The organism is Mesorhizobium sp. WSM4817 (assembly GCF_055811135.1).
Genome location: NZ_JBVVQQ010000005.1, coordinates 139392 through 195288, shown reverse-complemented (window position 1 = coordinate 195288; position 55897 = coordinate 139392). Strand labels below are relative to the sequence as shown.

The window sequence follows — 55897 nt, the reverse complement described above, 5'->3', positions numbered from 1 at the left end:
AGTAGCCAGTAGCCAGTAGTCAGTAGTCAGTAGTCAGTAGTGAGTACCTAATTCCACTCACCACCATTCACCATTCACCATTCACTACTCATTACTATTCACTAACCTGCTACAGCTTCGCCAAAAGCTCTGGTGTCGGCCAGCCGTCGACCGGCAGGCCTAGCCGCATCTGCTCCTTGCGGATCGCTTCGCGGGTGTTGGTGCCCAGGATGCCGTCGACCGTTCCCACGTCATAGCCTCTGGCCTCGAGCTTTGTCTGCAATGCCCTCATCTGGTCGCCGTTGAGGCCGGGTTCGGGATTGCGCGGGTCGAATTGCGGCGCACCCGCCAGCCGCGCGGCGAGATTTGCCGCGGTCAGCGCATAGGTGAAGGACTGGTTCCATTCGAGGTAGACGTCGAAATTGTCGTAGACCAGGAAGGCTGGCCCCTTGCGGCCCATAGGCAGTGCGAGGCCTGCCTTCAGGCCGTTGTCGACAAGCGGCGTGCTGTTCGGGTTGGTGACACCCCACTGAGCCCATTGCGCCAGCGGCAGCTTGTTGGTGCGGCCGGTCTGGTCCCATGGCAAGTCGTCCGGCACGCGGACTTCCTCGATCCAGGGCTGGTCTCGTTTCCAGCCGCGCGACGTGATCTTGTTGGCCGTGGTCATGATCACATCAGGCGCGCTGCCGCGCAGGTCGATCACTTCGTCGCCGTCGCCGTCGACGCCTCGGCCGAGATAGTCGGAAGGCAGCATCTGCGTCTGGCCGATTTCGCCCGCCCAGGCGCCGGTGACGTCGGCCGGGACCACGCCGCGATCGATCAGCGTCAACAATGGCACGATCTGGGGCCGGAAGAGCTGCGGGCGACGACAGTCGTGAGAGAGCGTGACCAACGCGTTCAGCGTTTGGAAATCGCCCTGCACGGCGCCGAAATCGGTTTCCAGCGCCCAGAAGGCGGCAATGACCGGGGCCTGAACGCCGAATTCGCGATCGGCGCGGGCAAACACGTCGGCATATTCCTTTAAGACGACCGCGCCCTGCTTCAGCCGATAGGCCGATATCATGCGGTTCGAAAACTCGATGAAGGTCTGGGTAAAGACGCCTTGGGCGCGATCTCGCGCCAGCACCTTTCCATCGAGAGCGGCGGTTTCCAGCGCCTCAAGTCCGGCAGTGCCGACGCCGGCGTTCTTCGCCTCGGCCACAACGCCCTGCTTCCAGGCCTGGAAATCGCCGCCGCATTGCTGTGCCACCGCCGGCGACGTGGCGGCCAGAAACAGCGCCGCGAGAATTTCCAAGCGCAATCGCATCGCCATCCTCCCGAGAAGATTACCGGCGGTTGCAGGCGTCCTTCATTGGCTGTGTCGAAAAGCAGGCTGCAGGCCCGCTGTCAACGGGTGTTCTGCCGCAGCCATTTGTTCCAGGTGGCTTCCGAGCCGTTGAACACGTTGATATCGGCCTTCCCTGAGATGCCCGGCACAATACCGGTTCCGGTGTACTGCCAGAAGGTGAACGGGTGGCTGCCGTATCTTTTGCGCGGATGGCCGGCCACCGAACGCAGCCAGTAGGGATAGCCGCGGAAGGCCGACAGGCCGTTGTCGTCGAAGAAATCGATCGAGGTGTAGATGATCGGCTTCTTGCCATAGTGCTTTTCGACGATTTCGAGGAAAGTGCTCATCTCGCTGCGCACCGTGGCCGCATTGGGGCGCAGCTTGCAGGTCGGCGATTGCGGGTTCCATTCCATGTCGAGAACCGGCGGCATTGCCGAGCGGTCTCTGGGCACGTTCTGGATGAACCAGCGCGCCTGCGTCGCGGCCGGTGTGCAGAAATAGTAGAAATGATAGGCGGCGCGCGGAATTCCGGCGGCTTTCGTGCGGCTCCAATGCTCGTTGAAATACGCGTCGAAGCGATCGCCACCTTCCGTCGCCTTGACGAAAACGAAGGAAATGCCGCTTGCCCTGGCCGCCGGCCAATCGACCGAGGTCTGGTATTTGGAGACGTCGGTGCCATGGACGGCATAGCTCCACGGCGCGCCGCTGTCCCACTCATGCGGGTCGGAGTCGTCAAAACGGGGTGCGCGCACCGCAACGCTCGGCGCGCCCGATGAGGGAGGCGCAAGATCGTCGACGGTCGAGCAGGCGCCCAGCAGCGTCAGCAAGATGAAAGCCGCGAAACGGCGCATCGCTACTCCTGAACCGGTTTCAGCCGGCCGCTGATGGGTTGTTGCTGCAGGTGGTCCCTCGACCGTGCCCCCAAGCGATCGCCCCACAGGACCGCTCTCCTATCCCTGGTGTATCGCTGATCATGGTTGATATTCCGTTGACAGCGCTCGACCAGAACCGCGATTTTGCCGAAGCAATGACGGCAAATCGATGGCATAGATGAGCTTCCGGGGGAATCGGAAAATGCAGATTGCTCTGAGGCTGGTGAAGTGGCTGCTCGGGCTGGCCGTATTGGCGGTCGCAGCACTCGCCGCCTGGCTTTACATCGCGCCGCCGGAACTGATCCGAGTCGGCTCGGGTTATACGGCCAAGATCGTCTGCTCGAATGTCTTCATCGCCGGACGCGATGCCGATGAGGTGCTCGCAGTCGACGTGCAGGCGCCGGGCCATCCACTGCTGCGGCTGATGAGGATGTCCGTCGACAAGGAACAGGGCACGGTTTCGGCCGGGCTGTTCGGCGTGTTCGGCAAGAGCGTCGCCGTCGTTCGAGACGGGCTTGGCTGCACCGCGGTTCCGGGCGGCGACATCGCCCGGGCCAAAGCAGTCGCCGGGCCGGCGCTGACACCGCCGCCGCCGCTCGACGCGCTCTGGCCGGAGGGCGACAAGGTCGACGCATCGCAAAACCCCGAGATCGCGAAAATCCTCGACGATCCTGCAATGACCGGCGCCGGTATGCGGGCGGTGGTGGTGGTCAAGAACGGCCGCATCGTCGCCGAGCGTTATGGCGCAGGCTTTACCCAAAAGACGCCGCTGCTTGGCTGGTCGATGACCAAGACGGTCAATGCCGCGATCGTCGGCACGCTGGTGAAGGACGGCAAGATGGTGATGACGAACCAGGGCCTGTTCGGGCCCTGGAAAGCGGACGGCCGCGCCGCCATCAGCCTCGCCGACATGATGGCGATGTCGAGCGGGCTGGAGTTCAACGAGGATTATGGCGACGTCACCGACGTGACGCGGATGCTCTACCTCGAGCCTGATATGGCGGGCTTTGCCGGATCCAAGCCGCTGACCGGCGAGGTGGGCAAGGTATTTTCCTATTCAAGCGGCACGGCAGCGATGCTGTCGCGGCTTTGGCAGGATGCGGTCGGCGACAAGGACAAGGCGCTGGCGTGGCCAAGGATTGCGCTGTTCGACCCGCTCGGCATGCAGAGCGCGGTGCTGGAGACCGACGAGCACGGCACCTTCGTCGGCTCGTCCTATCTCTACGCCACCGCCCTCGACTGGGCGCGCTTCGGCCAGTTCCTGCTGCAGGATGGTGTCTGGAACGGCCAGGAGGTCCTGCCTGCGGGCTTCGTCGCCTGGATGCGGGAAGCCGCAACCGCCTCGAAAGTCTACGGCAGGGGCCAGGTGTGGATCGAGGGTCCGGGCGACGAGGAGAGCCCCGGCGCCGGCATCGCTGCGGGCCTGCCAAGGGATAGCTATTGGATGGAAGGCCATGACGGGCAGACGGTCGCCATAATCCCCTCGGCGCAGCTTGTGGTGGTGCGGCTCGGCCTGACGCCGGCCAAGCTCGGCTACCGGCCGCAGATCATGCTGGCAGCACTGGTGAAGGCGCTGCATTAGAGGAATGCGGCGATCGCTCGCCGCAGGGTCTATGCAGCTGTCGCCAAAGGCCTTCCACGATCAACACGCGCCCGCCCGTCTGGCGAGGAGCGAAGCGACGCGACCGATCTTGGGATTCCGTGACCTTGGAGCGCTTCTGCGGTGCAGAACCTTCGATCGCGGAGCGAGGCGCCCCCCTCTGTCCTGCCGGACATCTCCCCCACAAGGAGGGAGGTTGGCAGCTCGCGCGCCTCACCCTTCTTTCAAACGTTGAAGATTGGCGAAGCCGGACGCGACATCTGATCTCCCCCCAAGTGGGGGAGATGTCCGGCAGGACAGAGGGGGCGCGACGGATCACTGCTGTTTTCGTTCTGAGCCGCTGCATTCTTCGGCTGATGTCACGGAATGGATCCCAGGTTCTGCGCCGTGTCGCTTCGCTCCTTGCTTGACCTAGGATGACGAAGGCGCGGGGGCTTATGGCTAATCGCAGACGTTGGAGATTGGCGGTTGCAGGCCGGTCGGCAGCGACCCTCCACAGGGCTCAGTCAAAGAGCAAATCCTCTGGGCTGCGGAACTAGCTGGCGATCTTGATCACGGCCAGCCAAGTGTAATCGCGGTAAAGCGTTCTAAACCGAAGGGTTGCGCCGCGTCTTGCAGATTCCGATTCCAGGACGTCCCGCAGGGCCTCACGCGGCTCGACGTGGAATTTTCTCAGCCAGCCGCGCAGCAGCGCGCGGATCCAGCGGGGCAGGGCCTCCTGCTGGCCGAAATCGACGACGTGCAGCGAACCGCCGGGTGACAGGGCTGCAAGTGCCGCGGAAATCGTCTTCTCCCAGCCGGGGATCATCGACAGCGAATAGGAGACAAAAATGCGGTCGAAGCTTTCGATGGAAAATAGCGCCTTCGCGTCGAAATCGGTGGCGTCGCCGCGCGCCAGCTTGACGCGGCCGGAAAGACCTTCGCGGGCAATGGCAGCAGTGGCCGTTTCCAGCATTTCGGCTGAAATATCGAGACCGAAGAAGCGGGCGTCGGGATAAAGGCGGGCGGCGAGGACGATGTTGCGGCCGGTGCCGCAGCCAAGCTCGAGCACGGTGCCGCCGGACGGCACATCCAGCCCTGATATCAACCGGTCGCGGCCGAGCAGGTAATATTTGCGGGTCAGGTTGTAGACGTGGCGCTGCCAGCGGTAGACGTCGTCCATCAGTTCGCCGTGCCCGGCCGGCTGTTCGCCGCGCCTGGCCGGCAGATCGGTCGCGCTCATGCGGCTTGCTTCACATAGAGGTGGAAGCCGCCATAGATGGCCGAACGGTCGCGGGCCGAGAATTCGCGCGAGGCCTCGTCCGCATAGCTCCACTCGTCGAGCAGCGACTTCGAGACCCGGCCGGGCAACAGGCTGGGTTCGGCCGCAGTGCGGAAGATGACGCGAGCGTCGGTCGACGCGGTACGGGTGATCTCGGCCCACAGCGCATTGAGCTGGTCGTCGGTCATCCAGTCCTGCGCGTCGAGCAGGACGAAGCGGTCGACCGAACCGGCATCCTTGCCGGCAAGGAACTCGATCAGATTGGCATGGTGGACGGCGACGCGGTCGACATTGTTGCGGATCGCTTGGTAGTTGCGTTTTTCGAGATAGGCAGGCAGCGCCGCCTCGCCGGGATTGGGATAGCGGCGGGCAAAAGCCTGCCAGGCGAAATAGTTGTTCTCCAGCGGAAAATCGCAGGCGAGCTTTTCCAGCCGGGCCTTCAGCACGCTGGCCATGGTGCCGTCGCCCGAGGTGATCAGCGAATCGTACTGCGCCGGCGGAATGCCGAGGCCGAACAGCGAGGCTTTTCGCGATGTTGCCCATTTCAGCAGCGGTTTTTCGAAGACCGGCGCCAGTTCCTCGTCGAAGAAGCGGCGCTGGTCGGCCATGCTTTTGGCTTCCATGATGCCGGCCGGATCGACGCCGAAGAATTTGGCGGTGCGGTGGCCCATGGCGATGAACAGGCCGAGCAGGCCGGTCTGGTAGAAATTGCGGTCGAAGACGGCGATGCGGCGACGCCGGCGCCAGTTGCGATGTTCCCAGTAATCGCGGCTGACCGGGTCGAGATGCGGCGCGATGAAACGGTCGTAGGCCTGCGAATTGTGACGGGTCTCGGCAGCGCCGAAGAAACGGAACAGGTCGCCCTGCGACGGCAGATGGCGCACCGCTTCGAGCTTCATGCGGTTCAGCGCGATATGGGCGGCGTTGAGATCGACGGCGTCGACCCTTTCGGGTGACCGGGTGAGATAGGCAAGGATGTTACAGCCGCCCGACGCGATGGTGACGACGCGGTGGCCCTGGCCAAGCTGCATCGCCTCCATGTCGACGTCGGGGTCTTCCCAGATCTGCGGATAGACGAGGCCGGAAAACAGCAAGGCGAAGAGCCGCTCGGAGAGGCCGGCCTTAGACAGCGGGCGGTTCTGGTAGACGGCCTTGCCAACTTGCTTGCCGCGGCGAAAAACCAGTTCTCCGGAAACATCCGTCATGACAAGGCGATTCCCCGTTTGCTCTGGCGCAAGCGGGTAGCGCAGGTGGATGACAGGCCGGTGACAGTCTGTTGAGGCGAGTTCAGGCGTTGCCAAATCCGCCCGGCGTCGGCGTCGTCACGATGACGGCTTCACCGGCCTCGAGCACCGTCTGGTCGCAAGCCTTCAGGACTTCGATGCTGCCATCCTTGCGGCGAACCTTGGTCGAGCCGACCTCGCCATCGCCGCCGCCGTCCAGGCCTTGCGGCGGGCGGTTGCGATGTGAAGACAGGATCGCGCATTCCATCTTTTCGAGGAAACGGATGGTGCGCTCGGTGCCGTCGCCGGCACTCCATTTGCCTTTGCCGCCGGAACCTTCGCGGATGTGGAAATCCTCGAGCAGGACGGGGAACCGCAACTCCAGCACTTCCGGGTCGGTCAGGCGCGAATTGGTCATGTGGGTGTGGACGCCGGAGGTGCCGGCAAAGCTGCGGCCGTTGTTCATCCGGCCTGCCGGCGAGCCGGAGCAGATCGTCTCGTAATACTGGTACTGCTTGTTGCCGAAGGTGAGGTTGTTCATCGTGCCTTGCGCATTGGCCATGGCGCCCATGGCGCCGAACAGCGCATTGGTGACATGCTGCGAGGTCTCGACATTGCCGGCGACGACCGCGGCCGGGTAGGTCGGCTTCAGCATGCAACCTTCGGGAATGATGATGTTGATCGGTCTCAGACACCCGGCATTCATCGGGATCATGTCCTCGACCATGACGCGGAAGGCATAGAGCACGGCTGCGCGGGCGACCGGCTCGGGGGCGTTGAAGTTGTTCTTCATGACCGGCGATGTGCCGGTGAAGTCGACGGTTGCCTCGCGCTTTTGCCGGTCGACCGATATCTTCACCTTGATGATTTGGCCGGTGTCGGTCGGATACTCGTATACGGAGCTGTCGGGCAGCCGCTCCAGCACGCGGCGCACGCTTTCGGCGGCATTGTCCTGGACATGGCCCATATAGGCCTCGACCACGCCAAGGCCGAAATGCGCGACCATCTCGCGCAACTCGGCAACGCCCTTTTCATTGGCGGCAATCTGCGCCTTGAGGTCGGCGATGTTCTGGTGCGGATTGCGCGCCGGGTAGGGGTGGTCGGTGAGCAGTGTCTCCAGCTCCTTCTCGCGGAACCGGCCGCGATCGACGATGCGGAAATTGTCGAACAGCACGCCTTCCTCGTCGACGGTGGTGGCGAGCGGCGTCATCGAGCCGGGCGCCGTGCCGCCAATGTCGGCATGATGGCCGCGCGAGGCGACGTAGAAGAGGATCTTTGGCGATTGGCCGATCTCCCCCCTTGTGGGGGAGATGCCCGGCAGGGCAGAGGGGGGCAACGTCGAGCGCTCAGCTTCGCGGTATGCCGGCTCGCCAATTGGAGGCGTTGGCGGGACAGCGCCCCCCTCTGTCGGCTTCGCCGACATCTCCCCCACATGGGGGGAGATTGGGCGCCCATCCTCAAAGACCGGCGTCACCACGGTGATGTCGGGCAGATGTGTGCCGCCATTATAAGGCGCATTCAGTGCAAAGACGTCGCCGGGGTGAATGTCGCCGGAGTTGAGCCGGATGATGGTTTCCACCGAACGGTCCATGGAGCCGAGATGCACCGGCATGTGCGGCGCATTGGCGACCAGCGCGCCATTGCGGTCGAAGACGGCACAGGAGAAATCCAGCCGTTCCTTGATGTTGACCGAATAGGCGGTGTTTTGCAGCGTCACGCCCATCTGTTCGGCGATCGACATGAACAGGTTGTTGAACACCTCCAGCATGACCGGATCGGCCTCGGTGCCGAGCGCCGCCAGCCGGCGCTTTTTCTCGATGCGACGCAGGAGCACGTGGTTCCTGGCGGTGATTTCGGCCTGCCAGCCCGGCTCGACGACGATGGTCTGGTTCGGTTCGATGACCAGGGCCGGGCCGCCTAGCTTGTGCCCCGGTTTGAGCGCCTCGCGGCGGAAAATGCCGGCGTCTCGCCAGGTGCCGTCGATGAAGATTTGCCGATTTTCCGAAGGGTTTGAGGCGATGTCCTCAAGGATTGAATCACTTTCCTCGCGGCCGGCGGCGCCGCTGTCGATACCTTCGACGCCGACCGATTCCACGATCATCGCCTTGTCGTCATAGACGAAGCCGAACTGCGCCTTGTGCGCTGATTCGAAATCCGCCTTGGCGCGTGCGATCGAACCGTGCTCGAAATTCACCGGCAGCGCGGTGTCGGTGCCGTCGTAGCGGATCTGCAGCACCGGTTTCGAGGCGACGGCGTTCTCGGCAATGCCTTGCGCGGCAAGTTCGTCGATGACGGCTTTGCGCAGCGTCGCGATGAGCTCGTCGATTGCCGGCCTGGACACTTCCGCCAGCGGTTTCAGCAGCGCCTGCTGGCGCGACGAAAAAATCGAGGACAATCCAATGCCATAGGCCGACAGCAGGCCGGAGAAGGGATGGATCAGCACCGCCTCCATGCCGAGTGCGTCGGCAACGAGGCAGGCGTGCTGGCCGCCGGCGCCGCCAAAACAGTTCAGGAGATACTCGGTGACGTCGTAGCCGCGCTGCACGGAAATCTTCTTGATGGCGTTGGCCATGTTTTCGACGGCGATGGTGACGAACCCTTCGGCGACCGCCTCCGGCGTGCGGCCGTCGCCGATTTCGGCGGCGAGTGCGGCGAATTTCTCGCGCACGGTTTGCACATCGAGCGGCTCGTCCTGGCCGGGTCCAAAAATGGCCGGGAAGAAGTCGGGCTGCAGCTTGCCCAGCATGACATTGGCGTCGGTGACGGCCAGCGGGCCGCCGCGCCGGTATGCGGCCGGGCCGGGATTGGCGCCGGCCGAATCCGGCCCGGCGCGAAAACGGCCGGCCTCGTAGTGCAGGATGGAGCCGCCGCCGGCGGCGACGGTGTGAATGCGCATCATCGGCGCGCGGATGCGCACGCCGGCAACCTCGGTGTCGAAGGCGCGCTCATAGTCGCCGTCATAATGAGCGACGTCGGTTGAGGTGCCGCCCATGTCGAAGCCGATGACCTTGTCGAAACCGGCGAGCTTTGCTGTCTCGACCATGCCGACGACGCCGCCGGCCGGACCGGACAGCAACGCGTCCTTGCCCTGGAACATATCGGCGGCGGTAAGGCCGCCGGATGACATCATGAACATCAGGCGAGGGGATTCCCTCCCCCTTGAGGGGAGGGTGGCGGCGAAGCCGCCGGGTGGGGTCGGCTCGACTGGGTTCGACGCTCTGGCGGTGCCTTCTGAGATGACCCCCTCTGTCGGCTTCGCCGACATCTCCCCCTCGAGGGGGGAGAGGACGCCCAGCTCTTGCGCCACCTTCTGCACATACCTTGCCAGAATCGGCGACAGATAGGCGTCGACCACGGTCGTGTCGCCGCGGCCGACCAGCTTGATGAGCGGCGAGACCTCATGACTGACCGAGACCTGCGAAAACCCCAGTTTCCTGCAGACTTTTGCAACCGCCTTTTCGTGGTCGGGATATTTCCAGGCATGCATGAACACGATCGCCACCGCGTCGATGCCGTCGGCCCTGGCTTGTTCGATGGCCGGGCGCATGGCGGCGATGTCGAGCAGCCTTTCGACGCGGCCGTCGGCGCGCACGCGCTCATCGACCTCGATGACGCGCTCGTTGAGCTGTTCGGGAAGGATGATCTGCTTGGCGAAGATATCGGGCCGCGCCTGATAAGCGATCCTCAGCGCGTCGCGAAATCCCCTGGTGATGAGCAGCAGCACACGGTCGCCCTTGCGCTCCAGAAGCGCGTTGGTGGCAACGGTGGTGCCCATCTTGATGTCGCCGATCAGGCCGGATGGGATCGGCGCGCCGGATTTTAGCCCGAGCAGATCGCGAATGCCCTGGATGGCGGCGTCGGCATAGGCTTCGGGATTTTCGGATAGCAGCTTGCGCGGGTGCAGCCCGCCTTGCGGGTCCCGGCCGATGACATCGGTGAAGGTGCCGCCGCGGTCGATCCAGAAATCCCATTTGGCGGTCACGGCAGCTCTCCCGGGCATTTTATTGATTCAAATGTGCTAATTCGCCATGGTCTGGTGTTAATTCGCCATGGCTTCGCCGGCAACGCAAAAGCAGATGATGTTACATACGGAAATGCAACGTTATGAAACCCATGGGGCATTTGGTGCATTCTGCCCTCGATCGTCACCGGTAGAGGGGGCGTGATTAGAGGAGAGATGTCATGAAGAAACTCATTCTTGCGTCGGTTTCGGCGCTTGCCCTGCTTGGCGTTGCGGCTTGCAGCGACAGCGGCACGGGCGGGGACGCCACCACCACGCAGAGCACCAATCCGCCGGCGAACGAACAGCCGATGCAGCCGGCTCCCGACGCGACCAAGCCGGCCGAGCCGGCTCCGGCACAGCCATCTGCGCCGGCGCAGTAATTCTTATGTGATGAACAGAAGGCCGGCATCGTGCCGGCCTTCTGACTTCAGGACAATCTTCTTGCGGTCGCCGCCGCAAGCTTGGTCGCCTGTCACTTTTTGGCCCAGCAGAAGGGGCCGAAATGGCGAGGTGACGAAGGCTTGCTACGCCCCTGCTGCCAGCTAATTTCCATGATCGACGGTTGCGCCGGCTGCTCAGGCGGCCGCGAAATCGGCTGGGCCGGCCCTGCGGCATTGGCTTCCAGCTTGATAGCGGTGGGCTTGATAGCGGCGGCCAGTTAGCCCTAATAGGTGCCCATGTCGATTTGGGATCGCCTCGGCGACTTCATCACCCGCGTTTCGTCCTCAACCTCGTCCGGCGTCGCCGACGTGGTCGAGGCTGTGCGCACGGTTTTCTCCGGCGACCCTGACCTGCGCCGGCGCGTCGCTTTCTCGGTGGCGATGATCGCGCTGTCGGCCAAGATGGCCAAGGCCGACGGCATCGTCACCCAGGACGAGGTGCGCGCCTTCCAGCAGATATTCGAAGTGCCGAAGGAGCAGACGCGCAATGTAGCGCGGCTCTACGATCTGGCCAAGCGCGACATCGCCGGCTTCGAGACCTATGCCGCGCGCATGGCGCAGCTTTGCGGCTCCGGCCATTCGAACTGCGCGATGCTGGAGGACATTCTCGACGGGCTTTTCCATATCGCCAAGGCCGACGGGCTGGTCCACGAGCGCGAAGGTCAGTTCCTGCATCGCATCGCCGAGATCTTCCGGATCGAGGAGGCGCATTACCAGAGCATTCTGGCCCGGCACGTCGATCTGGGTGCGGCCGATCCGTATGTCGTGCTCGGCATCGAGCGGGGAAAAACCTTCGAGGAGGTCAGGAAGCGTTACCGCAAGCTGGTTTCGGACAACCATCCCGACCGGCTGATCGCACGCGGCCTGCCGCAGGAATTCATCAAGATCGCAACCAGCAGGATAGCGGCGATCAACGCGGCCTATGAGATGATCGAACGGGGCCTGCGGCACGCATGAGCGGCTTCCTGCCCGACGAGCCGAGCGCCGAGGTCAGGGTATCGCCGAATTTCGGTCCACGACGCGAGACGGTCGACATGATCGTGCTGCACTACACCGGCATGGAGACCGGCGCCGGCGCCGAAGCATGGCTGTGCGATCCGGCCAGCGAGGTTTCGTCGCACTACCTCGTCCATGAGGACGGCCGCATCGTCCAGATGGTCAGGGAAAGCGACCGTGCCTGGCATGCCGGCAAGAGTTCCTGGTTCGGACGAAGCGACATCAACTCCTGTTCGGTCGGCATCGAGATCGTCAATCCGGGACATTCGCTGGGCTACCGGAATTTTCCGAAACGGCAGATCGATGCCCTGATCGGCCTGTGCAAGGGGATTGTTCAGCGCCATTCCATCCCGGCTCAACGGGTGCTCGCCCATTCCGACGTGGCGCCGGGACGCAAGATCGACCCGGGCGAGAGATTCCCCTGGAAGGCCCTGTTCGAGGCCGGTGTCGGCCATCTTGTCGAAGCGGCACCCGTCAGGCGCGGCGCGGTGCTGAAGGCCGGCGACGCGTCTGCCGAGGTCGAGGCGTTGCAGTCGATACTGGCGCTCTACGGTTATGGCGTGGAGATATCAGGCGCTTTCGATCGGCAAACTGAAATCGTGGTCGAGGCTTTCCAGAGGCATTTCCGGCAACGCAAAGTGGATGGCGTGGCCGACGGATCGACAATTCGCACGCTGGAACGGCTGCTTGGCTCGGTGAGGGCAGTTCCGTCCAAGTAGTCTTTTCCTGGCTGTAAGTTACAGCCTGTCATTTAAAGTGACTTGCCCCGCCTTTTTTGCCGCCAATTCGACCGTCAAAGGCGATCCGTGCAAGTTGTCGGACCTACAGCCCCAAATGTTCCGACGTTGATTGGCGTAGCTGCGTGAAGTTCTTCGCGCGGTTCAAACAGAACAGGATCCCATGCAGAAATTGACCGTTTTAACGGCAGCTGTTGCTGCCGGCGTAATGACTTTTGCCATCGGTGCGGCCAATGGCGCGCCTTTGAGCCAGCGGGCCGACCAGGGTTTCATGACCGCGTCCGATAAGACTGCCACGCCGAAAGCCGGGCAAGATGCCGGAGAAAAAAGGACAGCCTCGGCAAAGGCGAAAAAAGTTGCTGCGGTGAAAGCGAAAAAGCCAGCATCCGCAAAGGCGGAAAAGGTCTCTGCAAAGAAGGCAGTCGTTGCAAAGAAGCCAGTCCTTGCAAAGAAGGCAGTCTCCAAGCGGCATGTGAAGCGCAACAGGACCCGCATCGACCAGGCGACGACGGCGTCGATCGGCCGGCAAAGCCGGGCGGCGGCGCCGAAGCCGGCGGCCGCTGGCGATAGCGGCCAGTATTCGACGATCATCGAGCGTCATGCGGCCAGCAATGGTGTGCCGATCTCGCTCGCCAAGGCCGTCATCATGATCGAGAGCAGGTTTCAGCCGAACCAGGTCGGCCGCGCCGGTGAGATCGGCCTGATGCAGATCAAGCCGTCGACGGCGCGGATGATGGGTTACAGCGGCTCGATCAAGGATCTCCACGATCCCGAGACCAACATCAAATACGGCATGAAATACCTCGCCATGGCGCGCAACCTCGGCGACGGCACGACTTGCGGCACGATCCTGAAGTACAATGCCGGCCATGGCGCCAAGCGGATGAACCCGATTTCAGCGGCCTATTGCGGCAAGGTCAAAGTGCAACTGGCCGCGCTTGGAGCGCCGGCGTAATAGACCGGGACCTGCTTTTTTGTTTGCGTTTTCGAATGTGAATCCCTTTATACGCCTTGCCAGCTGGCCGGGCGGCCGCACCCGCGAAGCCGAAAGGCTGCGGGTGAGGAAAGTCCGGGCTCCATGGAGACACGGTGCCGGTTAATGGCCGGCGGGGGCGACCCTAGGGAAAGTGCCACAGAAAGCAAACCGCCACGATCCGTCGTGGTAAGGGTGAAAGGGTGGGGTAAGAGCCCACCGCGCGACTGGCAACAGGAGCGGCACGGTAAACCCCACCGGGAGCAAGACCGAATAGGGGCGGTGCGAGGGGAAACCCTCGAGGGCTGTTTCCGGCTCACCGCCCGGGTAGGTTGCGTGAGGCGCATGGCAACATGCGCCCAAGATGAATGGCCGCCACGTTCTCGCGCCGCAAGGGGCGAGGGCCATACAGAACCCGGCTTACAGGCCAGCTGGCAATTTTCGTCCAGATTCTACGTTTTCGTCCAGATTCTTGGGGGGAAACTCCCTGATATCAGCAGGTTGCGTCTTCGGGCGCGCTTGCTGGTTCAGGCGCTTCATTGACTGAATCAGCTTTTACTGGGCTGTGCATGGAGCAAGCGTTTCTTGAAACTGGTGCGATTAAATCGTACTTTTCTAAAGCGCGTCGCGTTCGACCGTCCTCTCGCGACGCGCTTTAGGTTGTTGTTTATGCATGTCGTTATCGCAGAACCGCTGCACACTTTTGCGCGACATGCATTAGTACGGGCGGTATCAGGAGCGCACCATGGGTCAGGTCGACAAACGCAGCATCACGCTTTCGCCGGAATTGGCGGCGGCGGTCGACGATGTGGTCGCCGCCGGCGAATATGCTTCGGCGAGCGAGGTGATCCGCGACGCACTCAGGCAATGGAAGGACCGCCGTGACTTGCACGGCTACACGGTCGAGGAGTTGCGCAAGCTGGTGCAGGAGGGGATCGACAGCGGACCGGCGCTGGACGGCCCGCCAATCATGGAACGACTGCGCGCCAAATATCTGAAAATGGCCGAGGCCAAAGGCCTTGAGGAGTGAAATACCGCCTGCTTCCTCAGGCATTAATCGACCTCGAACGTATCGGCGACTACATTGCCGAACACAACCCTGATGCGGCGATCCGCCTCGTGAATATCCTGGAGAGGCGTTGGGATTTGCTGACCCTGCATCCTTTCTCGGGCGCACCGCGGGAAGACATTGCGCCCGGCATCCGCCATTTGGTCGTCGGCGATCACCTCACCTTGTACCGTGTCGGCGCGGATGCAGTCGAGATCCTGCGTGTGCTGCATGGCCGGCGCAGTATCGAAGCCGACGATCTGGCTTCGAGATCGGTTCGCTCAACCGTCGACGCCGTCCAGTGACGCCTCGATCGCATGCCAAAGCGCTTCCACCGGCTCGCAGCCGACCGACAGGCGAACAAAGCCGGGCGGCACCGCATCACCCCAACGGGCGCGCCGCTCGGCCGAAGAGTGGACGCCGCCGAAGGAGGTCGCCGGCTGGATCAGGGCGCAGGCGCCGATGAACGCTTCGGCCCTGGCTTCACTCCCCAAGTCGAGGCCGACAAGGAAGCCGAAACGCTCCATCTGGGTGGTCGCCAGATTGTGTGAAGGGTCATCCTCCAGTCCAGGAAAGCGGACGGATTTCACGGCCCGATGATCTGTCAGGCGTCGGGCGATCAGTTCGGCCGATTTGCACATGCGGTCGAAGCGGACCTCCAGCGTCTCGAGGCCTCGATGGACCAGCCAGGCTTCGAATGGTCCGGGGATGGAGCCCGACAGTTTGCGCCACTCGCGGATGGCGGTGATGATGCCGGCGTCACGGCTGGCGACATGGCCGAACAGCGCGTCGGAATGGCCATTGGGCGCTTTTGTGTCAGCAGCAACGACGATATCGGCGCCGAGGTCGAGCGGGCGCTGACCGTAAGGCGTCATCGTGGTGTTGTCGGCGACGACCAGCGCGCCGGCCTCGTGCGCAAGGCGCGCCACGCCGGCCAGGTCGCAAATGTCCAGCCCGGGATTGGATGGGGTCTCGACGAACACCAGCCGGTAGCCGGAAAAACCGCCGTCCACAAAGGACTTGGTCGGTCGTGTGTCGAACGGGACGTCGAAAGGTTTGAGGAAGCGCTCGGCAAGCAGGCGCGGCGTGTAGTAACCGTCGGACGGCAACAGGATGCGATCGCCCGCCTTGAGCAGCGCGAAGAAGACCGCCGCGATCGCGGCCATGCCCGACGGGAACGCTACGGACGGCGCGTCCTCGAGGTGGCCGAGCATGTCTTCCACCGCTTCCCATGTCGGATTGTCGTAGCGCCCGTACTGGCTGACGCCGGCCGGATTGCCGGGCAGATGGAAAGTGGTCGTCATTGTCAGCGGCAGCGAGACCGGGTCGCCCTTGGCGAGCTTGACGCCACGCAAATGGGCAAGGGTGGCCGCGCGCGATTTGGCTGTTTCGGACATGCATTTTCAACCTTCTGACCGAGAAAAGAACCTGTTTCTGACCGAGAAAAGACAGGCCGACGCTATGCGTGGTGGCGCTCCGCGGCAAGCCGCCTCCGGTTAGGCCAAACCGCTCTAAACGCTTCGTTAGGCTTAATGGAGCATAAACACGGGAGTGCCGTCAAAGCTGCCCTCATCGGTTGTGGCGCGCGTTTTGTGAAGCCTATTCCCGTTGACGCCCATAGTACCCCATGATATCCCATTCAGATATTCAAGCCTTCGTTCCGCGTCAGGGTGAAGCGTACGCCAATCGGGCAGCCGCGGCGGCTGCGCGTTCGCCTGTTTTTGCCTTTTGGAACGAAGTGAGTTTTGGGCAGGGACCGCGCTGCGGCGGCGCGGGCGGGAAGATGCAGAGGGGTGCGGCGGTGCAAGCGGCCGTAACGCGTAATGGACCGGTTTCTGTCAAGCGCGGTGAACAGGATCGATGCGAAGGGGCGGGTGTCCGTTCCAGCGCATTTCCGTGCGGTTGTGCAGAAGCGCGGTTATTCGGAACTCTATGCGCTGCGCTGCCTGGACCGTCCGGCGATGGATGTCGGCGGGCTCGACCTGCTCGACCGCTACGAGCAGCGCATCGCACAGGAAGACCCCTTCCTGCAGACCTCGGACGACATGTCGTTCTTCTGCCATGGCGATGGAACCTTTCTCAAGCTCGATCAGGACGGCCGCATCTCGATGACCGATTTCATCCGCGAGCATACCGGCATTTCCGCGGAAGTGGCTTTTGTCGGCCGCGGCAATTTCTTTCAGATCTGGGAACCTGGACGGCTCACCGCCTATGGGGCGGAAGCACGCGCCCGGCTTTTGCAGCTTCGGCAGGGGACGAAGCCTGGGGAGCGGCCGGAATGATGGCGGGCTACGGCGATGACCCTCACGCCGTTGGCGGACCGGCCCGTCACATTCCGGTCCTCCTTGTCGAAGTGCTGGAGGCGCTTTCGCCCACGACGGGCGAGGTGGTCGTCGACGGCACATTCGGCGCCGGCGGCTACTCCAAAGCCATTCTGGCGAGAGGCGCCTCGGTTGTCGCGATCGACCGCGATCCGGATGCGATTGCTGCCGGTCGTGTTCTCGAGCAACAATCGGGCGGCAGGCTCCGGCTCGTCCAGGCGCCGTTCTCGACATTGGACGAGCATGTCGAAAGCGCTGACGGCGTCGTGCTCGACATCGGCATCTCCTCCATGCAGATCGATCAGGCGGAGCGCGGTTTTTCGTTCCGTGCCGACGGACCGCTCGATATGCGCATGGCGCAGGCTGGCCTCAGCGCCGCCGATGTCGTCAACTCTTTCAAGGTGGGCGATCTTGCCCGCATCTTCGGGTTTCTTGGCGAAGAGCGCCATGCCGGCCGCATCGCCCGCATGATTGAAAGCCGTCGCGAAAAACATCCGTTCGAGCGCACGCTCGACCTTGCAGACGCCATTGAGACGCATATCGGCCGCGCGCCGAAGGACAAGATCCATCCAGCGACCCGCGTCTTCCAGGCGCTGCGCATTTTCGTCAATGACGAACTCGGCGAACTGGCCAAAGCGCTGTTTGCGGCTGAACGCGTGCTGAAACCGGGCGGACGGCTGGCCGTGGTGACGTTCCATTCCCTGGAAGACCGCATCGTCAAGCGCTTCATCGCCGATCGCGCCGATGCGGCGACCGGATCGCGGCACCTGCCCGAGGCGCAGGCGCGCAGCGCCACCTTCAAAAAGGTGGGCAGCGGCGTGACGCCCGGTGAGGCCGAGATATCGGCCAATCCGCGGGCGCGCTCGGCAAGGCTGCGCGCGGCGATCCGCACCGACGCGCCGGCGCGCGCCGGCGATTTTTCGATTTTCGGGCTTCCAAAACTTCCTGATCCAAAACTTCCCGGTGGCGAGCGGCCGGGAGAGAGGTGAGCACGTGTTTCGTACCAGCGACATAGTCCTTATCGCCGTCATGGTTTCGGCCGCGGCCTTGACCTTCAAGACCAAGCGCGAGGCCGAGGAACAATTGGCGGCGGTGCACAAGATCCAGGCGCAGATCCGCTACGAGGAGGATACGATCGATCTCCTCAAGGCGGACTGGAGCCTGCTTACCCAACCGTCGCGCCTGCAAAAGCTGGCCGAGACCTATAAATCGCAACTCGAGCTCGAGCCGGTCAGCGCCCGCCAGATCATCGGGCTGGACGATCTGCCGGCAAAACCCCTCACCATCGAGGACCTTTCGTCCGAGCGGCTGGGCGGCATGGCCGACAGTTCCAGCAAGGAACCGATGGGCAACGACCCCGTGGTCACCGGAGGCATCGTCCAATGATCGCCAGACTTCCAGTGATCACCAGTCTGCTGACGCGCCGCGCCAAGTCCGGCGACGACGGATCGATTGTGGTCGAAGGCGCCCGCAAGGCGACCGGCGGCAAGGGCAGGACCCGCGTCGTGATGACGATGGCGGTGTTTTTCGGCATCTATCTGACCATCACCGGGCGGCTGGTCTATCTCGGTTTCCAGAACCCCGACCTGTCCGGCGGTCCGCAGAGCCGGGTGACGGCGTCGCGGCCCGACATCGTCGACCGCAACGGCGAAGTTCTGGCGACCGACATCAAGACGGCGTCGCTGTTTGCCGAACCGCGCCGCATTGTCGACGCCGACGAGGCGATCGAAAAACTGGCGACGGTGCTTCCCGAAATCGACTACGAGCAGACCTATCACAAGCTGAAGAGCGGCGCCGGCTTCGTCTGGCTGCAGCGGCAACTGACGCCCAAGCAACAATCGGAGATTCTGCAGCTCGGCATTCCGGGCATCGGCTTCCGCACCGAAAAGCGCCGCTTCTACCCGGCCGGCGAAACCTCGTCCTACATTGTCGGCCTCACCAACATCGACAATCAGGGCATCTCCGGCATGGAGAAATACATCGACGAACAGGGGCTGAGCGATCTTCAGGCGTCCGGCCTGGCGGTGGCCAAGGATCTGAAGCCGGTGCAGCTCTCGATCGACCTGCGCGTCCAGCATATCGTGCGTGACGAGGTCGCCACCGGCATGGAAAAATACCGTGCAATCGCGGCGGGCGCCGTCGTTCTCAATGTCAAGACCGGCGAAGTGGTCGCGATGGCCTCGGTTCCGGATTTCGATCCGAACAACCCCTATAATGCGCACGACAAGGACCGCTTGAACCGCATGTCGGCCGGGCTCTACGAGATGGGCTCGACCTTGAAGAGCTTTACCACCGCCATGGCGCTCGATTCCGGCAAAGTGACGCTGGAAAGCCGTTTCGACGCTACGCGCCCGATCAGGATCGGCCGCCAGACCATCCATGATTTTCATGGCAAGTCCCGGGTGCTGTCGGTGCCCGAAGTGTTCATCTATTCGTCCAACATCGGTTCGGCCAAGGAAGCTGAAGCGGTCGGCATCGAGGGGCACCGCGAATTCCTGCATCGCCTGGGCATCCTCGAGAGAATGCAGACGGAACTGCCTGAGGTCGCCCGCCCGACCGAGCCAAAAGTCTGGAAACAGGTCCATTCGATCACCATCGCCTTTGGTCACGGTGTGTCGACGACGCCGCTGCAGACGGCGGTCGGCTGTGCCGCGCTGATGAACGGCGGCTATCTGATCCAGCCGACATTCCTGAGACGGGCGCAGGAACAGGCGATGTCGGTGGCCAAGAAAGTCGTCAGCGACAAGACATCCGAGAACATGCGCTATCTCTATGCACTCAATGCCGAGAAAGGCTCAGGCAGGAACGCCAGGGTCCCAGGTTATCGCGTCGGCGGCAAGACGGGAACGGCCGAGAAGGTTGTCAACGGTCGCTACTCAAAGGACAAGAACTTCAACGCCTTCGTCGCGGCGTTCCCGATGGACGATCCGCAATACATCGTGCTTACCATCGCCGACGAACCGAAGCCGGAAAAACCCGGCATGGGTGCGACGGCCGCCTCGAATGCAGGCGCCATGGCTGCAAACATTATCCGACGTTCGGCTTCCATGCTTGGCGTGAAGCCAGATTTCAGCCATGAAAATGGCGCAACGCTGGTTTCCTATCAGTGATTCTGAGGGCGCGCCGGCAACTGCGCGCTATTTTGTTGCTATGAACGGGGTTCGATGAAGCTGAAAGACCTAGCCGGTATCCTGCCTGTCGAGGGGACAGCTTCCTTCGATACGGAGGTTACCGGGATTTCTTCGGATTCCCGCCAGGTAGGACCGGGCGTGGTCTTCTTCGCGCTCGCTGGCACCAAGACCGATGGCGCGGCCTATTCCGCCGATGCCGCCAAGCGCGGCGCCGCAGCGATCGTGACCGGCAAGGGCAGCGGCGCCGTCACCGGACTGCCGGTGCCGGTTTTCGCCGTCGACGATCCGCGCCTGGCGCTGGCGCTGAGTGCGGCCCGCTACTTCGGCAGGCAGCCGCAAACCATGGTCGCGGTGACCGGCACCAGCGGCAAGACATCGGTTGCGGCTTTCACCAGGCAGATCTGGGAGCAGTCAGGCTTTGCCGCTGCTTCGATCGGCACGACCGGCGTGGTGGCGCCGGGCCGCAACGAGTACGGCTCGCTGACCACCCCCGACCCGGTCGACCTGCACAGGCTGCTGCGCGAACTGGCGGATGCCGGCGTCACCCACGCATCGATGGAGGCCTCCAGCCATGGTCTCGATCAGCGCCGGCTTGACGGCGTGAAACTCGCAGCCGGCGGGTTCACCAATCTCGGCCGCGATCATATGGACTATCATCCGACAGTCGAGGACTATCATCGCGCCAAGCTGCGCCTGTTTTACTCGCTGCTGCCGAAGGGCGCGCCGGCCGTCATCTTTGCCGACGATCCCTGGTCGGAGCCGACGATCCAGGCGGCAAGGGCCGCGGGACTGGATGTGCTGACGGTCGGCCGCCACGGCGAGTTCCTGACACTGAAGCGGGTCGAGCACGAGCGCCACCGCCAGCGTGCCGAGGTGGAAGTCGATGGCGTTCTCCACGAGATCGACCTGCCGCTGGCCGGCGATTTCCAGATCGCCAATGCCCTGGTTTCGGCGGGCCTCGCCATTTCTACTGGAACCCCTGCCGCCAAAGCCCTGATGGCGTTGGAGAAATTGAAGGGCGCCCCGGGCCGGCTGGACCTTGTTGGCACCGCTGCCAACGGTGCGCCGGTCTATGTCGATTACGCGCACAAGCCGGACGCGCTGGAAAACGTGTTGGCTTCGGTGCGGCCGTTCACCACCGGCCGCGTCATCGTCGTGTTCGGCTGCGGCGGCGACCGCGACCGTGGCAAGCGTCCGATCATGGGCGAGATCGCCACGCGGCTCGCCGATGTCGTCATCGTCACCGACGACAATCCGCGCTCGGAAGTGCCCGAAACGATCCGTGCCGCGATTCTTGCCGCTGCACCCGGCGGCATCGAGATCGGTGACCGGCGCAAGGCGATCCACGAGGCAGTCGCCATGCTCCATGCCGGCGATACGCTGATCGTGGCCGGCAAGGGGCATGAGGAAGGCCAGACCGTCGGCGCCGAGACGCTGCATTTTTCAGACCATGAGGAAGTCCGCGCCGCGCTCCAGGAGCACGCCGCATGAGCTTCCTGTGGACGTCAGAGGATCTCGTCGCCGCCATGGGCGGACGACCGCTCGGTCCGATGCCGGAGGGTATCGGCGGCATCTCGATCGACAGCCGCAGCCTTGAGCCGGGCGATGCTTTCTTCGCGATCAAGGGCGAGGCGATGGACGGCCATGATTTCGCGACCGCCGCCATCAAGGCCGGCGCCGGCGTGCTGGTCGTCGCTGAGGGCAAGTTGCCGTCGCTCGGGCGGCTGACGGCGCCGATGATCGTCGTGCAGGACGTCTTGGCCGCGCTGGAAAAGCTGGGGCTGGCCGCGCGCGCGCGCTCGAATGCCAAGATCATCGCGGTGACCGGTTCGGCGGGCAAGACCACCACCAAGGAAGCGCTGCGCCATGTGCTGTCCGTAGTCGGCAAGGTGCACGCATCGGCGCAGTCTTTCAACAACCACTGGGGCGTGCCGCTGACGCTGGCGCGGCTGCCTGTGGATTGCGACTATGCCGTGTTCGAGATCGGCATGAACCATCCTGACGAGGTCCGGCCACTGGCCAGGATGGTCCGGCCGCATGTCGCCATCGTCACGCTGATCGCCGCGGCACATCTCGGCTTCTTCCGCAACCTGGACGAGATCGCCAGGGCCAAGGCCGAGATTTTCGAAGGACTGGAACCGGACGGCGCCGTCCTTCTCAACCGCGACGACCCGCGCTGGAAGCTTCTGGACAAGATGGCGAGAGCCGCCGGCGTCGAGCACATCTACGGCTTTGGCGAGAATGCCCGTGCGACCTTCAAGCTGCTGACATGCGCGCTGCATGCCGATCATTCCGTCATCACTGCCAAGATCGGCGGTCAGGAGATCACCGCCAGGGTCGGCGCGCCGGGCCGACACATGGTGCAGAATGTGCTGGCCGTGCTGGGCGCCGCGCACCTGGTCGGCGCCGACATCGCCAGGGTGGCGCCGGCGCTGGCCGATCTTTCGGCCGAACGCGGACGCGGCAAGCGCCATGTGCTGCGCCACCCGAAAGGTCCGATCACGCTGATCGACGAGAGCTACAACGCCAATCCGGCGTCGATGAGCGCAGCAATGGCGCTGCTCAACGCGACGCCGGTGTCGGGCGAAGGCAGGCGCATCGCGGTGCTCGGCGACATGCTCGAGCTCGGCGACCATTCGGCGAAGCTGCACGCCGCCCTTGCCGATCTCATCGTCGGCACCGACACGCGCACGGTGTTTCTTGCCGGCCCGCAAATGCGGGCGCTGGCCGATATCCTGCCTGATGAGATCGAGACAGAATATCGCGCCGGCGCAGAGGATCTGAAACTGGTGCTTCTGTCGGCACTGAAGCCGGGCGACGTGGTGATGATCAAATCGTCGAAAGGCATCGGGTTTTCCAAATTGGTCGACGCACTGCTCAGCAAATTTCCGGCGGCAGCCGCAACCGCCAAACAGACCTAGAGCCAGGTCCGGGGACCGAATCGCATGTTCACACTGCTCGTCGAATTCGCGGACAAGATCTCGGTCTTCAACGTCTTCCGCTACATAACCTTCCGCACCGGCGGCGCGCTGATCACCGCGGCGCTGATCGTCTTCATCTTCGGCCCGGCCATTATCAATTCGCTGAGGCTGCGGCAGGGCAAGGGCCAGCCGATCCGCGCCGACGGGCCACAGACGCATTTCAAGAAAGCCGGCACGCCGACCATGGGCGGGCTGATGATCCTGTGCGGCATCATCGGCTCGTCGCTGTTGTGGGCGAACCTGTCCAGCATCTATGTCTGGGTGGTGCTGCTGGTGACCCTGGGTTTCGGCTCGATCGGGTTCTACGACGATTATCTCAAGGTGACGAAGCAATCGCATCTCGGCTTCTCTGGCAAGGCGCGGCTGGGGCTTGAATTCGTCATCGCCGGCATCGCCGCCTGGGTGATCATGCACAATGGCCAGGCGCCGTTCTCATCGTCGCTGACCTTCCCCTTCGCCAAGGAGTTCCTCATCAATCTCGGCTGGTTCTTCATCCCGTTCTCGTGCTTCGTCATCGTCGGCGCCGGCAACGCGGTGAACCTGACCGATGGCCTCGACGGCCTTGCGATCGTGCCGATCATGATCGCGGCGGCGTCCTTCGGCGTCATCGCCTACCTGTCCGGCAATGCGGTGTTCGCCGAGTATTTGCAGATCCATTTCGTGCCCGGCACCGGTGAATTGGCGGTGGTCCTCGGCGCAGTGATCGGCGCCGGCCTCGGCTTCCTGTGGTTCAACGCACCGCCGGCGGCGATCTTCATGGGCGATACCGGCTCGCTGGCGCTTGGCGGCCTGATCGGCACGGTTGCGGTTGCCACCAAGCACGAGATCGTGCTGGTCATCGTCGGCGGCCTGTTCGTTGTCGAGATCCTGTCGGTCATCATCCAGGTCGGCTACTTCAAGATGACCGGCAAGCGGGTATTCCTGATGGCGCCGATCCACCATCATTTCGAAAAGCTCGGCTGGACCGAAAGCCAGGTGGTGATCCGCTTCTGGATCATCGCCGTCATCCTGGCTCTGGTCGGCCTGTCGACCCTCAAGCTGCGATAGGAGGCCGCTTGATCCCCGCCGCATCCTTCGCAGGCAAGCGCGTTTCACTCTTCGGGCTCGGCGGCTCGGGGATCGCCACTGCGCGCGCGTTGATCGAGGGCGGGGCGGAGGTGCTCGCCTGGGACGACAATCCCGGCAGTGTCGCCAATGCGGCGGCCCTCGGTATCGCGACCGGCGACCTGCGTGGCGCCGACTGGGCGAAATTCTCGGCCGTCGTGCTGTCGCCCGGCGTGCCGCTGACGCATCCGAAGCCGCACTGGACAGTGGAACTGGCGCGCGCTTCAGGCGTCGAGATCATTGGCGACATCGAGCTGTTCTGCCGGCAGCGGACCTTACTGGCGCCGGCTGCACCCTTCGTCGCCATAACCGGCACCAACGGCAAATCGACGACCACGGCGCTGACGGCGCATATCCTGAAATCGGCCGGACGCGACACGCAGATGGGCGGCAATATCGGCCGCGCGGTGATGACGCTCGATCCGCCGGAGCCGGGGCGGCATTATGTCGTGGAATGCTCGTCCTACCAGATAGACCTGGCGCCCTCGATCAATCCGACTGCCGGCGTCCTGCTCAACCTGACGCCCGATCATCTCGACCGTCATGGCACGATGCAGCACTACGCCGCGATCAAGGAGCGGCTGACGGCCGGCAGCGAAACGGCCATCGTCGGCGTCGACGATTCCTGGTGCGCCCAGCTCGCCGACCGGCTCGAGCGGGCAGGCCGGCACGTCATTCGCATTTCGAAGCGCCTGCCGCTGACCGACGGCTATTTCGCCGAGGGCACCGATCTGATGGAGGCGGTGCACGGCCGTTACAGCCGGGTCGCCTTTCTCGAAGGCATCGGCTCGCTGCGCGGCCAGCACAATGCGCAGAATGCGCTGGCCGCTCTCGCCGCCTGCCTCAAGGTCGGGCTCGATCTGGGCGAGATCCAGTCGGGGCTGGAGAGCTTTCCCGGGCTGGCGCACCGTATGGAGCAGGTCGGCCGCAAGGGCCATGTGCTGTTCATCAACGATTCCAAGGCGACCAATGCCGATGCGGCTGCGCCCGCATTGTCCTCCTTTTCGCGCATCTACTGGATCGCCGGCGGGTTGCCGAAAGAGGGTGGCATCGAGCCGTTGCGCGGCCTCTTTCCGCGCATCGCCAAGGCCTATCTGATCGGCGAGGCCGCACCAGCCTTCTCGGCGACGCTTGGCGAGGCGGTGCCCTACGAGATCTCCGGCACTCTGGCGGCAGCTGTCGAGCATGCGGCAAGCGACGCGGCCAGGGACGACTGCAACGGCGAGGTGGTGGTGCTGCTTTCACCGGCCTGCGCCAGTTTCGACCAGTTCAAGAATTTCGAAGTGCGCGGCGAAGCCTTCAGGCAAGCTGCGAGCACTATTGATGGCGTGAAGCTCATCGGAGGGGCACGATAATGCAAAGCCGTCTCGACAAAAGCCCGGTTGCAACTTGGTGGTGGACGATCGATCGCTGGTTCCTGGCTGCGTTCCTGTCGCTGATGGGGCTCGGCATCGTGCTGTCCTTCGCGGCAAGCCCGGCGGTGGCCCAGCGCATCGGCCTGGACAGTTTCCACTTCGCCACGAGGCAGATCATCTTCACCATTCCCGCACTTGGCGTGATGCTGGCCGTCTCCTTCCTGGAATCGCGGCAGATCAGGCGCATGGCCCTGGCGATGCTGTGCATCACGCTGGTGCTGATGTTGGCGGTGCTCTACATCGGCGTCGAGGTGAAGGGCGCGCGTCGCTGGGTGTCGCTCGCCGGGGTGTCGCTGCAGCCGTCGGAATTCCTGAAGCCTGCCTTCGTCGTCATCTGCGCCTGGCTGTTTGCCGAACACAAGCGCCAGCCCGACATTCCAGGCAATCTGTTCGCCATGCTGCTGCTGGCCCTCGTCATCTCGCTGCTGGTGGCGCAGCCCGATTTCGGCCAGACCATGCTGGTGCTCGGCACCTGGGGGGTGATGTTCTTCATGGCCGGGCTGCCATGGCTGTGGATCATCGCGCTGGGCGCTGTCGGCGTCGGCGGCGTGTTTGCCGCCTACACCGTGTTCCCGCATGTCGCCGGCCGCATCGATCGCTTCATGACCGGCGAGGGCGACACGTTCCAGGTCGACATGGGCCGCGATGCGCTGATCAATGGCGGCTGGTTCGGCGTCGGGCCGGGCGAGGGCACCGTCAAGCGGGTGATACCCGACAGCCATGCCGATTTCGTCTACTCGGTGGCCGGCGAGGAGTTCGGACTGATCATGTGCTTCTTCATCATGATCATCTTCGCCTTCATCGTGCTGCGCGGCCTCGGCACCGCGCTCAAGGAGCAGGACGATTTCACACGCTATGCGGTCGGCGGCCTGGTCACGGTCTTCGGTCTGCAGTCGGTCATCAACATGGCCGTCAATCTGCAGCTGATGCCGGCCAAGGGCATGACCTTGCCGTTCATCTCCTATGGCGGCTCTTCGCAGATCGCCATCGCCATCTCGATGGGCATGGTGCTGGCGCTGACGCGCAAGCGGCCGGAAAAGCGCAAGCAGTTGGGCTTCGCGCCATCGCAGCGCGCCATGCCGGCGGAGTGAAATGTCGAGGGGCGCGATCCTTTTGGCGGCCGGCGGCACGGGCGGGCATCTCTTCCCGGCCGAGGCGCTGGCGCACGAGCTGATCAGGCGCGGCTGGACGGTGCATCTGGCCGCCGATGATCGTGCCGAGCGTTTTGCCGGCCAGTTCCCGGCCGCGGGTATCCATCCGATCCAGTCGGCGACTATCGGCTCGAAAAATCCTTTCGCCGTGCTCGCCGCCTTCTGGAAGATCTGGGGCGGCGTGCGGCAGGCATCGGCCGTGATCGGCCGGGTCAAGCCAGCCGTGGTGGTCGGTTTCGGCGGCTATCCGACGCTGCCGCCGCTCTATGCGGCGACGCGGCGCAAGGTGCCGACGCTGATCCACGAGCAGAACGCGGTGATGGGGCGCGCCAACCGGGCGCTCGCCGGCCGTGTCGATGCCATCGCCGGCGGGTTTTTGCCAGAAGATTCAAGCGCTGCAGGCGCCAAGACGGTGACGACCGGCAATCCGGTCAGGCCGCAAGTGCTGGAGGCGGCAAAGACGCCCTATGCGGCGTCGACCGGGGAGCAGCGGTTCCGCTTCCTGGTGTTCGGCGGCAGCCAGGGCGCACAGTTCTTTTCCGATGCGGTGCCGGCGGCGGTTCGACAGCTTTCCGATGCACAACGCAAGCGGCTTGATATCACCCAGCAGGCGCGTGCCGACGATGTCGAGCGGGTGAAGGCGGCCTATGCCGTCCTTGGCGTCGAGGCTGAGGTGTCGCCCTTCTTCACCGACATGGCGGCGCGCATGGCTGCGGCGCACCTGGTGATGTCACGATCCGGCGCATCGACCGTATCGGAAATCGCGGTGATCGGCCGGCCGGCGCTGCTGGTGCCCTATCCGCATGCGCTCGACCACGACCAGGCCGCCAATGCTGCGGCATTGGCCGCGGCAGGCGGCGCCGAAGTGCATCCGCAATCGACGCTTTCCTCCGAGCGCATCGCCGCGCTGGTCGGAGCGCTGATGGACGATCCGGAGCGGCTGACCACAATGGCAGCGGCGGCGAAATCGGCCGGAAAACCGGACGCGGCACGGTTGCTCGCCGATCTGACAGAGGCTATTGCGTCGAAGAAAAGCGTATCGGAATTCAGGAAGGAGACGCACGCATGAAGATGCCGCAGACGATCGGCCTCGTGCATTTCATCGGCATCGGCGGTATCGGCATGAGCGGCATCGCCGAGGTGCTGCATAATCTCGGCTACCAGGTGCAGGGGTCCGACCAGGCCGACAGCGCCAATGTGCAGCGGCTGCGCGACAAGGGCATCGAGTGCTTTGTCGGTCATCATGCCGACAATATCGGCGATGCCGAAGTGGTCGTCGTCTCGACGGCGATCAAGAAATCCAATCCGGAGCTGAAGGCGGCACGCGAGAAACTGCTTCCCATCGTCCGTCGCGCCGAGATGCTGGCCGAACTGATGCGCTTCCGGCAGGCGGTGGCCATCGGCGGCACGCATGGCAAGACGACGACGACCTCGATGGTGGCGACGCTGCTCGAGGCCGGCGGGCTCGATCCGACCGTGATCAATGGCGGCATCATCAATGCCTACGGCACCAACGCCCGCATGGGCGATGGCGAATGGATGGTGGTGGAGGCCGACGAGAGCGACGGCACGTTCCTGAAGCTGCCGGCCGAGATTGCCGTCGTCACCAACATCGATCCCGAACATCTCGACCATTACGGCTCCTTCGACAAGGTGCGCGAGGCCTTTCGCCAGTTCGTCGAAAACGTGCCGTTCTACGGCTTCGGCGTCATGTGCACCGACCATCCGGAGGTGCAGGCGCTGGTCAGCCGCATCGAGGACCGGCGCGTCATCACCTATGGCGAGAACGCACAGGCCGACGTGCGTTTCATCAATCACCGCATGGATGGCCCGACCTCGGAATTCGACGTGGTGATCCGCGACCGCAAGACCGGCGGCCAGTCGACGATATCAGGCCTGCGCCTGCCGATGCCCGGCCGTCACAACGTCGCCAATGCGACGGCGGCGATCGCCGTCGCGCATGAGCTCGGCCTTTCGGCCGAGGCGATCAGGAAGGGCCTGTCGTCCTTCGCCGGCGTCAAGCGGCGCTTCACCCGTACCGGTTCGTGGAACGGCGTCGATGTGTTCGATGATTACGGCCACCATCCGGTCGAGATCACGGCGGTTCTCAAGGCGGCGCGCGATGCCACCAAGGGCCGCGTCATCGCGATTGCCCAGCCACACCGCTTCACCCGGCTTCACGACCTGTTCGACGAGTTTTCCGTCTGCTTCAACGATGCCGACACGGTGATGGTGGCGCCGGTCTATGCGGCAGGCGAAGAGCCGATCGACGGGGTGACGTCCGAGGCATTGGTGTCGCGCATCCGCTCCGGCGGCCATCGCGACGCGCGCTACATCGAAGGCCCCGCGGCGATTGCGCCGGTTATCCGCGACCTGGCCAAACCAGGCGATTTCATCGTCTTCCTCGGTGCCGGCAACATCACGCAATGGGCCTACGCGCTGCCCAGGGAACTCGGCGGTACTGCCTCATGATGCGTGGCCAGGCATTGATCGACAAGCTTGGCGGCCGGCTTGCCGGCCTGCGCGGCCGCATCACGCCCAATGCCGAGATGGACAAGATCACCTGGTTCCGCGCCGGCGGGCTGGCCGACGCGCTGTTCCAGCCGGCCGACGAAGACGATCTCGCTGCGTTCCTGGGGGCAGTGCCCGAAGAGATACCGCTGACCACCGTCGGTATCGGCTCGAACCTGCTTGTCCGTGACGGCGGTATTGCGGGCTTCGTCATCCGGCTTTCGGCCAAGGGCTTTGGCGAAGCCGAAGTGATTGCGCCGACCACGATCAAGGCGGGCGCGGCGACGCCCGACAAACGCCTTGCCGCTGTCGCCTATCAGGCTGGCATAGGCGGCTTTGAGTTTTACCACGGCATTCCGGGCGCCATCGGCGGTGCGCTGAGGATGAATGCCGGCGCCAATGGCGTCGAGACGCGCGAGCGCGTTGTCGAGGTGCGGGCGCTCGACCGCAAGGGCAATGTGCATACGCTGAGCAACGCCGATATGGGCTACGCCTATCGCCATTCGGCAGCACCTGCCGGGCTGATCTTCACATCAGCGGTGTTCGAAGGCGTTTTGGCAGACAAGGCCGCGATCAAGGCGGCAATGGACGCCGTCCAGCATCATCGCGAGACCGTGCAGCCGATCCGCGAAAAGACCGGCGGCTCGACCTTCAAGAATCCGGAGGGCACCTCGGCCTGGAAGGAGATCGACAGAGCGGGCTGTCGGGGGCTGATGATCGGCGGTGCGCAGATGTCGCCGATGCATTGCAACTTCATGATCAACACGGGAACCGCGACCGGCTACGACCTTGAATATCTTGGCGAGACGGTGCGCGCGCGCGTGCTAGAACGGTCGGGCATCCGGCTGCATTGGGAAATCAAGCGCATCGGCAAGTTCCGGCCAGGGCACGAGGTCCAGGAATTCCTCGGACAGTTGCTGTAAGGACTCAACACACAGTTTTCGCAGCCGTTTTTGCGGAAAGTGAATCTCGCGGAATCGTAAGGACTTGCCAGCGATTCAACTCTCTGATTCTCTGCCCTGAAGCGTTTCCTGATTTGAGTCGTTTCGACGCGTCACCAGCGTTTTTCCGTCAGGGGCTGCCTGCCGGGAGGCTTGGGACTCGATGTTGCAGAAATCGTCAGAGCAGGGGCTGCTCCGAGCGTTTGAGTGTATGCCCTTTCCGGGGCGTGTGAGATGCAGACCCGCCGTGAAAGGGCCCGCCGTGATAGGGAATGACGGGAAATGAAAAGCAAGCACGTGGCCGTCCTTCTGGGTGGATTCTCGTCCGAGCGGCCCGTGTCCTTGTCTTCGGGGAAAGCCTGTGCCGATGCGCTCGAGACGGAAGGTTACCAGGTCACTCGCGTCGACGTCTCGCGCGATGTTGGATCGGTGCTGGCCGAGCTCAAGCCTGATGTTGTCTTCAATGCGCTGCATGGTCCTTTCGGCGAGGACGGCACCATCCAGGGCATCCTCGAATATCTTGCCATCCCCTACACCCATTCCGGCGTGCTCGCCTCGGCGCTTGCCATGAACAAGGAGCAAGCCAAGAAGATCGCCAAGTCTGTCGGCATTCCGGTCGCCGAATCGAAGGTGGTCAATCGCTTCGCCATCCAGAACAAGCATCCGATGAAGCCGCCTTACGTCGTCAAGCCGGTCAATGAGGGGTCGAGCTTCGGCGTCGTCATCGTGCACGAAGGGCAGTCGCATCCGCCGCAGGTCATCGGTTCGTCCGACTGGAAGTATGGCGATACCGTCATGGCGGAGCGCTATGTGCACGGGCGGGAGTTGACCTGTGCGGTGATGGGCGATGTGGCGCTTGGCGTCTGCGAGATCATCCCGACCGGCCATTCCTTCTACGACTATGATTCAAAATACGTCGCGGGCGGATCAAAACACGAATGCCCTGCAAAAATTTCACCGAATATTTACCAAAAAATACAGACACTGACGCTCAGGGCTCACCAAGCCATCGGCTGCCGGGGCGTTTCCCGGTCGGACTTCCGTTATGATGATCGACACTCCGAGAACGGCGAAATTGTCTGGCTCGAGGTCAACACTCAGCCCGGCATGACGCCGACATCCTTGGTGCCAGAGATCGCCGCGCAGGCGGGACACTCGTTCGGCGATTTGTTGAGTTGGGTGGTGGAGGACGCTTCGTGTCTGCGTTGAGGTGGGGACAGGGCAAGGGGAAGGGCGCGGCCGGGCCGACGCTGTTCAGCGTGGCGTTGTCGTTCGACCATTTCGTGCTGCCGCGCCTGCTTCGCCGGCCGGCGCGCATGCTGGCGCGTCTGGGCGAGGACGACTTCGAGGTGCCGCCGTTTTCCGCAGCCGTGCTGTCGGCGGCGCTGCTCGTATCGGGCAGTGCCTATGGCGCCTATCTCGGCGGGCATGTCGACGCTATCGTCCAGGGCATCACCGCGCGCACGGGCTTTGCCGTCGACCAGATCAAGGTCGTCGGCAACCGCGCAACCTCCGAGATCGATATTCTCGACAGGATGCAGCTCGATGGCTGGACGTCGCTGATCGGCTTCGATGCCGAAGCCGCGCGGGAACGCATCGCCACGCTGCCCTGGGTCGAGGTTGCGGCGGTACGCAAGGTCTATCCGCACACGCTGGAGGTGCGCATCGAGGAGCGTGAGCCCTTCGCGCTCTGGCAGCAGGGCAGCGAGCTTTCGGTCATCGAGCGCTCCGGCGCCGTGATCGCGCCATTCTCCGGCGGCAAGCAGTCGCTGCTGCCGCTGATCGTCGGCACCGGCGCCCCGGCCAAGGCGCCGGATTTCCTGGCCAGGATCAAGAAATACCCAGAGCTTGCCGCACGGATCAAAGGCTACATCCGCATCGGCGAACGACGTTGGGACCTGAAGCTGGAAAACGGCATCACGGTCAAGCTCCCCGAGGATGGCGAGGACCAGGCGATCGCCGATCTGCTCAGGATGGACCGAGAGAACGGGCTTTTGACGCGCGATATCGCCGCCGTTGACATGCGCCTTTCCGATCGCCTCGTCGTCCAGTTGACGCCGGAGGCGGCGACGCAGCGTCAGGCCGCGCTCAATGAAAAGCCGAAAATGCCGAAGCGCAAGCCGGAGACGAAGATATGAGCTGGCTTGGCGGCAGCAGCGATGCCTCGTCGCGCCGATCCGGCATCATGACGGTGCTGGATGTCGGCTCGAGCAAGGTCTGCTGCGTGGTGGCCAAGCTCAAGCCGCGCGAGGACGGCATGCTGCTGCGCGGGCGCTCGCATCGCATACAGGTTATCGGCATCGGCCACCAGAAATCGCAAGGCGTGAAATCGGGTGTCGTCATCGATCTCGACAGGGCCGAGCACGCCATCCGCCTTGCCGTCGATGCCGCCGAGCGCATGGCCGGGCTGACCGTCGATTCGCTGATCGTCAACATGACGGCCGGCCGGCTGAAGAGCGAAAGCTTCTCGGCAACCATCAACCTTGGCGGCCATGAGGCGGACGAGGCCGACATCAAGCGCGTGCTTGCCGCCGGCGCCAAGCAGGCGCTGCGGGCCGAGCGCGAAGTGATCCATTCGCTTCCCGTCGGCTTTTCGCTGGACGCCGAGCGCGGCGTGCGTGATCCGCGCGGCATGGTCGGCGTCCAGCTCGGCGTCGACATGCACGTGCTGACGGGTGACGCGGCACCGTTGCGCAATCTGGAGCTTTGCATCAACCGTTCGCACCTGTCGGTCGAGCGCATGGTGGCGACGCCCTATGCCAGCGGTCTTGCCGCACTGGTCGACGACGAACTCGAGATGGGCGCAGCCTGCATCGACATGGGCGGCGGCACCACGACGATCTCGATGTTTTCGGAAGGCAAGTTCGTTCATGGCGACGCCATCGCCATCGGCGGCAACCACGTCACGCTGGACATGGCCAAGGGCCTGTCAACCTCGCTCGATGCCGCCGAGAGGCTGAAAGTGATGCATGGCTCGGCGCTGCCCGGCAGTGCCGACGACCGCGACCTGGTCTCGATACAGCCGATCGGCGAGGACGGCGAGGTGCCGCTTCAGATCCCGCGTTCGGTGATGACGCGCATCATCCGGGCGCGCATCGACGAGACGCTCGAACTGTTGCGCGACCGGCTGAACAGGTCCGGCTACGGCAACGCGGCCGGCAAGCGCGTCGTGCTGACCGGCGGCGCCAGCCAGCTTTCCGGCCTGCCCGAGGCAGCGCGCCGCATTCTCGGACGCAATGTGCGCATCGGCCGTCCGCTCGGTGTAGCGGGCCTGCCGGAGGCGGCCAAGGGGCCGGCTTTCTCGACGCCAGTCGGGCTTCTGATCTACCCGCAGATGGCGAATTTCGAGAGCCATCCTGCGAAGGGAATTTCTGGTCTCAGGATGACCGGAACAGGCGGAAAACTGCATCGAATGAGTCAGTGGTTGAGAGACAGTTTTTAAATTGACGGGGACAGCCCCATAGGCGGCCGCAGCGGCGAAGCGGCGGGAAAGGCAAAGGACGGAGACAATGACCATCAATCTGCAAAAGCCGGACATCACCGAGCTGAAGCCGCGTATCACCGTGTTCGGTGTCGGCGGCGGCGGCGGCAATGCCGTCAACAACATGATCACCGCCGGCTTGCGCGGCGTCGAGTTCGTGGTGGCCAATACCGATGCGCAGGCGCTGACCATGTCCAAGGCGGATCGCCTGATCCAGCTCGGCGCGCATGTCACCGAGGGCCTGGGTGCGGGGTCGCAGCCGGAAGTCGGACGCGCCGCGGCGGAGGAATGCATTGACGAGATCGTCGATCATCTCTCCAACACCCATATGTGCTTCGTCACTGCCGGCATGGGCGGCGGCACCGGCACGGGGGCCGCGCCGGTCGTTGCACGTGCGGCGCGCGAGAAGGGGATTCTCACCGTCGGCGTCGTCACCAAGCCGTTCCATTTCGAAGGCCAGCGCCGCATGAAGACGGCGGATCTGGGCATCGAGGAATTGCAGAAATGCGTCGATACCCTCATCGTCATCCCCAACCAGAACCTGTTCCGGCTGGCCAATGACAAGACGACCTTTGCCGACGCTTTCGCCATGGCCGACCAGGTGCTCTATTCCGGCGTCGCCTGCATCACCGACCTGATGGTCAAGGAAGGGCTGATCAACCTCGACTTCGCCGACGTCCGCTCGGTCATGCGCGAGATGGGCAAGGCGATGATGGGGACGGGCGAAGCTTCCGGCGAGGGGCGCGCCATGGCCGCCGCCGAAGCCGCGATCGCCAATCCGCTGCTCGACGAGACCTCGATGAAGGGCGCCAAGGGGTTGTTGATCTCGATCACCGGCGGCCGCGACCTGACCCTGTTCGAAGTCGACGAGGCGGCGACCCGAATTCGCGAGGAGGTCGACCAGGAAGCCAACATCATCCTGGGTGCGACCTTCGACGAGGATCTCGAAGGCGTCATCCGCGTCTCGGTGGTTGCTACCGGCATCGACAAATCGGCGGCAGAAATTGCTGCCGCGCCGATCGCCATCCGCACGGCTCCGCCAAAGCCGGTCAGCCGTCCGGCCGCTCCGGTCACGGAAAGCCGTCCGGCGCCTGTCCAGCAGGGAGGCTACGAGCCGCGCGCCGCCGATCCGGTCGCCGAGGCAATCCAGCTCGCCGAGGCGAATGCGGCGGCGATGGCGCGTCCCGCGCCGGCCTCCCAGGCGGAAGATTTCCGCCCGCAGAGCAAGATCTTCCAGGCGCCGCCGGCCCAGCCGCAGCCGATGCTGCAGCCAATGGTTCAGCAAACGATGCAGCCCGCGCCGCAGCGTGAAGTGCTTCAGCCGGCAGCGCCCCAGCGCATGCCGCGCGTCGAGGACTTTCCGCCGGTGGTGAAAGCCGAGGTGGAAGCCAAAAGCCGTCCGGCCGACCACGAGAACAGCGGACCGATGGGACTGCTCAAGCGCCTGACCAACGGCCTTACCCGTCGCGAAGAAGAGCCTGCACGGCTGCAGCCGGCGCAGCCGCGCGAGCCGAAACTGCGCCAGGCGGCACCCGAAGTGCGCCGCCTTGCCAGCCAGGATCCGCAGCTTTACGCGCCACGCCGCGGCCAGTTGGACGACCAGGGCCGGCTGACGCCGCAGAGCAGGGCTGTCCAGGAAGACGATCAGCTGGAGATTCCGGCATTCCTGCGCCGCCAGGCCAACTAACCTGTTAACGGACCGTAACAGTTATTAACAGGCAGACAAGAAATTGTTTGCCTGTTAACGCTAAAAGTGCCTGTAAAACAAGGAGTTATGAGACCGTATCCGGTTCGGATCGCGGTTACAGAAAGTAAGAAACCGTGATTTGGAGACTTTCTGCTAGACCACTATCTTCGCCGCGATCAATTTCGGTTTGCTGGGATTCGGGGAAGTGGCCCTGCCTGCCGATCAAAGAGCCGCGCCCTTGGGCTTATGAAGCGGACGTAGGCAGTATGGGCTATGGGGTTTGTTTTGCACGACTATCAGACGACACTTAGATCGCGTGCGACGCTGACCGGCACCGGTGTTCACAGCGGCAATTCCGTTACCGTTCATTTCCTGCCGGCAGACGCTGATACGGGTGTCGTGTTCCAGCTTTCGAATGGAAGCGAAGTCCGGGAGTTCCGCGCGCTGGTTTCCGAGGTCGGCGCCACCGATCTGTGCACCATGCTCGGCGATCCGGCAGGCGAGCACATCGCCACAGTCGAACATCTGATGGCCACGGTTTTCGGGCTCGGCATCGACAATGTCGTCATCGAGATCGACGGCCGTGAGGTTCCGATCCTCGACGGCAGCGCCATGGCGTTCGTCGAGGCCATCGACCAGGCGGGTATCGATACGCTGCCGGTCAAGCGCCGCTACATCAGGGTGGTGAAGCCGGTTCGCATCGAGAACGGTGCCTCCTGGGCGGAGTTCAGGCCCTATGACGGCACGCGCTTCGAAATCGAGATCGATTTCGAAAGCCCGGCGATCGGCCGTCAGCTGTTTGCATCCGACATGAACGCCGACATTTTTCGCCGCGATATCGCGCGGGCGCGCACCTTTGGTTTCATGAAGGACGTCGAGCGGCTGTGGGCAGCCGGCTATGCGCTCGGCTCCTCGCTGGAAAACTCCCTGGTGATCGGTGACGACAACCGCGTCATCAACATCGGAGGCTTGCGCTATCCCAACGAATTCGTGCGCCACAAGACGATGGATGCCATGGGCGATCTGGCGCTGGCCGGCGCCCGGTTCATTGGCTGCTTCCGTTCCTATCGCGGCGGCCACAGGCTGAATGCGGCAGCGCTGCGCCGCCTTTTGTCGGACCGTTCGGCGTTCGAGATCGTCGAGACGACACGCCGCGAGCGCGGTCGCACCGTCGAAAAGAGCGCCGTCTATGCACCTGTCTACGCGCCCTGGATGATCTGATTCTTAACGTTTTTCGGGTTTTATGGCCGCCGGCCTGTGTTGCATGAATGCACCATCGGCCGGCGAAATCACGCAAGTGTGCGGGTTGCGCCAGGCTGCCACAAAAATGTGCGAATGGCCGGAGATAGCGTTGCCGGGCACGGCGATTATGGTTATGCCTGCTGCCCCAGGGCGAGATGTCGACTGAAATGACGCCGAAAGGGCGGAATCCAATCATGTTCTTCAAGCGAATTGGTCAATCGAAAGCGCCGCATCGGGCTGTTTTCCTGGCGCTTTCGGTGGTTGTTCCATCGCTGTTCCTGTCGGCCTGCATGTCGTCCGAAAAGGATGTCGACCTGTCGACCTATGTCGAGCAGACCGAGCCGGCAGACGTTCTCTACAATCAGGGCCTCGCCAATCTGAATGCCGGGCGCCTGCAGGAGGCGAGCCGCAAATTCAGTGCGGTCGACCGCCAGCATCCCTATTCCGAATACGCCCGCAAATCGATGGTGATGGGCGCCTTTGCCGACTATCGCCAAGGCAACTATACCGAGGCGATCGGTTCGGCCAAGCGCTATCTCACGCTCTATCCGTCGACCGACGACGCTGCCTATGCCCAGTATATCATCGGGCTGAGCTATTACCGGCAAATCAGGGATGTCACCCAGGATCAGAAGGAAGCGCGTCAGACCGTGCAGACGATGCAGGATCTGGTGACGCGCTGGCCCGATTCCGAATATGTCGACGACGCCAAGGAAAAGATCCGCTTCGCCAACGACCAGCTCGCCGGCAAGGAGATGCAGATCGGCCGCTATTATCTCGAGCGCCGTGAATACATCGCCGCCGTCAAGCGGTTCCGCGTCGTGGTGGAGACCTATTCCAACACGCGCCATGTCGAGGAAGCGCTCGCGCGTCTTACCGAAACCTACTACGCGATGGGGCTGACATCGGAAGCGCAGACTGCCGCTGCTGTGCTCGGCACCAACTATCCCGACAGCGTGTGGTACAAGGATTCCTACAAGCTCCTGCAGACTGGTGGGCTCGAGCCGCGCGAGAATGCGGGCTCGTGGATCGCCAAGGCCGGGAAGCTGATCACCGGCGCCTGAGCGGCGCGTCACCATGCTTTCCAGACTGTCGATCCGCGATATCGTTCTGATCGAGAAGCTGGACATCGACTTCTCGTCCGGTCTTTCGGTGCTGACCGGCGAAACCGGTGCTGGAAAATCCATCCTGCTCGACGCGCTGTCGCTGGCGCTTGGCGCCCGCGGTGACGCCTCGTTGGTGCGGCATGGCGCGGCACAGGGCCAAGTCATCGCCGTGTTCGACGTGCCGCGCAACCATCCTGCCCGCATGCTGCTTGCCGACAACGCTATCGAGGACGATGGCGACATCATCCTGCGCCGCGTGCAGACGGCGGATGGCCGTACCCGCGTCTTCGTCAACGACCAGCCTTCCAGCGTGACACTGATGCGCGATGTCGGTCACGCGCTGGTCGAGATCCACGGCCAGCATGACGAGCGTGCCTTGGTCGATCCCGGTGCCCATCGCGAATTGCTCGACAGTTTTGGCGGTCATCTCGGCGCTGTGCGGGCGACCGGCGAGGCATGGCGGTACTGGCGGGCCTGCGAACTGGAACTTTCGCGGCATCGTGCCAAGGTGGAAGCGGCGGCCCGCGAGGCCGACTATCTGCGCGCCGCGGTCGCCGAATTGACGAAGCTCGATCCCCAGCCAGGCGAGGAAGCCGACCTCGCCGAGTTGCGCGCCTCGATGATGCGGGCGGAAAAGATCGCCTCGGAAATCCACGATGCGCAAGATGTGCTCTCGGGCCCGTCTTCGCCCCTGCCGCAACTCGCCAGCCTGTTGCGACGGCTGCAGCGCAAGGTGACCGAGGCGCCCGGCCTGCTCGACGACGTGGTCAAATCGCTCGATGAGGCGATGCTGTCGCTCGACGCAGCGCAATCGGGCGTGGAAGCGGCACTTCGCGCCACCGAGTACGATCCGCGGCGGCTGGAACAGCCCGAGGAGCGGCTGTTTTCGCTGCGCGCCGCCTCACGCAAGCACAGTGTGGCGGTCGACGATCTGGCGCAATTGCGCGATACGATGGCCGCCGATCTCGCCGATCTCGACGCCGGCGAGGAGCGCCTGCACGGGCTGCAGAAGCAGGCCGCCGCCGCGTGCGAGACCTATGACATTTCCGCTGCCCGGCTTTCGTCGCTTCGCCATGCGGCGGCGGTCGGGTTGACCAGGGCGGTGATGGCCGAACTGCCGGCGCTGAAGCTCGAACGGGCAGCCTTCATCGTCGAGATGGCAAGCGAGGCCGAGAGCCGCATGGAAGACGGCATCGATCAGGTCGAGTTCTGGGTGCGCACCAATCCCGGCACAAGACCAGGCCCGATGATGAAAGTCGCCTCCGGAGGCGAACTTTCGCGGTTCCTGCTGGCGCTGAAGGTGGCGCTGGCCGACCGCGGCTCGGCGCCGACCTTGGTCTTCGATGAAATCGACACCGGCGTTGGCGGCGCGGTGGCGGACGCCATCGGCCAAAGGCTGGCACGGCTGTCGAAGCGCGTGCAGGTGCTTTCGGTCACGCACGCGCCGCAAGTGGCGGCACGCGCGGCGACGCATTTCCTGATCTCCAAATCCGGCGGCGCCGATCGCGTCGCCACCGGCATCGCCGAGATGGACCGGGCGGCGCGCCAGGAAGAGATCGCGCGGATGCTTGCTGGGGCGACCATCACCGACGAGGCGCGCGCAGCGGCCGAGCGGCTGCTGCGAGAGAACACCGCGGCCTAAAGCTCGTCGCATTTGAACGGATTCATGCGACGCGCTTTAGGTTCTTGTTTTTATGCATGTCGTTATCGCAAAACCGCTGCGCACGCTCGGTTCAAGCCCGAGGGCATGCTTTTGCGCGACATGCATTAGCGGCCTCATGCTCGGCGTTGTGGATCGAGTCAGGATGTGGCTCCATCCTGCTGTTCAGCAATGATTTTCTCAAAATCCTGATCTATTGTGGCGCGCCGCGCGTCCTTCGAACGCGCAAGGACGCTGTAGCAATTTGATTTCGCGCATGGCCCAGGAAATCGTTCCGGGTCAGCGTCGAGGAGCCGTGCATGCCCGAAAAACCAGTCGATTCACTCAGCGAAAGTGAAGCAGCCAGCGAGCTGAAGCGGTTGGCCGAGGAAATCGCCGCCCACGACCAGCGTTACCATGCCGAGGACGCGCCGACGATTTCGGACGCGGCCTACGATGCGCTGCGGCGGCGCAACCTTGCCATCGAGCAGCGGTTTGCTGCCCTTGTGCGCGAGGATTCGCCGTCACGCAAAGTCGGCGCGGCGGTGTCGGAGAAATTCCGCAAGATCGTCCATGCCATTCCGATGCTGTCGCTCGACAACGCTTTCGCCGATGCGGACGTGATCGATTTCGTCGGCCGCATCCGCCGTTTCCTCAGGCTCAGCGCCGACGCGCCGCTGGCGATGACTGCCGAGCCTAAGATCGACGGCCTGTCGCTGTCGCTGCGCTACGAGGCCGGACGGCTGGTAACGGCGGCAACGCGTGGCAACGGCCAGGTCGGCGAGGATGTGACGGCCAACGCCCGCACCATCGCCGAGATTCCCAACGTGCTCTCAGGCGATTTTCCCGATGTGCTGGAAGTGCGGGGCGAGGTCTATATGCGCCTCACCGACTTTGCCGAGCTCAATCGCCGCAATGCCGAGGCCGGAAAGCAGGTTTTTGCCAATCCGCGCAACTCGGCGGCAGGCTCCTTGCGCCAACTCGACACCTCGATCACAGCCAGCCGGCCGCTGCGGTTTTTCGCCTATACCTGGGGTGAGGTGAGCGCCATGCCCGCCGACACGCAGATGGGCATGGTGGCGGCGTTCGAGCGCTTTGGCTTCAGGGTCAATCCGCTGATGAAGCTGTTCGACAGCGTCGAGGGACTGCTCGAGCAATACCGGCTGATCGAATCCAACCGGGCGACGCTCGGCTACGACATCGACGGTGTCGTCTACAAGGTGAACAGCCTCGAGCTGCAGCAGCGGCTGGGCTTCGTCTCGCGTTCGCCGCGCTGGGCGATCGCTCACAAATTCCCGGCCGAGAAGGCGACGACGATCCTGACCGGCATCGACATCCAGGTCGGCCGCACCGGCGCGCTGACGCCGGTGGCGCGGCTGGTGCCGGTGACGGTCGGCGGCGTCGTGGTGACCAACGCGACACTGCACAATGAGGACTACATCAAGGGCATCGGCAACAACGGCCAGCCGATCCGCGAAGGCCGCGACATTCGCATCGGCGACACGGTGAGCATCCAGCGTGCTGGCGATGTCATTCCGCAGGTCATCGACGTGGTCATGGAAAAGCGGCCGCCCGACAGTGTGCAATATGCTTTCCCAGTGCTTTGCCCGGCCTGCGGCAGCCACGCCGTGCGCGAGGAGGGGGAAGCAGTCAGGCGCTGCACCGGCGGATTGATCTGCCCCGCGCAGGCGGTGGAGCGTCTGCGCCATTTCGTCTCTCGGGGTGCTTTCGATATCGAGGGGCTCGGTGAGAAGCAGATCGAGTTCTTCTTCCACGCCGAGGATCCGTCACTACGCATCTATTCACCGGCCGACATTTTTACGCTGAAGAAGCGGCAGGCAGCATCGCTGACCAAGCTCGAGAACGTTGACGGTTTCGGCGCGACCTCGGTACGCAAGCTGTTCGCGGCAATCGACGATCGGCGGCAGGTCGAGTTCTCGCGCTTCCTCTATGCGCTCGGCATCCGCCACATCGGCGAGACCAATGCCAAGCGGCTGGCCCGCCATTTCCTTTCCTTTGCCGCTTTCCGCGAAACCGGGCAAAGCGCCGTCATGCCGGCCGGCAAGGGTGACCCTGGCAACGCTGCCTGGCAGGAGTTGAACGGCATCAACGGCATCGGCTCGATCGTTGCCGAGGCGGTGGTCGATTTCTTCGCTGAAGACCATAACCGGCAGGCGCTCGATGCATTGCTGGCGGAAGTAACAGTGCTCGACGAGGAGCCGGTCGGTGGCGTGTCGTCGCCGGTCTCCGGCAAGACGGTGGTCTTCACCGGCGCGCTGGAAAAGATGTCGCGCGACGAGGCCAAGGCGATGGCCGAAAAGCTCGGCGCCAAGGTCGCCGGCTCGGTGTCGAAGAAGACCGATCTCGTCGTTGCCGGGCCAGGTGCCGGCTCCAAGCTCAAGCTCGCCACCGAATTCGGCATCGAAGTGATCGACGAGGATGCGTGGTTGGCGCGGATCGGCAAGGCGTGACGGTGGCGTTCAGCGGTTTCGGCCAAAAGGCCATTCCCTTCCTCAAGGCGCTCGATTTTCACCAGAGCCGGGAGTGGTTTCTGGAAAGCCGCGACCTCTTCGAAAGCGAGCTGCGCGACCCCTTCGGCGATCTGGTCGAAACGCTCTCCGAGCGCTTCGCGGCAGCGGGGCTGGGCTTGCGCGGCGATCGCAAGAAGTCGCTGTTCCGGATCAATCGCGACGTGCGCTTCGCCAAGGACAAGCGGCCCTACAACCGGCACCTGTCGGCAATCCTCTCGCCTGACGGCACCAAGATGGAACAGGGTGTGTTCTTCATCCATATCGGGCTTGAGCGCTGCTTTGCCGGCGTTGCCTGGTGGCAGCCGGGGCCGGCGCTGCTGCTGGCGATGCGCCAGGCCATCGCGGCGCGGCCGGGTGAATTCCGGGCGCTGATCGAGGCGCTGAAGCAAAACCGCCTGGAACTCGATGCGGAAGGCTGCATGAAGCGCGCGCCACGCGGCTTCGAGCATGTCACGGCGGCCGATCTCGCGGCGGCCATCCGCAACCGGCATTTCGCCGTCCGGCACGAAGTCGACCCTGCGGGAATCCACGGGCCGGCGCTGGTCGACGAGCTGGTCGATTTCGCCTTGCGGGCCAAGCCGCTGCTCGACTGGGGCAGGGCGATCGAAGCCAAGGTCCCGGTGGACTGAGCACTGGCCGAAACGCGCACGCCTGAACCTGCGACGAGGATCACTTCCGCTGATTGTTGGCTCAAGCGAATTGGTGTGACAAGGCTGACAGCGCTCCCTACATACCAGCTTTCCCCCCGCATCGGCCCGAAAATCGGGATCGATTTTCGGATGGCCCGACGCGTGGATTCAAAGTGTTAGAGCGTCCTTTGATCGTCCAAAAGGACGAGCGGTGCTCCGAGGAGTGGCTGATGTCGGCGGAAGCAATCTCCGAAAACCGCGCAAAAAGCGATTTCTGGCAAGGCGTGCGGCTCAGCATGCCCGTCGTGGTGGCGGCGGCGCCGTTTGGACTGCTGTTCGGGGCGCTCGCCGTAGACAACGGATTTTCGGTGCTTGAAGCCTTGCTGATGAGCGCCATGGTTTTCGGCGGCGCCAGCCAGATGGTCGGCATCGAATTGTTCGGGCAGCATGTCGCGCCATGGCTGATCGTGCTGTCGATCTTCGCCGTGAATTTCCGCCATGTGCTTTACTCCGCGGGCATCGGCCGGCGCATCGCGCACTGGCCGCCGGTGCAGCAGGCGGTCGGCTATTTCCTGCTCACCGATCCGCAGTTCGCCGTGGCCGAGCGCAAGGCGGAGGCTGGCGAGACGGTCGGCTTCGCCTGGTATATGGGGCTTGGCCTGCCGGTCTATGTGTTCTGGGTGACCGAAAGCGCGCTTGGCGCGGTATTCGGCAGGCTTATTCCCGATACCCATGCGCTGGGCATCGATTTTCTGCTGCCGATCTATTTCCTCGGACTGGTCATGGGCTTTCGCAAACGGCCACTGTGGCTGCCGGTGGTCGTCGCCAGTGCTGCTGCCTCCATCATCGCCTACAAGACGGTGGGCTCGCCCTGGCACGTCTCGATTGGCGCCGTGGCCGGCGTGCTGCTCGCGGTCATCCTGCCGCCGCGCCACAGCGGCGTGGAGGCGCGGCCATGAGCACGACCTTGTGGATCATCATCGCCGGCGCGATCGCGACCTATCTGACCCGCATCGGCGGCCATCTGGTGATCTCGCGCTTCGAAAACATCCATCCGCGCGTCGAGGCCGGGCTGAACGCTGTGCCTGCCGCAGTGCTGACGACGCTGGTGGCGCCGGCAGCACTTGGCGGCGGGCCGGCGGAATGGGCTGCATTGATCGTCGCCGGGCTGGTCTCGCTGCGCAGCGGGCTTATGGCGATGTTTTTGGCCGGCGCCGTCGTGCTGGTGCTGGCCCGGCAGTTCGTCGGATAACCGGACCGGCTGAGTACGCCAGTCCTATTTGCGCACGATGTTGGAGATCGCGGGATCGAATCGACCTCCTGCAAAGAGCCTGCGCATCGTCTCTTGCGGATCGAGACCAAACGTTTCGGCTGATGTCACCGCAATCAGCGCGTCGAGGTCGAGCGTCGGGGCGAGGTCGCGTCCTTGGTAGAGTGCACCGGTAGACAGTCCCGGCCAGTCGGCCAGCACCCGCCCGCCATTCACCGCTCCGCCAGCGATCATCGCAGCCGATGCCGTACCGTGGTCGGTGCCGCCAGTGCCGTTGACGGCGACAGTGCGGCCGAACTCGGTGGCGACCAGCACGGTCGTATCCTTCCAGATATCGCTGAGGCCAACGTGCAACCCATCGATGAGCGCGTCGAGCGCTCTGAGCTGGTTGGCCAGCCTGGCTTGCTGGCCGCTATGGGTGTCCCAGCCGCTGGTTTCGATCATGGCAACGCGCGGTCCGCCGGCCTTGGCGAGGAAGCCCGCGGCGGTGCGGCCGACGCTCGCTGCGTCCTTGCGCTGCGCGTTCACCGCGCCCAACGCCCGTGTCTCCATCGCGCTGCTCCACAGCGCATGCAGCTGTTCGTCGGCGTCATAGAGCTTGCCGACGCGTGTCATCAGGTCGTCCGGCGCCTCCGGCAGGGCGGACGGCGCATAGGAGGTGACGTCTGCCTCGCCTCGCAGCGCCAGCGGGATGGTCGGTGCAAAAGCGATTGCTTCGCCGCGAGACTTCGGCAGCATGCCGACCAGCCGGTTCAGCCAACCGTCCTTGCGCTCGTAGGGCGAGCTGCCGCCGCTTTCGAGCACATTTTGACCGTCGAAATGCGAGCGCTCGCGATAGGGCGAAGCGACCGCGTGGACGAACAGCGCCTGCTTTTCCTGATGCAGCTTGCGGAGACCGGTGAGCGAAGGATGCAGGCCAAACGTGCCGTCAAGCTTTATCGGATCGTCGATGGCCAATGGGCCGCGCAGTGCGCGGTAGGCGGAGTCGGCATAGGGAACGATGGTGTCCAGCCCGTCCGCGGCGCCGCGCTGGATGATGAAAACGAAGCGGCGATCGGTTTCCACATTGGCGAAGACGATGCGCGGCGCGATCAGCATCGAGCCGAGGCCGGCGCCGGCGAGAGTAAGGAATTGACGGCGTTCCATCTTGGTCATCTCCTCTGGAAATCATCTTCGCTGAAAGTCATCTTCGTTGGAATTCGGGCGACACGAGCAGCAGCGCGATGCCGGTGCGCCGGCTCTCGGCGCGCTCGATCCCGGCCATCGTCAGGTCGCTGAGTGAGCCGGCAAAGAGTTTTCGCGCGAGATCTCGCGGATCGATATCGCCAACTTGCGCGGCGAGGCGCTGCGCCACCTCGACCCGGCGGACCAGTGCGTCGGGTGCTGCCCAGCTCCCGGCAACATCGTCATAGCCGGCCGGCGAACGCGGCCGCCATACCGGTTGGCCGAGTTGGTTGAGCAGTTGCGCCAGACGCGGCTTGCCGAGTTCGCTGCGGCCCAGGCCGCGCAGCGCCGAGATCGTCCATTCCCACGGCGTCTTGAACTTCGCCGCTGCTGGTTGCCAGGCTTCTGGACTGTCGAGGAGCGCGCGGTAGACCGCGACGAGATCGCCCTTTGACCGGCGAAAGGCTTCGGCGAGCCGCGTCACGACCGCGGCCGGCGGCTCGTCGGCGATGAAGTGGCGCGCCAGCTTGGTTGCGATGTGCGTTGCGGTTGCCTCGGCCGCCGCGAGGTCGCCGAGCACGGCGAGCGCCTGTTTGTCGCCGCGCTGGTCGTAGGTCTGGCCGATGATCGTGCGTTGGCCCGGTTCGTGCAGCCCGGGTCGAAAGGTGAAAGCGCCGGCCTGGCCTCGCCCTTTAGCGCGTCCGGTGCTGAAACCGGTCAGCGCCAGTGCGAATTCGGTCACGTCGGCCTGGCTGTAGCCGGAGCGTGCACCGAGTGTGTGCAGTTCCATGATTTCGCGGGCCAGGTTCTCGTTGATGCCGGGTTTGCGCTTGGCGTTGCGTTTTGCGGCGCGTTTGGCAACTTTCGAATTGGGACCGATCGAGCGCACCTGGTCGAGATAGAACAGCATCGCCGGGTGGCGCTCGGCGGCGAGCAGCATATCTTCGAAGCGGCCGAGCACATGTGGGCGGATCGCCTCGCGCTCGACGGCGCCGGCGATCAGGGTCACCTGCGGTTTCTCCGCCGAGATGGCGAAATGGTTCGACCAGAAATGCACGAGCCGTTCGACGAAGGGGGTCGATGTTTCGAGCGCTGCGCGTGCTCGCATGTCGACCTCGTCGCGATAAAGCGCTTGAGCCTCCTGGCGTGCCGCCTTGCGGGCGGCCATCTTTGCGGCCGCGTCGGCGTCTTTGGCCTCGAGCATCGCTTCGGCATAGCCGGCGCCGAGTGTGGCCGAGTCCTGCGCGCCGGAAAAGACCGCCGGGTTTGCGTCGTAACTTTCGAACTGCGCTATCAGCCAGGATTTCGGGTCGGCCGGCGCCTCGTCGTCGGGCCGGGCGCCCAGGCCGAATCGGTTGAGCGCAACCGCGACATCGCTCGGACTTGCCAATGGTGCCTCCGTCAGCATTGCTTTTGGAGGCTTCAACGCGGCAGCGACTGGAATCCGTCGCTGTTTCAGCTCTATTTTTCGCCCGCTCGGCGCAGCATGTTGCTGCGGCCGCGCAGGCCGTCGACAAGTCGCGCCCTGTCGGCTGGCGTCAGTCCCGTCGCGAAGGTCACGATTGCCTGTTCGAGCCGGCCGCGCAGCGCCATATCGGCTTGCCGGACCGAGGCGAGCGTCTCATTGACCGCCGCTGCGTCGATCGGCTCAGCCTCGATCAGGCGCGCCACCGCCTCGCGGCCGACCCGAGCCGCTTCGATGTCGGCAGCCGACTGGCGCCGCGCCTCTGCGAGCGCCTGGCGGAACGCCTTGCGCTGGTCGGGCGACAGGCCGGCCGCGGCGAAGCGCAGGCCGCGCTGGTCGCCCGCTCTGTCGCGCTGCCCCTGCTGCGCCTGCCATATATAGCCAGCGCCGGCGGCGGCGCCGAGCACGAAGACGTTCAGTGCCAACGAGACGGCAAGCAGGATTCTGATGCTGCGTTCGCTCATTGCACGTCCCCCTGCATGTCGCCGAATGCGGTCAGCGCATAGGTGTCGCCATCGTCAGGGGTGCTGTTGGGTGGCAGCAGCACGGCGACTGTCAGCGCCCCGGCCAGCGCGCCCGCCAGTCCGATGCCGGCCAATCCGGCACAGCGCCAGACGAGCTGGGTGCGGCGCCACAGCGCCGCCGGCGCCGTGGCGATGATCCTTCGCGCGAGCGCGTCGTCCGGAGCTGCGACGCGATGGCGCGACAGCAGATCGTCGAGCTCCACCGCCGGTGCAAGCGCGGCTTCGGCTTGAGCCGGATTGGCGGCGATGAAGTCCAGCGCTGCCGTGCGCTCGTTTTCAGGCCAGCGCTGCGGCGACCCGCCATAGGCGGCAACGAGCTCGGAAAACCTCTCTGGAGTCATGTCATTTCGTCCCTGTCTCGTCCGAGCCTGGAGCGCAGCTGCCGCCGCGCCCGCGACAACAGGCTTTCCAATGCCTCGATGCTGATGCCCATGACCTCTGCCGCATCGCCGTTCGAAAGCTCCTGATAATACTGCAGCACGATCGCCTCGCGCTGGCGCTCCGGCAGCTCGGCCAGCGCGCGCCGCACCTGGTGCTGATCGTCGGCCGCGAGCATATCCGCTTCCACGCCCGGGCGTTCGTCGGGGCGATCGGGAAGTTCCGCCACCGGCGTCTCCCGCCGCCTGCGCAGCCGGTCGTAGCAGAGATTGAGTGCGACGCGATGCAGCCAGGTGTCGAACTTCGCCTCGCCGGCGCGCCAGCCGGAGCCGCCCGCCAGATGCGCAAGAACGTCTCCTGCGCGACATCCTCGGCCTCGCCGCGGTCGCCCAGCATTCGCGTGGCGAGACGGATCAGCCGCGGCAGCTTGCGCTCGACCATGGCTTCCACCGCAGCCGCATTGTTCTGAGCGATCAGCGCCAGCAGCCGCTCGTCGGTTTCGCCCACGCTCTGCCTTCTCGTTCCACCACGCCAGACCTTGTGCCGACACGACCGTCATCCTGCACCCGCCATGTGTCTTCAACGAGTTTCGCTGCGAAATCCGTCGGCGACCCTTGGAGGTTAGAAGGCAGCGATAAGGCCGCAGGCCATTGCCTGCGGACCGGCATCCTGGGTCCCTAGCTGACCCACCGCCTTTCCGAAAAATCAGGACTTCTGGTCGTGCGGCAGCGGTGCGGTTGCCTTTTCCAGCCAGGCCAGCGTCTCGCCATCGAGCATCGGTCCGATCTCGGCCAGCACGCGCTGGTGGTATGTGTCGAGCCAATGCAGCTCGTCGCGCGTCAACAGGTCGGATCGCACCAGCCTGGTGTCGATCGGCGCCAGCGTCAGCGTCTCGAAGCCATGCACGGCGATGTCGCCGCCCTCTATCGGCTCGGCCGGCGTCACCAGTATGAGATTCTCGATGCGAATGCCGTAAGAACCCTCCTTGTAGTAGCCCGGCTCGTTGGAGACGATCATGCCTGCCAGCAGCTTTTCGGTGCCGGTCCTGGCGATGCGCTGCGGGCCCTCGTGCACGGCCAGATAGGAGCCGACGCCATGGCCCGTGCCATGGGCGAAATCGCAACCGTGTTTCCACAGGGCAAGGCGCGCCACGGCGTCGATCTCGGAGCCACGCGTGCCCGGGGAAAAGCGCAGCATGGAAATGCCGATCATGCCCTTCAGCACCAGCGTGAAGCGTTCGCGCATTTCCTCGGTCGGTGTGCCGATCGGCACGGTGCGGGTAATGTCGGTGGTGCCGTCCTGATACTGCCCGCCCGAATCGAGCAGGAACAATTCGCCAGACTGAAGCTTTCGGCTGGTGGCGCGGGAAACGCGGTAGTGCATGATGGCGCCGTTCGGGCCGGCGCCGGCGATGGTGTCGAAGGACACGTCGCGCAGCGGCATTTGCGTTTCCTCGCCGGTGCTGCGGCGGCACTCCTCAAGCTTGGTGACGACGGCGATCTCGTCGAGCTTGCCCGGTTCCTGGCGGTCGAGCCAGCAAAGCAGCTTGGCGACCGCGGCGCCATCGCGGCGGTGCGCGGCACGGGCGCCGTTGATCTCGGCCTGGTTTTTCGTCGCGCGCGGAATGCGGGCAGGGTCGGGTGCGGTGATGACGGTGCCGCCATTGTCCTCGACCAGCATCCTGAGCTTCTCCGCCGCCAGCACCGGATCCAGCGCGATCTTCGCGCCGCGCTTGGCCAGGACTGCGATAACAGCTTCGAATTCACCGGGTCCGTGCAATTCAGCGAGCTGCGTCAGATAGGCCGCGACGGTGCGTGAAAACTTACGCTGGTCCATGAAAAGCAGGTGCGATCGATCGGCGGCGAGCACGGCGAAGCCGAGCGCCAGCGGCGTGTGCGGCACATCGCCGCCGCGGATGTCGAAGGCCCAGGCGATGGAGGACGGGTCGGTCAGCACGGCATGGGTGGCGCCATCCTTGCCGATCGACTCGGCCAGCCGCGCCAGCTTGTCCTTGGCCAATTCGCCGGCAAAGCCGATAGGATGAAGCTCGACCGGCGCCAGCGGCGGTTCGGGCTGGTTCTCCCAAATGGCGTCGATCGGATTCCTCTCGAGCGGCACCAATGTCGCTCCCGATTTTTCGGCCGACGCTTTCAGCGCTTTCACGTCGCCGATCGTCTGCAGCCACGGGTCGAAGCCAAGCCGCACGCCCTTGCCGAGATTGTCCTTGATCCAGGTGGCGGGCGGATTGTCGACCAGGCTCTCGATCGAAAAGATGTCGAGATCGACCTCGTGGCGCACCTGCAGCGTGTAGCGGCCGTCGACGAACATGATGGCACGTTCGCCGAGCACGATGGCGACGCCGGCCGAGCCGCTGAAGCCGGTCAGCCATTTCAGCCGCGCCGAGCGGTCGGCGACATATTCGCCCTGATGCTCGTCGGCACGAGGCACGATGAAGCCGTCCAGCCCGTTGGCCGCCAGCCATTGACGCAGCAACGCCACACGTGGCTTGCCGACGGCGGGGTCGCCTGCGGAATCAAAGGTCTGGAACATCATGGTCTCTCCTCGGATGCTGGATGTGGGCGGCGGACTTTCAAGTCGAACCGTGCCGCCGCTCACATCTAGCCTTTTGTTTGAGCATCGGGTTTTCCCAAACCGGTTTCCACTTTTTGGGCCCGATGCTTTGGCGCGACCGTAGCGCATGACCCCGGAAATCGGAATCGACTTTTGCTACGCCAGGCGCCGGCCGAATTCGGTCCAGCAGGGCAATCGCTTCAGGTCTGCGCTGCCCCTCATCTGCCTGCCGGCATCTTCTCCCCGTATAGTGACGGGGAGAAGGGGCTGACCGCAACCTCGGCATCCTTTCCGCAACGCTGGAGATTGGCGAAATCGTTCGCGAAGGCGTTTTTCTCCCCGTCACTATACGGGGAGAAATGCCCGGCAGGGCAATGAGGGCAGCGCCGACATCGACGCTGATCATTCTACGTGAGCTGGGAGGCCCTCTTTTGCCTGCAGTGATTGCCCTGTTCGGTCCAGCATCGCTTTTGCGCATGGATGCCATGCAGAATCAGCGATTTAAAAAAAGGTCAGCAGAGCTTACCTTTTTGGCGTGGAGGAACGAGTCTTACTGCCCTGCAAAGGAGACCATCATGTCCACGATTTCAGCCAGACGCGGATTTTTCAGAAGCGCCGTGAACGCTCTCATCGAAGCGCGCCAGCGCGAAGCGAGCCGCTATGTGAGCGGGGTTCTGCTTGGCTTTGACGACGAAACGCTGAAAGCGAACGGCTACGATCGCGAAGAACTGAAGAAGGCGGCAAGGTCGCGCTATGTCTGAGCGAATTTGCGGCGTGCGATTGAAGGCGCTGCGCGTCACCGCTTGAGGTGGATCGTCACCCAGCCTTCGCGATGCAACGTCCTGACATGGCGGAACTGCTGGCCGACATAGGCGGAGATCACCGCGTCGCGCTGCCGGTCGAGGATGCCCGACAGCACGATCGAGCCGCCCAAACCGACATGCCTGGCCATTTCGGGCGCCAGCCGCATCAGCGGCCGCGCCAGTATATTGGCGACGATGAGGCCAAAAGGGCCGCGCGCGGCAAAAATCGGATGGTGGAAGCCCGGCGCCGCCACCGTCTCCACCAGCGCCTTGACGTGATTGAGCCGCGCGTTGGCGGCGGCGACTTTTGTGGCGACCGGATCCATGTCGGTCGCCAGCACCGGAATATGGGCGAGCTTGGCCAGCGCGATGGCCAGCACCGCGCTGCCGGTGCCGAGGTCGAGCGCGTTGCGCGGGCGTTCGCGCCGCACGACCTGTTCCAGCATTTCGAGGCAGCCGGCGGTGGTGCCGTGATGGCCGGTTCCAAAGGCGAGGCCCGCTTCGATCTCGATGGCGAGTTCGCCGCTGTGGCGCTTCCTGCGGTCATGCGCGCCGTGGACGAAGAAACGGCCGGCGCGCACCGGCTTCAGTCCCTCCAGCGAACGCGTCACCCAGTCGATATCAGGCACGGGCTCGCGCGCAATCGGCCTCGACAGGGCCAGCCCGGCAAGGATCTCCTTCAAGCGCGCCTCGACGGCATCGACATCGCCGTCGGCATAGAGTGACACTTCGTGGATGTCGCGGTCCTCGTCGACTTCGACCAAGCCAATCGGCAGGCCCTCATCTTCGAATGCCGCTTCGAACGCCGCGAAGATACGGTCGGCCTCGATCTTTCCAGTGCTGAAATAAAGCCGCGTTTGGGTCATCAACGATTTTCTTCGTGAGCATGATCTTGTCCGAAATCCGGTTCCCACTTTTCGCTGGCGCGGACCGTCGGTTCGGGACCATGCACTAACCTGCCGCCAGCCGCTTGAGCTTGGCGATGGCGGCGTCCGGGCTTTCGCCATAGGCGATGGTGCCGGCGAAATCGCCCCTGGCGTTGAGCAGCAGCACCGAAGCAGTGTGGTCCATCGTGTAGTCGCCGTTGCCGGTATCGACCTTTTTCGAATAGATGCCGAAGGATTTGGCCATGGCGCGGACCTTGTCCGGGTCGCCGGTGATGCCGAGGATGCGATCGGAGAAGTTGCTGATATAGGCGTTCATGATTTCGGGCGTGTCGCGCTCCGGGTCGACCGTCACGAAATAGGCGCGCAGGTTCTTGCCATCGTCGCCCATCGTCTTCAGCCAGCCGGCCAGTTCGAACAGCGTGGTCGGGCAGACTTCCGGGCAGTGGGTGAAGCCGAAGAAGACGACGCTGGGCTGGCCGCGAAAGGCAGCCTCGGTGATTGGAGCGCCCTTCTGGTCGACCAGCGTGAACGGCGCGCCGAACGGCTCGCCGCCATAATGCCCGCGGTACCATTCAAAGGTGAGCCAGCCGATGCCCGCCGCCATCAGGACGAGAATGCCGACCAGTATTGAACGCATCATCAATTGGCTGTCCGTCGCTATTTTCATCGGGGCCGTGTCGGCGCCTTTGGAGCTTGTTGGGCGAACACTCTTAACGGTTTGATCTCGCTCGCGCAAAGATGTCGCGTTGCCGCAACCGGCTTTCTCTTAAAAAATGATCCGCTTGCAAAGTGCTGCCGCCCGTCCCACCTGAGGTCGGCAAAACTCGAACGGCAGGAGGCTTTCTTGCAAGGACTGATTGGGCAAGGACTGATTGGGCGAAAACTGATCGGCGGCGCTTTGGCCGCGTGCCTTGTCGTCGGTGCTGGTGCGGCTGTCGCCCAGGAGGTCGGCAAGGTCGGCGTCGACTGGCTCGGCAACGACATCATCGTCGAGGCGATCAAGGACCCGAAGGTTGAAGGCGTGACCTGCCATGTCTCTTATTTCGACCGTGGCGTGATCGATCGCCTGCAAAAGGGCAACTGGTTCGAGGACCCATCCGATTCCTCGATCGCCTGCCGCCAAACCGGGCCGATCACCATCGGCGACATCGACATGAGCGAGACCGGCGAGGAGGTGTTCAAGCAAGGCATCAGCCTGATCTGGAAGAAACAGGTGGTGAACCGCATCTACGATAATGCCAACGAGACCCTGATCTATCTGTCGCATTCGCGCCAGGTGCAGGACGGTTCAGCGAAAATGTCGGTCACCACGGTGCCGCTCTATGGCCAGAACGTGATGTGGACCAACGGCAAGCCGAAATAGGCTCTGGAAACAGGTGACGGACGATGCTCCCGCTTGCGGGACTAACCGCTCGGGCGTAAAGCCGCCGGGATGGACCGTCCCGAAAACCTCGTCCTGAAAGACCCCGAGCCGCGGATCCACCCGACCGCGGAGTTGAAGGCATGCAAGCTTGGGCGCTACGCCTCGATCGGCGAGCGGGTCATCTTGCGCGAAGTCATAGTCGGTGACTTCTCCTATTTCGAGCGCCACGCCGAGGCGATCTACACGACAACAGGCAAGTTCTGTTCGATCGCCGCCAACAGCCGTATCAACGCGCTCGAGCATCCGATCGAACGGTTGACCCAGCACAAGATCAGCTACCGGCCAAACGAGTATTTCCGCTGGCTCGGCGTCGACGCCGGATTTCGGGAGCGACGGCGGGCGACGCCCGTCACCATCGGCCACGACGTCTGGATCGGTCATGGTGCGGTGATCATGCCTGATGTGAGCATCGGCAATGGCGCGATCGTCGGCGCCAATGCGGTGGTGACGCGCGATGTACCTGCCTATGCGATCGTCGCCGGGGTTCCGGCCAAGCCGCTGCGCCAGCGTTTTGCCGAGAAAACCGCTGCGCGGATTGAAAGCCTCGGCTGGTGGGACTGGTCGGTCGAAAAACTCGCCAGGGCCATTCCTGACATGCAGGCGCTTTCCATCGAGGCCTTCCTCGACCGCTGGGAGCACGAAATCCCCTGATCCTTGCGGCTCTCTGAACGGCTACGTCCGTGAAAGGAGGGAACCTCAGCGGATGCTGGTTGTTTCTCCTGCCATGATAGAGAAGCTTTTCACCAGGATCGCCAACTATGTTGCGCATCTAGCCGGTCTGCCGTCAACATTCGCTGTCTGTTTCCTGATCATTGTTGCGTGGGGGGCAAGCGGACCGATGTTCGGGTTTTCCGATACGTGGCAGCTCATCATCAACACCGGCACGACGATCGTCACCTTCCTGATGGTGTTCCTCATCCAAAACACCCAGAACCGCGATGGCACGGCGATTCAGACGAAACTCGACGAGTTGATCCGGGTCGGCAAAGCTCACAATACCTTTATCGGCATCGAGCACCTGACCGAATCCGAGGTCGAGGAGATCCGTAGAAAATGTGAACAGGCGGCGAAACGGCATGATACGGCGGTCATGAAAGCCACTGCACAAAAGCGCGGCTCGAAGACGCATGCGGCGTGAGCGTCAGCTTTCCATGAACGCCGCGAAAGCGTCCTTGTGGTCCGGGTGCCAGCGCGACAGAGCAGGGCGATTTTCGATGATGTCGCCGATCGCCCAGGCCATGCGCTTTTCGTCCATGGTCCGCGTGGCCTCGTTGTCGGGGCACAGGATGTAGAAGTCGCCACGCACCAGCGCGGCCAGCATGAAGTCGATCACCTGCTCGCCGGTCCAGGCGCCGGCGGGCTTTTCGGTTGCACCCTCGGTCAGGCCGGTAAAAGTGAACCCCGGAATGAGCAGATGCGCGGCGATGTTGGCGCCGGGCTCGTTACGCAGCGCATGCGCCAGGCCTTCGGTAAAGCTCTTCACGCCAGATTTGGAGACGTTGTAGGCAAGGTTGCCGGGCGGCGTCGTGATGCCTTGCTTGGAGCCGGTGTTGACGATCAGGCCCGGTTTTCCTGCAGCCAGCATGCGCGGCACGAAGGCCTCGACGCCATGGACGACGCCCCAGAAATTGATGTCCAGCAGCCGTTTCCAGGCGTCGCGGTTCTCCCAGGGCTTGCCGGGATTGTTGCCGACGCCGGCATTGTTCATCAACAGCGACACGCCGCCGAAGGCTTCGAATGCCCTTTCGGCCAGCCTGTCGACTTCGTCGGGCTGCGAGACGTCGGTCGCGACAGCGAGCACGCCACTGTCGCCGGCAATCGTGGCAACGGCGCCGGCAGCCTCATCGAGCCGCGCGCCGCCGATGTCGGCAAGCACGATTTTCAGGCCCATTTCCGCCAGCCGCCTGGCCGCGGCAAGGCCGATGCCGCTGGCGCCGCCGGTGATGACGGCAACGTTGCCGGAGCCAAGGGCAGGCAAAGCGCTCTGGATTTCGGCGTCGGTGGTCATCGATCGTGTCCTCGTTCAGGTTGCGCCGAACTTAACGCGACGACAGGCTCGCGCAAGCCCGTTTGGGCGTCCTTGGGTTGACCACATCGGCAGGCGCTGCGCATGCTGTCCGCGTAAGAAGGAGATTACCGATTGACCGACTGGATCGAGATCCTGAAAGAACAGACCGCCACCGGCGACCAGATGAGCCGTGAGGTGCCGCAAATGCTTGCCAATCCCGACATCAGCGAAGCGCAAGTGAGAACGCTGTTTTCGGCGCTCGAAAAGCAGGCGGAGTTCGTCGAGAAGCTGCGCATGGCGCTGGAAAAATTCGGCCATGATTTTTCGGTGATCAAGGCGGCCGAGCGGCTGGAGGAGCGCTATGCCGACCTTGCGGCCTCGGTGGCGGAAAAGCTGAAGGCGATGCGGGGATAGGGCGGACCTATTTTTCGATCTGCCTTTCGAAACGCTTGTCCGGCACGAACCAGATCATGGCAACCAGCACATAGAGCGCGACGCTGATCCATTGATTGACGAAGGTCAGCGGAATGGCGGCCATGTAGAGGACCACCGAGATCTTTTCCTTGCGATCGGTGCCTGCCGCTCTGGCGAAGGCAGTGTCGCTGCCATGCAGCCGGTGCAGGATGACGACCAGAATGAAGTACGCGGCCGCGCAAAGCGCCAGGACAACACCGTAAACGGCGACAGGCACCGGCGCGAAATGGTTTTCACCCATGAAGGCGGTGGTCACGGGCATCAGCGACAGCCAGAACAGCAGATGCAAATTCGCCCACAGCACGCGGCCATCGACCCGCTGCACCGTGTGGAACATGTTGTGCAGATTGTTCCAGTAGATGCCGACATAGATGAAGGACAGCACGTAGCTGAGAAAGGTGGGCCATAGCGGTGCCAGCGCGGAAAAATCCGCGCTATGCGGCACCTTCAATTCCAGCACCATGATGGTGATGATGATGGCCATGACGCCATCGGAAAATGCCTCGACCCGTCCCTTGCCCATGGATTCTCCCCTGCTGCGCCTGACTCATCCTAGGCGATCGACGTGGCTGGAGGGAAGGCCGGCCATCATCAATCGCTG

The 55897-nt window shown here is 63.7% G+C and carries 52 protein-coding genes and 1 other RNA gene (1 of these 53 running past the window's edge); 36 read left to right on the top strand and 17 right to left on the bottom strand.

Annotated elements, in window-relative coordinates; translation table 11 throughout:
• Window positions 1–109 precede the first annotated feature (109 nt).
• Both AC0L2K_RS09695 and AC0L2K_RS09690 read right to left on the bottom strand, forming a co-directional pair.
• Window positions 110–1285, bottom strand: a complete 1176-nt coding sequence (locus tag AC0L2K_RS09695; RefSeq protein ID WP_023798717.1) for a lytic murein transglycosylase — start codon at window positions 1283–1285, stop codon at window positions 110–112.
• 80 nt (window positions 1286–1365) lie between these two features.
• Complete coding sequence (locus tag AC0L2K_RS09690; protein WP_023798718.1) at window positions 1366–2157, bottom strand: glycoside hydrolase family 25 protein; 792 nt, start codon at window positions 2155–2157, stop codon at window positions 1366–1368.
• Window positions 2158–2380: 223 nt separating this feature from the next.
• On the opposite strand from AC0L2K_RS09690, the gene AC0L2K_RS09685 reads away from it, so the two are divergent.
• Window positions 2381–3760 (top strand): serine hydrolase domain-containing protein, encoded by a 1380-nt coding sequence (locus tag AC0L2K_RS09685; protein WP_128167185.1) that lies wholly within the window; start codon window positions 2381–2383, stop codon window positions 3758–3760.
• Window positions 3761–4313: 553 nt separating this feature from the next.
• On the opposite strand, the gene AC0L2K_RS09680 is transcribed toward AC0L2K_RS09685, so the two are convergent.
• From AC0L2K_RS09680 to AC0L2K_RS09670, 3 genes are all read right to left on the bottom strand, one after another.
• On the bottom strand, window positions 4314–5000 hold the full coding sequence (locus AC0L2K_RS09680) for a class I SAM-dependent methyltransferase (RefSeq protein ID WP_128167183.1): 687 nt from the start codon (window positions 4998–5000) through the stop codon (window positions 4314–4316).
• On the bottom strand, window positions 4997–6244 hold the full coding sequence (locus AC0L2K_RS09675) for a BtaA family protein (RefSeq protein ID WP_473531217.1): 1248 nt from the start codon (window positions 6242–6244) through the stop codon (window positions 4997–4999). The genes AC0L2K_RS09680 and AC0L2K_RS09675 overlap by 4 nt, the downstream gene beginning before the upstream one ends.
• Before the next feature lie 82 nt (window positions 6245–6326).
• Window positions 6327–10244 carry a hydantoinase B/oxoprolinase family protein gene (locus AC0L2K_RS09670; RefSeq protein ID WP_473531216.1) on the bottom strand — a complete coding sequence of 1306 codons (3918 nt, stop codon included), beginning with the start codon at window positions 10242–10244 and terminating at the stop codon, window positions 6327–6329.
• A gap of 200 nt (window positions 10245–10444) precedes the next feature.
• Between AC0L2K_RS09670 and AC0L2K_RS09665 the strand changes: the two genes are divergently transcribed.
• The 7 genes from AC0L2K_RS09665 (at window position 10445) to AC0L2K_RS09635 (ending at window position 14764) form a co-directional block, all read left to right on the top strand.
• A complete protein-coding gene (locus tag AC0L2K_RS09665; protein ID WP_023798723.1) occupies window positions 10445–10645 on the top strand; it encodes a hypothetical protein in 201 nt (66 codons plus the stop codon).
• A 297-nt stretch (window positions 10646–10942) separates the two neighbouring features.
• Complete coding sequence (locus tag AC0L2K_RS09660) at window positions 10943–11662, top strand: J domain-containing protein (RefSeq protein WP_023798724.1); 720 nt, start codon at window positions 10943–10945, stop codon at window positions 11660–11662.
• The gene (locus tag AC0L2K_RS09655; protein ID WP_128167179.1) at window positions 11659–12420 is read left to right on the top strand and encodes an N-acetylmuramoyl-L-alanine amidase; all 762 of its coding nucleotides are present in this window, start codon (window positions 11659–11661) and stop codon (window positions 12418–12420) included. The genes AC0L2K_RS09660 and AC0L2K_RS09655 overlap by 4 nt, the downstream gene beginning before the upstream one ends.
• A 181-nt stretch (window positions 12421–12601) precedes the next feature.
• The gene (locus tag AC0L2K_RS09650; protein WP_473531215.1) at window positions 12602–13393 is read left to right on the top strand and encodes a lytic transglycosylase domain-containing protein; all 792 of its coding nucleotides are present in this window, start codon (window positions 12602–12604) and stop codon (window positions 13391–13393) included.
• 59 nt (window positions 13394–13452) lie between these two features.
• An RNA gene (rnpB, locus tag AC0L2K_RS09645) (RNase P RNA component class A) lies at window positions 13453–13850 on the top strand.
• Between the two features lie 306 nt (window positions 13851–14156).
• The gene (locus tag AC0L2K_RS09640) at window positions 14157–14441 is read left to right on the top strand and encodes a type II toxin-antitoxin system ParD family antitoxin (protein ID WP_027153799.1); all 285 of its coding nucleotides are present in this window, start codon (window positions 14157–14159) and stop codon (window positions 14439–14441) included.
• A complete protein-coding gene (locus tag AC0L2K_RS09635; protein ID WP_128167175.1) occupies window positions 14438–14764 on the top strand; it encodes a type II toxin-antitoxin system RelE/ParE family toxin in 327 nt (108 codons plus the stop codon). The genes AC0L2K_RS09640 and AC0L2K_RS09635 overlap by 4 nt, the downstream gene beginning before the upstream one ends.
• On the opposite strand, the gene AC0L2K_RS09630 is transcribed toward AC0L2K_RS09635, so the two are convergent.
• Entirely contained in the window at window positions 14741–15856 is a 1116-nt protein-coding gene (locus AC0L2K_RS09630; protein WP_128167173.1) for a cystathionine gamma-lyase, read from the bottom strand. The two genes, AC0L2K_RS09635 and AC0L2K_RS09630, sit on opposite strands and share 24 nt — an antisense overlap.
• Window positions 15857–16282: 426 nt before the next feature.
• On the opposite strand from AC0L2K_RS09630, the gene mraZ reads away from it, so the two are divergent.
• From mraZ to AC0L2K_RS09515, 23 genes are all read left to right on the top strand, one after another.
• Window positions 16283–16741, top strand: coding sequence for a division/cell wall cluster transcriptional repressor MraZ (gene mraZ / locus AC0L2K_RS09625; RefSeq protein ID WP_023798730.1), 459 nt, complete (start codon window positions 16283–16285; stop codon window positions 16739–16741).
• A complete protein-coding gene (gene rsmH, locus AC0L2K_RS09620; protein ID WP_473531214.1) occupies window positions 16738–17769 on the top strand; it encodes a 16S rRNA (cytosine(1402)-N(4))-methyltransferase RsmH in 1032 nt (343 codons plus the stop codon). The genes mraZ and rsmH overlap by 4 nt, the downstream gene beginning before the upstream one ends.
• A 4-nt stretch (window positions 17770–17773) precedes the next feature.
• A complete protein-coding gene (gene ftsL / locus AC0L2K_RS09615; protein ID WP_023798732.1) occupies window positions 17774–18166 on the top strand; it encodes a cell division protein FtsL in 393 nt (130 codons plus the stop codon).
• Window positions 18163–19890, top strand: a complete 1728-nt coding sequence (locus AC0L2K_RS09610; RefSeq protein ID WP_287173517.1) for a peptidoglycan D,D-transpeptidase FtsI family protein — start codon at window positions 18163–18165, stop codon at window positions 19888–19890. The genes ftsL and AC0L2K_RS09610 overlap by 4 nt, the downstream gene beginning before the upstream one ends.
• Before the next feature lie 54 nt (window positions 19891–19944).
• Window positions 19945–21402, top strand: coding sequence for a UDP-N-acetylmuramoyl-L-alanyl-D-glutamate--2,6-diaminopimelate ligase (locus AC0L2K_RS09605; RefSeq protein WP_128174190.1), 1458 nt, complete (start codon window positions 19945–19947; stop codon window positions 21400–21402).
• A complete protein-coding gene (locus AC0L2K_RS09600) occupies window positions 21399–22832 on the top strand; it encodes a UDP-N-acetylmuramoylalanyl-D-glutamyl-2,6-diaminopimelate--D-alanyl-D-alanine ligase (protein WP_128167168.1) in 1434 nt (477 codons plus the stop codon). The genes AC0L2K_RS09605 and AC0L2K_RS09600 overlap by 4 nt, the downstream gene beginning before the upstream one ends.
• A 24-nt stretch (window positions 22833–22856) precedes the next feature.
• The gene (mraY, locus tag AC0L2K_RS09595) at window positions 22857–23939 is read left to right on the top strand and encodes a phospho-N-acetylmuramoyl-pentapeptide-transferase (protein WP_023798736.1); all 1083 of its coding nucleotides are present in this window, start codon (window positions 22857–22859) and stop codon (window positions 23937–23939) included.
• An 8-nt stretch (window positions 23940–23947) separates the two neighbouring features.
• Window positions 23948–25351: a UDP-N-acetylmuramoyl-L-alanine--D-glutamate ligase gene (gene murD / locus AC0L2K_RS09590; protein WP_473531213.1), complete on the top strand. Its 1404-nt coding sequence runs from the start codon at window positions 23948–23950 to the stop codon at window positions 25349–25351.
• Complete coding sequence (ftsW, locus tag AC0L2K_RS09585; RefSeq protein WP_287343229.1) at window positions 25351–26502, top strand: putative lipid II flippase FtsW; 1152 nt, start codon at window positions 25351–25353, stop codon at window positions 26500–26502. Before murD ends, ftsW begins: the two co-directional genes overlap by 1 nt.
• 1 nt (window position 26503) lies before the next feature.
• Entirely contained in the window at window positions 26504–27631 is a 1128-nt protein-coding gene (murG, locus tag AC0L2K_RS09580; protein ID WP_287259789.1) for an undecaprenyldiphospho-muramoylpentapeptide beta-N-acetylglucosaminyltransferase, read from the top strand.
• Window positions 27628–29034 (top strand): UDP-N-acetylmuramate--L-alanine ligase, encoded by a 1407-nt coding sequence (gene murC, locus AC0L2K_RS09575; protein WP_023798740.1) that lies wholly within the window; start codon window positions 27628–27630, stop codon window positions 29032–29034. The genes murG and murC overlap by 4 nt, the downstream gene beginning before the upstream one ends.
• Complete coding sequence (murB, locus tag AC0L2K_RS09570; protein ID WP_128167162.1) at window positions 29031–29996, top strand: UDP-N-acetylmuramate dehydrogenase; 966 nt, start codon at window positions 29031–29033, stop codon at window positions 29994–29996. The genes murC and murB overlap by 4 nt, the downstream gene beginning before the upstream one ends.
• Before the next feature lie 300 nt (window positions 29997–30296).
• Window positions 30297–31223: a D-alanine--D-alanine ligase gene (locus tag AC0L2K_RS09565; RefSeq protein ID WP_473531212.1), complete on the top strand. Its 927-nt coding sequence runs from the start codon at window positions 30297–30299 to the stop codon at window positions 31221–31223.
• Entirely contained in the window at window positions 31211–32152 is a 942-nt protein-coding gene (locus tag AC0L2K_RS09560) for a cell division protein FtsQ/DivIB (protein WP_473531211.1), read from the top strand. The genes AC0L2K_RS09565 and AC0L2K_RS09560 overlap by 13 nt, the downstream gene beginning before the upstream one ends.
• A complete protein-coding gene (gene ftsA / locus AC0L2K_RS09555; RefSeq protein WP_473531210.1) occupies window positions 32149–33456 on the top strand; it encodes a cell division protein FtsA in 1308 nt (435 codons plus the stop codon). Before AC0L2K_RS09560 ends, ftsA begins: the two co-directional genes overlap by 4 nt.
• 67 nt (window positions 33457–33523) lie before the next feature.
• Window positions 33524–35182: a cell division protein FtsZ gene (gene ftsZ, locus AC0L2K_RS09550; RefSeq protein WP_023798745.1), complete on the top strand. Its 1659-nt coding sequence runs from the start codon at window positions 33524–33526 to the stop codon at window positions 35180–35182.
• Between the two features lie 273 nt (window positions 35183–35455).
• Window positions 35456–36403 carry a UDP-3-O-acyl-N-acetylglucosamine deacetylase gene (gene lpxC / locus AC0L2K_RS09545; protein ID WP_128246414.1) on the top strand — a complete coding sequence of 316 codons (948 nt, stop codon included), beginning with the start codon at window positions 35456–35458 and terminating at the stop codon, window positions 36401–36403.
• A 215-nt stretch (window positions 36404–36618) separates the two neighbouring features.
• Window positions 36619–37488, top strand: a complete 870-nt coding sequence (locus AC0L2K_RS09540; RefSeq protein ID WP_023798747.1) for an outer membrane protein assembly factor BamD — start codon at window positions 36619–36621, stop codon at window positions 37486–37488.
• A 13-nt stretch (window positions 37489–37501) separates the two neighbouring features.
• The gene (gene recN / locus AC0L2K_RS09535; RefSeq protein ID WP_473531209.1) at window positions 37502–39172 is read left to right on the top strand and encodes a DNA repair protein RecN; all 1671 of its coding nucleotides are present in this window, start codon (window positions 37502–37504) and stop codon (window positions 39170–39172) included.
• Between the two features lie 317 nt (window positions 39173–39489).
• Window positions 39490–41640, top strand: a complete 2151-nt coding sequence (ligA, locus tag AC0L2K_RS09530) for an NAD-dependent DNA ligase LigA (RefSeq protein ID WP_473531208.1) — start codon at window positions 39490–39492, stop codon at window positions 41638–41640.
• Window positions 41637–42329, top strand: coding sequence for a DUF2461 domain-containing protein (locus AC0L2K_RS09525; RefSeq protein WP_473531284.1), 693 nt, complete (start codon window positions 41637–41639; stop codon window positions 42327–42329). Before ligA ends, AC0L2K_RS09525 begins: the two co-directional genes overlap by 4 nt.
• A 230-nt stretch (window positions 42330–42559) precedes the next feature.
• Window positions 42560–43288 (top strand): AzlC family ABC transporter permease, encoded by a 729-nt coding sequence (locus AC0L2K_RS09520; RefSeq protein ID WP_128167158.1) that lies wholly within the window; start codon window positions 42560–42562, stop codon window positions 43286–43288.
• Window positions 43285–43581: an AzlD family protein gene (locus AC0L2K_RS09515; RefSeq protein ID WP_023798752.1), complete on the top strand. Its 297-nt coding sequence runs from the start codon at window positions 43285–43287 to the stop codon at window positions 43579–43581. The genes AC0L2K_RS09520 and AC0L2K_RS09515 overlap by 4 nt, the downstream gene beginning before the upstream one ends.
• A gap of 24 nt (window positions 43582–43605) precedes the next feature.
• Here AC0L2K_RS09515 and AC0L2K_RS09510 read toward each other — a convergent pair whose 3' ends face one another.
• From AC0L2K_RS09510 to AC0L2K_RS09485, 6 genes are all read right to left on the bottom strand, one after another.
• Window positions 43606–44745 (bottom strand): DUF1501 domain-containing protein, encoded by a 1140-nt coding sequence (locus AC0L2K_RS09510; RefSeq protein ID WP_473531207.1) that lies wholly within the window; start codon window positions 44743–44745, stop codon window positions 43606–43608.
• Window positions 44746–44782: 37 nt separating this feature from the next.
• Window positions 44783–46153 carry a DUF1800 domain-containing protein gene (locus AC0L2K_RS09505; RefSeq protein ID WP_287228217.1) on the bottom strand — a complete coding sequence of 457 codons (1371 nt, stop codon included), beginning with the start codon at window positions 46151–46153 and terminating at the stop codon, window positions 44783–44785.
• Between the two features lie 71 nt (window positions 46154–46224).
• The gene (locus tag AC0L2K_RS09500; protein WP_091594172.1) at window positions 46225–46692 is read right to left on the bottom strand and encodes a periplasmic heavy metal sensor; all 468 of its coding nucleotides are present in this window, start codon (window positions 46690–46692) and stop codon (window positions 46225–46227) included.
• Window positions 46689–47093 (bottom strand): hypothetical protein, encoded by a 405-nt coding sequence (locus tag AC0L2K_RS09495; RefSeq protein WP_128167150.1) that lies wholly within the window; start codon window positions 47091–47093, stop codon window positions 46689–46691. Before AC0L2K_RS09495 ends, AC0L2K_RS09500 begins: the two co-directional genes overlap by 4 nt.
• Window positions 47090–47383 (bottom strand): sigma-70 family RNA polymerase sigma factor, encoded by a 294-nt coding sequence (locus AC0L2K_RS09490; protein WP_473531283.1) that lies wholly within the window; start codon window positions 47381–47383, stop codon window positions 47090–47092. The genes AC0L2K_RS09495 and AC0L2K_RS09490 overlap by 4 nt, the downstream gene beginning before the upstream one ends.
• 452 nt (window positions 47384–47835) lie before the next feature.
• The gene (locus tag AC0L2K_RS09485) at window positions 47836–49683 is read right to left on the bottom strand and encodes an aminopeptidase P family protein (RefSeq protein ID WP_473531206.1); all 1848 of its coding nucleotides are present in this window, start codon (window positions 49681–49683) and stop codon (window positions 47836–47838) included.
• A 449-nt stretch (window positions 49684–50132) separates the two neighbouring features.
• On the opposite strand from AC0L2K_RS09485, the gene AC0L2K_RS09480 reads away from it, so the two are divergent.
• Window positions 50133–50462 (top strand): hypothetical protein, encoded by a 330-nt coding sequence (locus AC0L2K_RS09480; protein ID WP_353682784.1) that lies wholly within the window; start codon window positions 50133–50135, stop codon window positions 50460–50462.
• 35 nt (window positions 50463–50497) lie between these two features.
• Here AC0L2K_RS09480 and AC0L2K_RS09475 read toward each other — a convergent pair whose 3' ends face one another.
• Together AC0L2K_RS09475 and AC0L2K_RS09470 are read right to left on the bottom strand one after the other, a co-directional pair.
• Window positions 50498–51370 carry a 50S ribosomal protein L11 methyltransferase gene (locus AC0L2K_RS09475; RefSeq protein WP_473531205.1) on the bottom strand — a complete coding sequence of 291 codons (873 nt, stop codon included), beginning with the start codon at window positions 51368–51370 and terminating at the stop codon, window positions 50498–50500.
• An 85-nt stretch (window positions 51371–51455) separates the two neighbouring features.
• Window positions 51456–52031: an SCO family protein gene (locus tag AC0L2K_RS09470; RefSeq protein WP_128246426.1), complete on the bottom strand. Its 576-nt coding sequence runs from the start codon at window positions 52029–52031 to the stop codon at window positions 51456–51458.
• Window positions 52032–52235: 204 nt separating this feature from the next.
• Between AC0L2K_RS09470 and AC0L2K_RS09465 the strand changes: the two genes are divergently transcribed.
• The 3 genes from AC0L2K_RS09465 (at window position 52236) to AC0L2K_RS09455 (ending at window position 53952) form a co-directional block, all read left to right on the top strand.
• Entirely contained in the window at window positions 52236–52754 is a 519-nt protein-coding gene (locus AC0L2K_RS09465; RefSeq protein WP_473531204.1) for a CreA family protein, read from the top strand.
• Between the two features lie 69 nt (window positions 52755–52823).
• A complete protein-coding gene (locus tag AC0L2K_RS09460; RefSeq protein ID WP_128246428.1) occupies window positions 52824–53465 on the top strand; it encodes a DapH/DapD/GlmU-related protein in 642 nt (213 codons plus the stop codon).
• 73 nt (window positions 53466–53538) lie between these two features.
• On the top strand, window positions 53539–53952 hold the full coding sequence (locus AC0L2K_RS09455; protein ID WP_287237370.1) for a low affinity iron permease family protein: 414 nt from the start codon (window positions 53539–53541) through the stop codon (window positions 53950–53952).
• Between the two features lie 3 nt (window positions 53953–53955).
• Here the strand turns inward: AC0L2K_RS09455 and AC0L2K_RS09450 are convergent, their stop codons facing one another.
• Complete coding sequence (locus AC0L2K_RS09450; protein WP_473531203.1) at window positions 53956–54822, bottom strand: SDR family NAD(P)-dependent oxidoreductase; 867 nt, start codon at window positions 54820–54822, stop codon at window positions 53956–53958.
• 132 nt (window positions 54823–54954) lie between these two features.
• Here AC0L2K_RS09450 and AC0L2K_RS09445 point away from each other — a divergent pair, with 132 nt between their 5' ends.
• Window positions 54955–55236: a hypothetical protein gene (locus tag AC0L2K_RS09445; RefSeq protein ID WP_128167136.1), complete on the top strand. Its 282-nt coding sequence runs from the start codon at window positions 54955–54957 to the stop codon at window positions 55234–55236.
• 7 nt (window positions 55237–55243) lie between these two features.
• On the opposite strand, the gene AC0L2K_RS09440 is transcribed toward AC0L2K_RS09445, so the two are convergent.
• Both AC0L2K_RS09440 and AC0L2K_RS09435 read right to left on the bottom strand, forming a co-directional pair.
• Entirely contained in the window at window positions 55244–55819 is a 576-nt protein-coding gene (locus tag AC0L2K_RS09440; protein ID WP_473531202.1) for a TMEM175 family protein, read from the bottom strand.
• Between the two features lie 68 nt (window positions 55820–55887).
• Window positions 55888–55897 carry the end of a LacI family DNA-binding transcriptional regulator gene (locus tag AC0L2K_RS09435; RefSeq protein WP_023798764.1) on the bottom strand. Its footprint extends 1016 nt past the window's final position, so 10 of the gene's 1026 nt are visible here — the last part of the coding sequence; the start codon falls outside the window, past its right edge — the gene reads right to left on this strand; the stop codon is at window positions 55888–55890.

What these genes read in the sequence shown, in the direction of transcription:
- AC0L2K_RS09475 (WP_473531205.1), bottom strand. Translation starts at nt 51,370, where the DNA reads ATGACCCAAACGCGGCTTTATTTCAGCACTGGAAAGATCGAGGCCGAC.
- AC0L2K_RS09650 (WP_473531215.1), top strand. Translation starts at nt 12,602, where the DNA reads ATGCAGAAATTGACCGTTTTAACGGCAGCTGTTGCTGCCGGCGTAATG.
- recN (WP_473531209.1), top strand. Translation starts at nt 37,502, where the DNA reads ATGCTTTCCAGACTGTCGATCCGCGATATCGTTCTGATCGAGAAGCTG.
- AC0L2K_RS09510 (WP_473531207.1), bottom strand. Translation starts at nt 44,745, where the DNA reads ATGGAACGCCGTCAATTCCTTACTCTCGCCGGCGCCGGCCTCGGCTCG.
- AC0L2K_RS09460 (WP_128246428.1), top strand. Translation starts at nt 52,824, where the DNA reads ATGGACCGTCCCGAAAACCTCGTCCTGAAAGACCCCGAGCCGCGGATC.
- mraZ (WP_023798730.1), top strand. Translation starts at nt 16,283, where the DNA reads ATGGACCGGTTTCTGTCAAGCGCGGTGAACAGGATCGATGCGAAGGGG.
- AC0L2K_RS09565 (WP_473531212.1), top strand. Translation starts at nt 30,297, where the DNA reads ATGAAAAGCAAGCACGTGGCCGTCCTTCTGGGTGGATTCTCGTCCGAG.
- AC0L2K_RS09630 (WP_128167173.1), bottom strand. Translation starts at nt 15,856, where the DNA reads ATGTCCGAAACAGCCAAATCGCGCGCGGCCACCCTTGCCCATTTGCGT.
- AC0L2K_RS09695 (WP_023798717.1), bottom strand. Translation starts at nt 1,285, where the DNA reads ATGCGATTGCGCTTGGAAATTCTCGCGGCGCTGTTTCTGGCCGCCACG.
- mraY (WP_023798736.1), top strand. Translation starts at nt 22,857, where the DNA reads ATGTTCACACTGCTCGTCGAATTCGCGGACAAGATCTCGGTCTTCAAC.
- AC0L2K_RS09675 (WP_473531217.1), bottom strand. Translation starts at nt 6,244, where the DNA reads ATGACGGATGTTTCCGGAGAACTGGTTTTTCGCCGCGGCAAGCAAGTT.
- AC0L2K_RS09600 (WP_128167168.1), top strand. Translation starts at nt 21,399, where the DNA reads ATGAGCTTCCTGTGGACGTCAGAGGATCTCGTCGCCGCCATGGGCGGA.
- AC0L2K_RS09665 (WP_023798723.1), top strand. Translation starts at nt 10,445, where the DNA reads ATGAAGAAACTCATTCTTGCGTCGGTTTCGGCGCTTGCCCTGCTTGGC.
- murG (WP_287259789.1), top strand. Translation starts at nt 26,504, where the DNA reads ATGTCGAGGGGCGCGATCCTTTTGGCGGCCGGCGGCACGGGCGGGCAT.
- AC0L2K_RS09485 (WP_473531206.1), bottom strand. Translation starts at nt 49,683, where the DNA reads ATGATGTTCCAGACCTTTGATTCCGCAGGCGACCCCGCCGTCGGCAAG.
- AC0L2K_RS09640 (WP_027153799.1), top strand. Translation starts at nt 14,157, where the DNA reads ATGGGTCAGGTCGACAAACGCAGCATCACGCTTTCGCCGGAATTGGCG.
- AC0L2K_RS09540 (WP_023798747.1), top strand. Translation starts at nt 36,619, where the DNA reads ATGTTCTTCAAGCGAATTGGTCAATCGAAAGCGCCGCATCGGGCTGTT.
- AC0L2K_RS09680 (WP_128167183.1), bottom strand. Translation starts at nt 5,000, where the DNA reads ATGAGCGCGACCGATCTGCCGGCCAGGCGCGGCGAACAGCCGGCCGGG.
- AC0L2K_RS09655 (WP_128167179.1), top strand. Translation starts at nt 11,659, where the DNA reads ATGAGCGGCTTCCTGCCCGACGAGCCGAGCGCCGAGGTCAGGGTATCG.
- AC0L2K_RS09660 (WP_023798724.1), top strand. Translation starts at nt 10,943, where the DNA reads ATGTCGATTTGGGATCGCCTCGGCGACTTCATCACCCGCGTTTCGTCC.
- ligA (WP_473531208.1), top strand. Translation starts at nt 39,490, where the DNA reads ATGCCCGAAAAACCAGTCGATTCACTCAGCGAAAGTGAAGCAGCCAGC.
- AC0L2K_RS09515 (WP_023798752.1), top strand. Translation starts at nt 43,285, where the DNA reads ATGAGCACGACCTTGTGGATCATCATCGCCGGCGCGATCGCGACCTAT.
- murB (WP_128167162.1), top strand. Translation starts at nt 29,031, where the DNA reads ATGATGCGTGGCCAGGCATTGATCGACAAGCTTGGCGGCCGGCTTGCC.
- lpxC (WP_128246414.1), top strand. Translation starts at nt 35,456, where the DNA reads ATGGGGTTTGTTTTGCACGACTATCAGACGACACTTAGATCGCGTGCG.
- AC0L2K_RS09450 (WP_473531203.1), bottom strand. Translation starts at nt 54,822, where the DNA reads ATGACCACCGACGCCGAAATCCAGAGCGCTTTGCCTGCCCTTGGCTCC.
- AC0L2K_RS09470 (WP_128246426.1), bottom strand. Translation starts at nt 52,031, where the DNA reads ATGATGCGTTCAATACTGGTCGGCATTCTCGTCCTGATGGCGGCGGGC.
- AC0L2K_RS09685 (WP_128167185.1), top strand. Translation starts at nt 2,381, where the DNA reads ATGCAGATTGCTCTGAGGCTGGTGAAGTGGCTGCTCGGGCTGGCCGTA.
- AC0L2K_RS09500 (WP_091594172.1), bottom strand. Translation starts at nt 46,692, where the DNA reads ATGAGCGAACGCAGCATCAGAATCCTGCTTGCCGTCTCGTTGGCACTG.
- murC (WP_023798740.1), top strand. Translation starts at nt 27,628, where the DNA reads ATGAAGATGCCGCAGACGATCGGCCTCGTGCATTTCATCGGCATCGGC.
- AC0L2K_RS09610 (WP_287173517.1), top strand. Translation starts at nt 18,163, where the DNA reads ATGATCGCCAGACTTCCAGTGATCACCAGTCTGCTGACGCGCCGCGCC.
- AC0L2K_RS09605 (WP_128174190.1), top strand. Translation starts at nt 19,945, where the DNA reads ATGAAGCTGAAAGACCTAGCCGGTATCCTGCCTGTCGAGGGGACAGCT.
- ftsA (WP_473531210.1), top strand. Translation starts at nt 32,149, where the DNA reads ATGAGCTGGCTTGGCGGCAGCAGCGATGCCTCGTCGCGCCGATCCGGC.
- AC0L2K_RS09440 (WP_473531202.1), bottom strand. Translation starts at nt 55,819, where the DNA reads ATGGGCAAGGGACGGGTCGAGGCATTTTCCGATGGCGTCATGGCCATC.
- AC0L2K_RS09495 (WP_128167150.1), bottom strand. Translation starts at nt 47,093, where the DNA reads ATGACTCCAGAGAGGTTTTCCGAGCTCGTTGCCGCCTATGGCGGGTCG.
- rsmH (WP_473531214.1), top strand. Translation starts at nt 16,738, where the DNA reads ATGATGGCGGGCTACGGCGATGACCCTCACGCCGTTGGCGGACCGGCC.
- AC0L2K_RS09520 (WP_128167158.1), top strand. Translation starts at nt 42,560, where the DNA reads ATGTCGGCGGAAGCAATCTCCGAAAACCGCGCAAAAAGCGATTTCTGG.
- ftsZ (WP_023798745.1), top strand. Translation starts at nt 33,524, where the DNA reads ATGACCATCAATCTGCAAAAGCCGGACATCACCGAGCTGAAGCCGCGT.
- AC0L2K_RS09455 (WP_287237370.1), top strand. Translation starts at nt 53,539, where the DNA reads ATGATAGAGAAGCTTTTCACCAGGATCGCCAACTATGTTGCGCATCTA.
- ftsW (WP_287343229.1), top strand. Translation starts at nt 25,351, where the DNA reads ATGCAAAGCCGTCTCGACAAAAGCCCGGTTGCAACTTGGTGGTGGACG.
- AC0L2K_RS09690 (WP_023798718.1), bottom strand. Translation starts at nt 2,157, where the DNA reads ATGCGCCGTTTCGCGGCTTTCATCTTGCTGACGCTGCTGGGCGCCTGC.